The 46,780-nt window shown below is 66.2% G+C and carries 47 protein-coding genes; 29 read left to right on the forward strand and 18 right to left on the reverse strand.

What is annotated here, in order from left to right; all coding sequences use genetic code 11:
• Window positions 1–228 precede the first annotated feature (228 nt).
• Both AR540_RS23070 and AR540_RS23075 read left to right on the forward strand, forming a co-directional pair.
• Complete coding sequence (locus AR540_RS23070) at window positions 229–843, forward strand: glutathione S-transferase N-terminal domain-containing protein (RefSeq protein WP_059232301.1); 615 nt, start codon at window positions 229–231, stop codon at window positions 841–843.
• A gap of 11 nt (window positions 844–854) precedes the next feature.
• Window positions 855–1,259 (forward strand): ClpXP protease specificity-enhancing factor, encoded by a 405-nt coding sequence (locus tag AR540_RS23075; RefSeq protein ID WP_059232302.1) that lies wholly within the window; start codon window positions 855–857, stop codon window positions 1,257–1,259.
• 97 nt (window positions 1,260–1,356) lie between these two features.
• Here the strand turns inward: AR540_RS23075 and suhB are convergent, their stop codons facing one another.
• Window positions 1,357–2,172 carry a type III secretion system regulator SuhB gene (suhB, locus tag AR540_RS23080; protein ID WP_059232303.1) on the reverse strand — a complete coding sequence of 272 codons (816 nt, stop codon included), beginning with the start codon at window positions 2,170–2,172 and terminating at the stop codon, window positions 1,357–1,359.
• Between the two features lie 140 nt (window positions 2,173–2,312).
• Between suhB and trmJ the strand changes: the two genes are divergently transcribed.
• The 20 genes from trmJ (at window position 2,313) to AR540_RS23180 (ending at window position 20,472) form a co-directional block, all read left to right on the forward strand.
• Entirely contained in the window at window positions 2,313–3,101 is a 789-nt protein-coding gene (trmJ, locus tag AR540_RS23085) for a tRNA (cytosine(32)/uridine(32)-2'-O)-methyltransferase TrmJ (protein ID WP_059232304.1), read from the forward strand.
• An 83-nt stretch (window positions 3,102–3,184) separates the two neighbouring features.
• Complete coding sequence (gene iscR, locus AR540_RS23090; protein WP_059232305.1) at window positions 3,185–3,682, forward strand: Fe-S cluster assembly transcriptional regulator IscR; 498 nt, start codon at window positions 3,185–3,187, stop codon at window positions 3,680–3,682.
• A gap of 32 nt (window positions 3,683–3,714) precedes the next feature.
• Window positions 3,715–4,929: an IscS subfamily cysteine desulfurase gene (locus AR540_RS23095; RefSeq protein ID WP_059232306.1), complete on the forward strand. Its 1,215-nt coding sequence runs from the start codon at window positions 3,715–3,717 to the stop codon at window positions 4,927–4,929.
• Window positions 4,930–4,957: 28 nt separating this feature from the next.
• Complete coding sequence (gene iscU / locus AR540_RS23100) at window positions 4,958–5,344, forward strand: Fe-S cluster assembly scaffold IscU (RefSeq protein ID WP_007162419.1); 387 nt, start codon at window positions 4,958–4,960, stop codon at window positions 5,342–5,344.
• A 9-nt stretch (window positions 5,345–5,353) separates the two neighbouring features.
• Window positions 5,354–5,677, forward strand: coding sequence for an iron-sulfur cluster assembly protein IscA (gene iscA / locus AR540_RS23105; protein WP_058759989.1), 324 nt, complete (start codon window positions 5,354–5,356; stop codon window positions 5,675–5,677).
• A gap of 8 nt (window positions 5,678–5,685) precedes the next feature.
• A complete protein-coding gene (gene hscB, locus AR540_RS23110; RefSeq protein ID WP_059232307.1) occupies window positions 5,686–6,207 on the forward strand; it encodes a co-chaperone HscB in 522 nt (173 codons plus the stop codon).
• Between the two features lie 45 nt (window positions 6,208–6,252).
• Window positions 6,253–8,112: a Fe-S protein assembly chaperone HscA gene (gene hscA / locus AR540_RS23115; RefSeq protein WP_059232308.1), complete on the forward strand. Its 1,860-nt coding sequence runs from the start codon at window positions 6,253–6,255 to the stop codon at window positions 8,110–8,112.
• A 7-nt stretch (window positions 8,113–8,119) separates the two neighbouring features.
• Window positions 8,120–8,458, forward strand: a complete 339-nt coding sequence (fdx, locus tag AR540_RS23120) for an ISC system 2Fe-2S type ferredoxin (protein ID WP_007162423.1) — start codon at window positions 8,120–8,122, stop codon at window positions 8,456–8,458.
• Between the two features lie 13 nt (window positions 8,459–8,471).
• A complete protein-coding gene (gene iscX, locus AR540_RS23125; protein ID WP_059232309.1) occupies window positions 8,472–8,672 on the forward strand; it encodes a Fe-S cluster assembly protein IscX in 201 nt (66 codons plus the stop codon).
• A 91-nt stretch (window positions 8,673–8,763) separates the two neighbouring features.
• Window positions 8,764–9,195, forward strand: a complete 432-nt coding sequence (ndk, locus tag AR540_RS23130; protein ID WP_059232310.1) for a nucleoside-diphosphate kinase — start codon at window positions 8,764–8,766, stop codon at window positions 9,193–9,195.
• A 93-nt stretch (window positions 9,196–9,288) separates the two neighbouring features.
• Window positions 9,289–10,428, forward strand: coding sequence for a 23S rRNA (adenine(2503)-C(2))-methyltransferase RlmN (gene rlmN / locus AR540_RS23135; RefSeq protein WP_059232311.1), 1,140 nt, complete (start codon window positions 9,289–9,291; stop codon window positions 10,426–10,428).
• A gap of 10 nt (window positions 10,429–10,438) precedes the next feature.
• Window positions 10,439–11,209, forward strand: coding sequence for a type IV pilus biogenesis/stability protein PilW (gene pilW, locus AR540_RS23140; protein WP_059232312.1), 771 nt, complete (start codon window positions 10,439–10,441; stop codon window positions 11,207–11,209).
• Window positions 11,206–12,189, forward strand: a complete 984-nt coding sequence (locus AR540_RS23145) for a RodZ domain-containing protein (RefSeq protein WP_059232313.1) — start codon at window positions 11,206–11,208, stop codon at window positions 12,187–12,189. The genes pilW and AR540_RS23145 overlap by 4 nt, the downstream gene beginning before the upstream one ends.
• 27 nt (window positions 12,190–12,216) lie before the next feature.
• Window positions 12,217–13,329 (forward strand): flavodoxin-dependent (E)-4-hydroxy-3-methylbut-2-enyl-diphosphate synthase, encoded by a 1,113-nt coding sequence (gene ispG / locus AR540_RS23150; RefSeq protein WP_059232314.1) that lies wholly within the window; start codon window positions 12,217–12,219, stop codon window positions 13,327–13,329.
• 24 nt (window positions 13,330–13,353) lie between these two features.
• Complete coding sequence (hisS, locus tag AR540_RS23155; protein WP_059232315.1) at window positions 13,354–14,661, forward strand: histidine--tRNA ligase; 1,308 nt, start codon at window positions 13,354–13,356, stop codon at window positions 14,659–14,661.
• Window positions 14,662–14,672: 11 nt separating this feature from the next.
• The gene (locus tag AR540_RS23160) at window positions 14,673–15,314 is read left to right on the forward strand and encodes a tetratricopeptide repeat protein (protein ID WP_059232316.1); all 642 of its coding nucleotides are present in this window, start codon (window positions 14,673–14,675) and stop codon (window positions 15,312–15,314) included.
• Window positions 15,314–16,456, forward strand: coding sequence for an outer membrane protein assembly factor BamB (gene bamB, locus AR540_RS23165; RefSeq protein ID WP_059232317.1), 1,143 nt, complete (start codon window positions 15,314–15,316; stop codon window positions 16,454–16,456). The genes AR540_RS23160 and bamB overlap by 1 nt, the downstream gene beginning before the upstream one ends.
• A 78-nt stretch (window positions 16,457–16,534) precedes the next feature.
• Window positions 16,535–18,022: a ribosome biogenesis GTPase Der gene (gene der / locus AR540_RS23170; protein ID WP_059232318.1), complete on the forward strand. Its 1,488-nt coding sequence runs from the start codon at window positions 16,535–16,537 to the stop codon at window positions 18,020–18,022.
• 522 nt (window positions 18,023–18,544) lie between these two features.
• The gene (locus tag AR540_RS23175) at window positions 18,545–19,693 is read left to right on the forward strand and encodes a pyridoxal phosphate-dependent aminotransferase (protein WP_059232319.1); all 1,149 of its coding nucleotides are present in this window, start codon (window positions 18,545–18,547) and stop codon (window positions 19,691–19,693) included.
• Window positions 19,681–20,472: an amidohydrolase gene (locus AR540_RS23180; protein ID WP_059232320.1), complete on the forward strand. Its 792-nt coding sequence runs from the start codon at window positions 19,681–19,683 to the stop codon at window positions 20,470–20,472. The genes AR540_RS23175 and AR540_RS23180 overlap by 13 nt, the downstream gene beginning before the upstream one ends.
• On the opposite strand, the gene AR540_RS23185 is transcribed toward AR540_RS23180, so the two are convergent.
• Entirely contained in the window at window positions 20,473–21,621 is a 1,149-nt protein-coding gene (locus AR540_RS23185) for an aminotransferase class V-fold PLP-dependent enzyme (protein ID WP_059232321.1), read from the reverse strand.
• Window positions 21,622–21,753: 132 nt separating this feature from the next.
• Between AR540_RS23185 and AR540_RS23190 the strand changes: the two genes are divergently transcribed.
• Entirely contained in the window at window positions 21,754–22,215 is a 462-nt protein-coding gene (locus tag AR540_RS23190; RefSeq protein ID WP_059232322.1) for an Lrp/AsnC family transcriptional regulator, read from the forward strand.
• 247 nt (window positions 22,216–22,462) lie between these two features.
• Here the strand turns inward: AR540_RS23190 and AR540_RS23195 are convergent, their stop codons facing one another.
• The 3 genes from AR540_RS23195 to leuA all read right to left on the reverse strand — a co-directional run bounded on the left by AR540_RS23195 (window position 22,463) and on the right by leuA (window position 28,587).
• On the reverse strand, window positions 22,463–23,416 hold the full coding sequence (locus AR540_RS23195) for an aldo/keto reductase (RefSeq protein WP_059232323.1): 954 nt from the start codon (window positions 23,414–23,416) through the stop codon (window positions 22,463–22,465).
• Between the two features lie 55 nt (window positions 23,417–23,471).
• Window positions 23,472–26,777 carry an EAL domain-containing protein gene (locus AR540_RS23200; protein WP_059232324.1) on the reverse strand — a complete coding sequence of 1,102 codons (3,306 nt, stop codon included), beginning with the start codon at window positions 26,775–26,777 and terminating at the stop codon, window positions 23,472–23,474.
• Window positions 26,778–26,916: 139 nt separating this feature from the next.
• Window positions 26,917–28,587 carry a 2-isopropylmalate synthase gene (gene leuA / locus AR540_RS23205; RefSeq protein ID WP_059232325.1) on the reverse strand — a complete coding sequence of 557 codons (1,671 nt, stop codon included), beginning with the start codon at window positions 28,585–28,587 and terminating at the stop codon, window positions 26,917–26,919.
• Window positions 28,588–28,946: 359 nt separating this feature from the next.
• Between leuA and AR540_RS23210 the strand changes: the two genes are divergently transcribed.
• Window positions 28,947–29,378 carry a DUF4174 domain-containing protein gene (locus tag AR540_RS23210; RefSeq protein ID WP_059232326.1) on the forward strand — a complete coding sequence of 144 codons (432 nt, stop codon included), beginning with the start codon at window positions 28,947–28,949 and terminating at the stop codon, window positions 29,376–29,378.
• An 811-nt stretch (window positions 29,379–30,189) separates the two neighbouring features.
• On the opposite strand, the gene AR540_RS23215 is transcribed toward AR540_RS23210, so the two are convergent.
• Together AR540_RS23215 and AR540_RS23220 are read right to left on the reverse strand one after the other, a co-directional pair.
• Window positions 30,190–30,858: a glutathione S-transferase family protein gene (locus AR540_RS23215; protein ID WP_059232327.1), complete on the reverse strand. Its 669-nt coding sequence runs from the start codon at window positions 30,856–30,858 to the stop codon at window positions 30,190–30,192.
• Between the two features lie 27 nt (window positions 30,859–30,885).
• Window positions 30,886–32,166, reverse strand: coding sequence for a mechanosensitive ion channel family protein (locus AR540_RS23220; RefSeq protein ID WP_059232328.1), 1,281 nt, complete (start codon window positions 32,164–32,166; stop codon window positions 30,886–30,888).
• Window positions 32,167–32,277: 111 nt separating this feature from the next.
• Here AR540_RS23220 and AR540_RS23225 point away from each other — a divergent pair, with 111 nt between their 5' ends.
• The gene (locus AR540_RS23225; protein ID WP_059232329.1) at window positions 32,278–32,667 is read left to right on the forward strand and encodes a DUF6491 family protein; all 390 of its coding nucleotides are present in this window, start codon (window positions 32,278–32,280) and stop codon (window positions 32,665–32,667) included.
• Window positions 32,668–32,673: 6 nt separating this feature from the next.
• A complete protein-coding gene (locus AR540_RS23230; protein WP_059232330.1) occupies window positions 32,674–33,228 on the forward strand; it encodes a DUF488 domain-containing protein in 555 nt (184 codons plus the stop codon).
• 262 nt (window positions 33,229–33,490) lie between these two features.
• Here AR540_RS23230 and AR540_RS23235 read toward each other — a convergent pair whose 3' ends face one another.
• From AR540_RS23235 to AR540_RS23245, 3 genes are all read right to left on the reverse strand, one after another.
• Window positions 33,491–33,697, reverse strand: coding sequence for a hypothetical protein (locus tag AR540_RS23235; RefSeq protein WP_059232331.1), 207 nt, complete (start codon window positions 33,695–33,697; stop codon window positions 33,491–33,493).
• A 107-nt stretch (window positions 33,698–33,804) separates the two neighbouring features.
• The gene (locus tag AR540_RS23240; RefSeq protein WP_059232332.1) at window positions 33,805–34,626 is read right to left on the reverse strand and encodes a peptidoglycan DD-metalloendopeptidase family protein; all 822 of its coding nucleotides are present in this window, start codon (window positions 34,624–34,626) and stop codon (window positions 33,805–33,807) included.
• Window positions 34,627–34,702: 76 nt separating this feature from the next.
• Window positions 34,703–35,809, reverse strand: a complete 1,107-nt coding sequence (locus AR540_RS23245) for an L-dopachrome tautomerase-related protein (protein ID WP_059232333.1) — start codon at window positions 35,807–35,809, stop codon at window positions 34,703–34,705.
• A gap of 163 nt (window positions 35,810–35,972) precedes the next feature.
• Between AR540_RS23245 and AR540_RS23250 the strand changes: the two genes are divergently transcribed.
• Entirely contained in the window at window positions 35,973–36,227 is a 255-nt protein-coding gene (locus tag AR540_RS23250) for a hypothetical protein (protein WP_059232334.1), read from the forward strand.
• A gap of 264 nt (window positions 36,228–36,491) precedes the next feature.
• Here the strand turns inward: AR540_RS23250 and AR540_RS23255 are convergent, their stop codons facing one another.
• On the reverse strand, window positions 36,492–37,529 hold the full coding sequence (locus AR540_RS23255; protein ID WP_059232335.1) for a purine-nucleoside phosphorylase: 1,038 nt from the start codon (window positions 37,527–37,529) through the stop codon (window positions 36,492–36,494).
• A 73-nt stretch (window positions 37,530–37,602) separates the two neighbouring features.
• On the reverse strand, window positions 37,603–38,982 hold the full coding sequence (xseA, locus tag AR540_RS23260) for an exodeoxyribonuclease VII large subunit (protein ID WP_059232336.1): 1,380 nt from the start codon (window positions 38,980–38,982) through the stop codon (window positions 37,603–37,605).
• A gap of 102 nt (window positions 38,983–39,084) precedes the next feature.
• Between xseA and AR540_RS23265 the strand changes: the two genes are divergently transcribed.
• Window positions 39,085–39,636 carry a hypothetical protein gene (locus AR540_RS23265; RefSeq protein ID WP_059232337.1) on the forward strand — a complete coding sequence of 184 codons (552 nt, stop codon included), beginning with the start codon at window positions 39,085–39,087 and terminating at the stop codon, window positions 39,634–39,636.
• Window positions 39,637–39,879: 243 nt separating this feature from the next.
• On the opposite strand, the gene otnI is transcribed toward AR540_RS23265, so the two are convergent.
• From otnI to AR540_RS23295, 6 genes are all read right to left on the reverse strand, one after another.
• Window positions 39,880–40,659 (reverse strand): 2-oxo-tetronate isomerase, encoded by a 780-nt coding sequence (gene otnI / locus AR540_RS23270; protein WP_059232338.1) that lies wholly within the window; start codon window positions 40,657–40,659, stop codon window positions 39,880–39,882.
• Between the two features lie 15 nt (window positions 40,660–40,674).
• Window positions 40,675–42,135 (reverse strand): GntT/GntP/DsdX family permease, encoded by a 1,461-nt coding sequence (locus AR540_RS23275; protein WP_059232339.1) that lies wholly within the window; start codon window positions 42,133–42,135, stop codon window positions 40,675–40,677.
• A gap of 138 nt (window positions 42,136–42,273) precedes the next feature.
• Complete coding sequence (gene otnC, locus AR540_RS23280) at window positions 42,274–42,912, reverse strand: 3-oxo-tetronate 4-phosphate decarboxylase (protein WP_059232340.1); 639 nt, start codon at window positions 42,910–42,912, stop codon at window positions 42,274–42,276.
• The gene (gene otnK / locus AR540_RS23285) at window positions 42,909–44,201 is read right to left on the reverse strand and encodes a 3-oxo-tetronate kinase (protein ID WP_059232341.1); all 1,293 of its coding nucleotides are present in this window, start codon (window positions 44,199–44,201) and stop codon (window positions 42,909–42,911) included. The genes otnC and otnK overlap by 4 nt, the downstream gene beginning before the upstream one ends.
• A 5-nt stretch (window positions 44,202–44,206) precedes the next feature.
• The gene (gene ltnD / locus AR540_RS23290) at window positions 44,207–45,100 is read right to left on the reverse strand and encodes an L-threonate dehydrogenase (protein WP_059232342.1); all 894 of its coding nucleotides are present in this window, start codon (window positions 45,098–45,100) and stop codon (window positions 44,207–44,209) included.
• Window positions 45,101–45,121: 21 nt separating this feature from the next.
• Entirely contained in the window at window positions 45,122–45,826 is a 705-nt protein-coding gene (locus tag AR540_RS23295) for a FadR/GntR family transcriptional regulator (RefSeq protein WP_007163085.1), read from the reverse strand.
• A 191-nt stretch (window positions 45,827–46,017) separates the two neighbouring features.
• Between AR540_RS23295 and AR540_RS23300 the strand changes: the two genes are divergently transcribed.
• Entirely contained in the window at window positions 46,018–46,422 is a 405-nt protein-coding gene (locus tag AR540_RS23300; RefSeq protein ID WP_059232343.1) for a TraR/DksA C4-type zinc finger protein, read from the forward strand.
• Window positions 46,423–46,780: the final 358 nt, after the last annotated feature.

Genomic DNA, 46,780 nt, shown 5'->3' on the forward strand with positions numbered 1-46,780 from the left:
GCGCCAGCGAATCAAATCGGCGAGGAAGCGGACCGGGCTCGCGCTCGAGTTTACGAGTGGTAAACGAGCATTGCGAACGGGGCCGCCCAGGCGGGGCTGGCATTCGAGCTGATTTTTGACGCAGCATCGCCGATGCGCAGGCAGTTTTCAGACAAAGCCTAGGTGTCGGGTGGCAAGGTGCGAGATAATCCCGCCTTTACAGCTTCGCCCCCAACGGGGGAGGGACCCATGGGCGCCATAACCCGCCTGACCTGTTTCCACGATCCCGAGGATCACTACAGCCACCGCATTCGCCTGATCCTGGCGGAGAAGAACGTCGAGTGCGAGCTGGTCGCCGTGCGCCGTGGCGAGTGCCCGCGACAGCTCGCCGAGCACAATCCCTATGGTACCGTGCCGACGCTGATGGATCGCGACCTGGTGCTCTATGGCACCGAGGTGCTCATGGAGTACCTCGAGGAGCGCTATCCGCACCCACCGCTGCTGCCGGCCTATCCGGTCACGCGCGGCAAATCCCGGCTGCTGATGCACCGTATCGGCCGTGACTGGTGCACCCTGGCGGACGCCATCCTGCAGGCGGCGCCCGGTGCCGACCTGGCGCTCAAGCGCAAGGAATTGCGCGAGAGCCTGACCGGTGTGGCGCCGATCTTCGCGGAAACCCCCTTCTTCCTGAGCGACGACTTTTCCCTGGTGGACTGTTGCCTGCTCCCCCTCCTGTGGCGACTGCCGCGCCTGGGCATCGAGCTGCCCCGGGCGGCCAAGCCGCTGCAGGACTACATGGATCGTATGTTCGCTCGCGACAGTTTCCGATCCAGTCTTTCGGTCACCGAGCGTGAGATGCGCTAGAGGAGAACCCCATGAATTCCAGTCGCCCTTACCTGGTCCGCGCGCTCTATGAGTGGATCGTGGACAACGACTGCACGCCGCACCTGCTGGTCAATGCCGAGTACGCCGAGGTGCGCGTGCCGCCGGGCTATGCCAATGACGGCCAGATCGTCCTGAACGCCTCGCCCAGTGCCGTGCGCGACCTGCACATGGACAACGAAGCCGTGAGCTTCAATGGCCGCTTCGGCGGCGTGGCCTACAACCTCTACATTCCGGTGGGCGCCATCCTCGCCATCTATGCGCGGGAGAATGGCCAGGGCATGGTCTTCGACAGCGAGCCGACGCCGCCCGATGACCAGGGTCCGGACAATGGCGGCAGCAAGCCCGAGGCGCCCAAGCCGGCTCCGGCGCGACCGAGTCTGAAAGTGGTCAAGTAGGCCTGGCCGATACCCCGTCGCAGATCACCTCTGCGGCGGGCATGAAAAAGCCCCTGACGGCAGCGCCGGCAGGGGCTTTTTCGTGATCGCTCCAGGCTTAGCGCTTGAGCGAAGCCGGCAGGTGCGGCTGGATCTGGGTCAGCAGCCCGCGGAAGCACTTGGGGTTGCCGGCGACGATGTGGCCCTTCTCGAGGAAGTCATGACCGCCGTTGAAGTCACCCACCAGGCCACCGGCTTCCTGCACCAGCAGGGCGCCCGCGGCCATGTCCCACTCCGACAGCCCCATTTCCCAGAAGGCGTCGAAGCGACCGGAGGCGACATAGGCCAGGTCCAGCGCGGCAGAACCGGCGCGGCGGATGCCGGCGGTCTGGCCGATCAGGCTGCGGAACATGCCCAGGTAGTTGTCCAGGTGGTCGACGTCATTGGCACGGAAGGGGAAGCCGGTGCCCAGCAGGGCGCCGTCCAGGCTGCGCCGGTTGGTGACGCGGATGCGACGACCGTTCAGGGCGGCACCGCGGCCACGGCTGGCGGTGAATTCTTCCTGGCGCACCGGGTCCAGGACCACGGCGTGCTCCAGGCGACCCTTGTGCTTGCAGGCGATGCTCACCGAGAAGTGCGGTACGCCACGGACGAAGTTGGTGGTGCCATCCAGCGGGTCGACGATCCAGACGTAATCGGCGCCTTCGCCTTCGCCCGCCAGGTAGCCGGATTCCTCACCGTAGAAGCTGTGGGTGGGATAGGCCTTGCGCAGGGTGGCGAGGATGGTCTGTTCGGCAGCACGGTCGACCTCGGAGACGAAGTCGTTGGCGCCTTTTTCGTCGACGGCGATCACGTCCAGGCGCTCAATAGAACGGAAAATCAGTTCACCGGCGCTGCGGGCCGCGCGCAGTGCGATGTTCAGCATGGGCTGCATGGATAGATCACCTGGGTTGTATAAGGAAAGCCGGCAATGATAGCAGACTTCGCGGGGCGGGAAGGGGTATTCGTAGCAAGCGAGCGCCGGTGGGCGTAGTATACGGCGCCGATTTCCCGCGTCCGCTCGAGGATAGCCACGTGCTGAACAACATCCGCGTCGTTCTGGTCAATACCAGCCATCCCGGCAACATCGGCGGCGCCGCCCGGGCGATGAAGAACATGGGCCTGTCGCGCCTCTATCTGGTCGAGCCCGAGGACTTTCCCAGTGGCGAAGCCAATGCCCGCGCCTCCGGGGCCAATGACGTGCTCGATGCTGCCATCGTCGTCGACACCCTGGAAGAAGCCCTGACCGGCTGCAGCCTGGTGCTGGGCACCAGTGCCCGGGATCGCCGCATCCCCTGGCCGCTGCTGGATCCGCGTGAGTGCGCCACCACCTCCCTGGCCCAGGTGGAGCAGGGCGGCGAGGTGGCCCTGGTGTTCGGTCGCGAGTACGCTGGCCTCACCAACGAAGAGCTGCAGCGCTGCCACTACCATGTGCACATCCCCTCGGACCCGGCCTTCGGTTCGCTCAACCTCGCCGCCGCGGTCCAGGTGCTGGTGTACGAGGTGCGCATGGCCTGGCTCGCCGCGCAGAACCAGCCGACCAAGATGAACAAGGTCGAAGCCACCGCCATGCTCAATACCCAGCCGGTGACGGTGGAGGAGCTGGAACTCTATTACGAGCACCTGGAGCAGACCCTGGTGGAGATCGGCTTCCTCGATCCGGCCAAGCCGCGCCACCTGATGAGTCGCCTGCGCCGGCTCTACGGCCGTGCCGGCATCAGCAAGCTGGAGATGAACATCCTGCGCGGCATCCTCACCGAAACCCAGAAGGCCGCCCGCGGCGAATCCTATCCACGGACTATCCCGCCGATAGATAATGCCTGAGTGATTTGCTCGGTTTTATAGTTGACCTTTTTTGTCGGGAATCCGATAATTGTGTCATCCGATGCAACCCGCTCGAGTTCGTCATGAGACTGACCACCAAAGGCCGCTACGCCGTTACCGCCATGCTCGACCTGGCGCTGCATGCCCAACGGGGCCCGGTGTCGCTGGCCGACATTTCCGAGCGGCAGGGCATTTCGCTGTCCTATCTGGAACAGCTGTTCGCCCGGCTGCGCCGTGGCTCCCTGGTCAACAGCGTACGCGGTCCCGGCGGCGGTTATCAGCTGGCGCGCGACATGAGTGGTATCCATGTGGCGCAGGTGATCGACGCCGTCAACGAATCCGTGGATGCCACCCGCTGTCAGGGCAGCGGTGGCTGTCACCAGGGCGATACCTGCCTGACCCACCACCTCTGGTGCGATCTGAGCGATCAGATCCATGCCTTTCTTAGTGGCATCACCCTGGCCGACCTGGTCGCCCGCAACGAGATCCAGCAGGTTGCCAAGCGTCAGGACACTAAGGCCTGTGCCAGCAAGCAATCGCCCCTAGCGGTCGAAAAAATCGAAGCGTCCACCATCGACTGAGCAGAGACGCCCGTCTGATTTAGGAGTAACCGATGAAATTGCCGATCTACCTAGACTATTCCGCCACCACCCCCGTCGATCCGCGCGTCGCTCAGAAGATGAGCGAGTGCCTGCTGGTGGACGGCAACTTTGGCAACCCTGCATCGCGCTCCCACCTGTTCGGCTGGAAGGCCGAGGAAGCCGTGGAAAACGCCCGTCGCCAGGTGGCCGAACTGGTCAACGCCGACCCGCGTGAGATCGTCTGGACCTCCGGTGCCACCGAGTCCGACAACCTCGCCATCAAGGGTGCCGCGCACTTCTACCAGAACAAGGGCAAGCACCTGATCACCTCCAAGATCGAGCACAAGGCGGTGTTGGACACCACCCGCCAGCTCGAGCGCGAGGGCTTCGAGGTTACCTACCTGGAGCCGGGCGAAGACGGTCTGATCACCCCCGAGATGGTCGCGACGGCCCTGCGTGAAGACACCATCCTGGTGTCGGTCATGCACGTGAACAACGAGATCGGTACCATCAACGACATCGCCGCCATCGGCGAGCTGACCCGCTCCCGTGGCGTGCTCTTCCACGTCGATGCCGCCCAGTCCACTGGCAAGGTCGAGATCGATCTGGAGAAGCTAAAGGTCGACATGATGTCCTTCTCGGCGCACAAGACCTACGGTCCCAAGGGCATCGGTGCCCTCTACGTCCGCCGCAAGCCGCGCGTGCGTATCGAGGCCCAGACCCATGGTGGCGGTCACGAGCGCGGCATGAGATCCGGCACCCTGGCGACCCACCAGATCGTCGGCATGGGTGAAGCCTTCCGTATCGCCAAGGAAGAGATGGCCCAGGAAAATGTCCGGATCAAGGCCCTGAGCGATCGCTTCTACCGTCAGTTCGAAGGCCTCGAGGAGGTCTACCTGAACGGCAGCCTGATCCATCGGGTGCCGCACAACCTGAACCTGAGCTTCAACTACGTCGAAGGCGAGTCGCTGATCATGGCGCTCAAGGACCTGGCGGTCTCGTCCGGTTCGGCCTGTACCTCGGCGTCCCTGGAACCGTCCTACGTCCTGCGCGCCCTGGGCCGCAACGACGAGCTGGCGCATAGCTCCATTCGCTTCACCTTCGGCCGCTTCACCACCGAAGAAGACGTTGACTACGCCGCGAGCAAGGTCACCGAAGCCGTCAACAAGTTGCGCGAATTGTCCCCGCTGTGGGACATGTTCAAAGAAGGCGTAGACCTGAGTCAGGTCGAGTGGCAAGCCCACTGACCCACCCCTGATGAGTGAGGATTGAACCATGGCATACAGTGAAAAGGTCATCGACCACTACGAAAATCCGCGCAACGTCGGCAAGTTCGACGCGGCCGATCCCGATGTCGGCACCGGCATGGTCGGCGCCCCGGCCTGCGGCGACGTGATGCGTCTGCAGATCAAGGTCAACGAGCAGGGCATCATCGAAGACGCCAAGTTCAAGACCTACGGCTGCGGTTCCGCCATCGCTTCCAGCTCCCTGGCCACCGAGTGGATGAAGGGCAAGAGCATCGAGGAAGCGGCGTCGATCAAGAACAGCATGATCGCCGAAGAACTGGCCCTGCCGCCGGTGAAGATCCACTGCTCGGTGCTCGCCGAAGACGCCATCAAGGCGGCCGTCAGCGACTACAAGCAGAAGAAAGGCCTGCTCTAAGGAGGAACCATGGCGATCAGCATGACCGAGTCCGCCGCTCGTCACGTGCAGCGCTCCATCGATGGGCGCGGCAAGGGTGCCGGCATTCGCCTGGGCGTTCGTACCACGGGCTGCTCGGGACTGGCCTACGTCCTCGAGTTCGTCGATGAACTCGCGGCCGAGGATCAGGTGTTTGAAAGCCATGGCGTCAAGGTCATCATCGACCCTAAGAGCCTGGTCTACCTGGACGGCACCGAGTTGGATTTCGTGCGTGAAGGCCTCAACGAGGGCTTCAAGTTCAACAATCCCAACGTGCGTGGCGAGTGTGGCTGCGGCGAAAGCTTCAATATCTGAGGCCAGCCATGGGTAAGCCCTGTCACTTCGCGCTGTTCGAGATCAAGCCCGCCTTCGAGATCGACCTGGCGGGTCTGTCTTCGCGCTATCGCGATCTGGCGCGCACCATGCACCCGGATCGCTTCGCCGATGCACCCGAACGTGAGCGCCGCCAGGCGCTGGAGCGTTCGGCCGAGCTCAACGAGGCCTACCATGTGCTGCGGGCTCCCTCGCGCCGTGCACGCTATCTGCTGGAGCTCGAAGGGCATGAGATGCCCCTCGAAGCGACCATCCAGGATGGCGACTTCCTCATGCAGCAGCTGCAATGGCGCGAAGAGCTGGAAGATCTGCAGGAGGCGGGCGACAGCGCTGGCATTCCTGCTTTCCGCCAGCGCCTCAAGGATGCGCAGCGCGACATCGAGCAGGCCTTCGCCGCGATCTGGAAGGACGCCGCCCAGCGCGAGCACGCCGAGCGTCTGGTCCGTCGCATGCAGTTCCTCGACAAGCTGGCCAGCGAGATCCGCCAGCTCGAAGAGCGTCTGGACGATTAATCACAGGTGTCGCCGAGGCACCGACAACCATAAGCCGACTAGCCAATGGCTCTATTGCAGATTGCCGAACCCGGGATGGCGCCTAAGCCGCATCAGCGCAAGCTGGCGGTAGGCATCGACCTGGGCACCACCAATTCCCTCGTGGCCGCCGTGCGTAGTGGCGTGGCCGAGCCCCTGCCCGACCTGCAGGGCGAGGTGATCCTGCCGTCAGCCGTGCGCTATGCCGCCGGCGGCGTGGAAGTGGGCGCCGGCGCCAAGGCTGCCGCGGCCCAGGACCCTTTCAACACCATCTTGTCCGTCAAGCGCCTCATGGGGCGTGGCATCGCCGATGTCAAGCAGTTGGGTCAGCAGTTGCCCTATCGCTTCGTTGCCGGCGAATCGGAAATGCCCTTCATCGAGACCGCCGCGGGTCGCAAGAGTCCGGTGGAAGTCTCCGCTGACATCCTGCGCGTGCTGCGCGAGCGCGCCGAGGCGACCCTCGGTGGCGAGCTGGTCGGTGCGGTCATCACCGTGCCGGCCTATTTCGACGATGCCCAGCGCCAGGCCACCAAGGATGCCGCGCGCTTCGCCGGGTTGAACGTGCTGCGCCTGCTCAATGAACCCACCGCTGCTGCCGTGGCCTATGGCCTGGACCGGGGCGAGGAGGGCGTGGTCGCCATCTACGATCTGGGTGGCGGCACCTTCGATATTTCCATCCTGCGGCTGACCCGTGGCGTCTTCGAGGTCATGGCCACCGGGGGCGACAGCGCCCTGGGTGGTGACGACTTCGACCATGCCATCGCCAACTGGATCGTCCAGCAGGCCGGGCTGTCCAGTGACCTGGACCCGGCTACCCAGCGCCGCCTGCTGCAGAGCGCCTGCGCCGCCAAGGAAGCTCTGTCCGCCGCCGAGCGCGTCGAGGTACGCCATGGTGACTGGTCGGGCGTGCTCGCGCGCAGCACCTTCCAGGAACTCATCGCCCCGCTGGTCGCCCGTAGCCTCAAGGCTTGTCGACGCGCCCTGCGTGACGCGGACGTCGAGCCGGCGGACATTTCCGCTGTGGTTATGGTCGGCGGTTCCACCCGGGTGCCCTATGTCCGCGAAGCCGTGGGCGAGCTGTTCGAGTGCGATCCGCTCACCGACATCGATCCGGATCGCGTGGTCGCCATCGGCGCCGCGCTGCAGGCCGACTCCCTGGCCGGCAACCGCGCCGGCGAAGAATTGCTGCTGCTGGACGTCATCCCGCTGTCCCTGGGACTGGAAACCATGGGTGGCCTGATGGAGAAGATCATCCCGCGCAACACCACCATTCCGGTGGCGCGCGGCCAGGACTTCACCACCTACCGCGACGGCCAGACCGCCATGCTGGTGCATGTACTGCAAGGCGAGCGCGAACTGGTCAAGGACGCCCGCTCCCTGGCGCGCTTCGAGCTCCGCGGCTTCCCGCCCATGGTCGCCGGTGCCGCCAAGATTCGCGTGACCTTCCAGGTCGATGCCGACGGCCTGCTCGGCGTATCCGCCCGCGAGCTGTCCAGTGGTGTCGAGGCCAGCGTCCAGGTCAAGCCGTCCTACGGCCTGACCGATGGCGAGATCGCCAACATGCTGCAGGATTCCTTCCGTCATGCCGGTGACGACATGCAGGCCCGCGCGCTGCGCGAGCAGCAGGTCGAGGCCCGACGGCTGATCGAGGCGGTCACCGCTGCGCTGGTCGCCGATGGCGAGCGCCTGCTGGACGCCGAGGAGCGCCAGGTGATCGAGCTGGAAATCGGCCGGTTGGCCGAGCTGCTGGAAACCACCGACGTCCAGGCGCTCGAAGAGCAGACCAAGCGTCTTTCTCACGTAACCGATGCCTTCGCCGCCCGGCGGATGAACGCCTCGGTCAAGGCGGCCCTGGCGGGTCGCCGTCTCAACGATATCGAGGAGTAGTTCCATCATGCCGCAGATCACCCTGCTGCCCCACGCCGAGCACTGCCCCGAGGGCGCGGTCTTCGAAGCCAGCGAAGGCGAAACCATCATCGCCGCGGCCCTGCGCAACGGCATCGACATCGAGCACGCCTGCGAGATGTCCTGTGCCTGCACCACCTGCCACGTGGTCATCCAGGAAGGCTTCGATTCTCTCGAGCCCTCCGATGAGCTCGAGGACGACATGCTGGACAAGGCCTGGGGCCTGGAAATGCGTTCGCGCCTGTCCTGCCAGGCGGTGGTAGGCAGCGAGGACCTGGTGGTGGAAATCCCGCGCTACACCATCAACCAGGTGTCCGAAGGTCACTGAGGGAGAAGCTGTCATGGCACTGAAATGGACCGATGTGCTGGATATCGCCATCGAACTCAACGATGCCCATCCTGACGTGGATCCGCGCTACGTGAATTTCGTCAAGCTGCGCAACTGGGTCGTGGCCCTGCCGGAGTTCGACGACGATCCCCAGCGTGGTGGCGAGAAGGTGCTGGAGGCCATCCAGGCCGCCTGGATCGAAGAGTCCGCCTGACGCATCGCCCGTACCGCGCTACGCTTTTCACCGGGACCCGCGTATAATCCGCGGGTTTCGTTTTTGCTCTATTCCCACATTCGGAGTTCACATGTCTGTTCAACGTACCCTGTCGATCATCAAGCCCGATGCCGTAGCCAAGAATGTCGTCGGTGAGATCGTCACCCGCTTCGAGAAGGCTGGCCTGCGCGTCGTCGCTGCCAAGATGGTCCAGCTGTCCGAGCGCGAAGCCGGTGGCTTCTACGCCGAACACAAAGAGCGTCCCTTCTTCAAGGATCTGGTTTCCTTCATGACCTCCGGTCCGGTCGTGGTCCAGGTGCTGGAAGGCGAGAACGCCATCGCCAAGAACCGTGAACTGATGGGTGCCACCGATCCCAAGAAAGCCGACGCCGGCACTATCCGTGCCGATTTCGCCGTCTCCATCGACGAGAACGCCGTTCACGGTTCGGACTCCGAAGCGTCCGCCGCTCGCGAGATCTCCTACTTCTTCGCAGCTACCGAAGTCTGCGAGCGCGTCCGCTAAGGATGAGTGCCGGCCAGGGAAGCGGCCCGCCCGCCTTCCTGGCACCGCCCGCGCCCTGCGCGGGCTTCAAACAGATTTCGTCGAGGTGATCCCATGACCACAGCCACCGATAAGGTCAATCTGCTGGGCCTGACCCAGCCGCAACTCGAGTCGTTCTTCGAGTCCATCGGGGAGAAGCGCTTTCGCGCCGGCCAGGTCATGAAGTGGATCCATCACTTCGGCATCGACGATTTCGACGCCATGAGCAACCTGGGCAAGGCGCTCAAGGAAAAGCTCAAGGCCGCCGCGGAAATCCGTGGCCCCGAGATCGTCAGCGAGGACATCTCCCGCGATGGCACCCGCAAGTGGGTGATCCGCGTCGCCTCCGGCAGCTGCGTCGAGACCGTCTACATCCCGCAGAACGGCCGCGGCACCCTGTGCGTGTCGTCCCAGGCCGGTTGCGCCCTGGACTGCAGTTTCTGCTCCACCGGCAAGCAGGGCTTCAACAGTAACCTCACCGCCGCCGAGGTGATCGGCCAGGTGTGGATCGCCAACAAGTCCTTCGGCACCGTGCCGGCCAAGATCGACCGCGCCATCACCAACGTGGTGATGATGGGCATGGGCGAGCCCCTGCTGAACTTCGACAATGTCGTCGCCGCCATGCGCATCATGATGGACGACCTCGGCTACGGCATCTCCAAGCGCAAGGTCACCCTGTCCACCTCGGGCGTGGTGCCGATGATCGAGGAGCTGGCCAAGCACATCGACGTCTCCCTGGCGCTGTCGCTGCACGCGCCCAACGACGAGCTGCGCAACGAGCTGGTACCGATCAACCGCAAGTATCCGCTGGCCATGCTGCTGGATGCCTGCCAGAGATACATCGGCCAGTTGGGCGAGAAGCGCGTCCTGACCATCGAGTACACCCTGCTCAAGGACGTCAACGACCTGCCCGAGCATGCGCACCAGATGATCGAGCTGCTGCGCAACGTGCCCTGCAAGATCAACCTGATTCCGTTCAATCCCTTCCCGCACTCCGGCTACGAGCGGCCGAGCAAGAACGCTACCCGCCGTTTCCAGGAGCTGTTGCAGCAGGCCGGCTTCAACGTCACGGTGCGCACCACTCGCGGTGATGACATCGACGCCGCGTGCGGGCAACTGGTCGGGCAGGTCATGGACCGCACGCGGCGCAGCCAGCGCTACATCGCCGTCCGCCAGCTCGACGGTGCCGAAACCGTAACGCCGCTCCAGGGCTGAGGGAGCGACCATGGCGATCACGCGCTGTGCGATTGTCGCGCTCGCCCTGTTGGTTGGTGGCCTCGCCGGCTGCGTGACCGAGGGTGACCGCAATCCCATGGATACCCGCCAGGGGCGGATGCAGGCGCGTGATGCCTACATCCAGCTCGGCCTCGGCTACGTCCAGCAGGGCAACACCGAACAGGCCAAGGTACCGCTGAAGAAGGCGCTGGAACTGGATTCCTCCAGCGCCGATGCCCATGCCGCCCTGGCCCTGGTATTCCAGGCCCAGGCGGAAGTGCAGCTGGCGGACCAGGAGTATCGCCTGGCCCTGCGCGAACGTCCCCACGATGCCCGCATCCTCAACAACTACGGCAGCTTCCTCTACGAACAGGGGCGCTACAAGGATGCCTACGAACGTTTCCAGCAAGCCGCCGAGGACAGCCTCTATCCCGAGCGTGCCCGGGTGTTCGAGAATCTCGGCCTGACCGCCTTGCGGCTCAATCAGGTCGACTTGGGCAAGGAAAATCTGGAAAAATCCCTGCGGCTGGATCGCAATCAGCCCAGGGCCCTGTTCGAATTGGCTCAACTGGCCTACCAGACGCGCGACTATGTGCCGGCGCGCAGCTATTACCAGGCCTTCAGCCAGCTCAGTCCCCAGGATGCCCGCAGCCTGTTGCTCGGGATCCGCCTCGCCGAAGTGTTCAATGACCGCAACACCGCCGCGAGCTATGCCCTGCAGCTGAAGCGCCTGTACCCGAACTCACCTGAATATCGTCAACTTCAGTCGGAGCAGAAATGACCGCAGTGCAATCCGAAGCGGTACACGCCGGCCGGGGCCACCCCGGTGAACTCCTGCGGCAAAAACGTGTGGAGCTCGGCTTCAGCCAGGCCCAGGTCGCCCAGAGCCTCAATCTCAGCGGGCGCATCATCGAGCAGCTCGAGGCCGGCAACTACCAGCAGATGCCGGGGCATACCTTCACCCGGGGCTACATCAAGGCCTATGGCAAGCTGCTCGGCCTCGATCAGGTGGAGCTGGTGCGCGCCTTCGATGGCTATACCGGTACCGATGCCAAGGGCAGCACCGTGCACAGCCTGGGCCGGCTCGACGAGCCGGTGCGGTTGTCCCGTAACGTCCTGAGATTCGTCAGCTTCATCCTGGTGGTATTGATCATCGCCATGGGGTTGTTCTGGTGGCAGGAACGCAGTCGCCAGGCCTCCAGCGCCAGTGCCGTGAGCATGGAGCATGTCGAGGTCGAGGGCGCCGACGGCAAGACCGAGATCCACCCCATCGACGAGCCGGAAGAGCAACCCCAGGCGCCAGCGCAGGTGCCGACGCCGGCCGCCGGCGTGCCAGCGCTCGTAGGTACGCCGGTTCCCGACGCCAGCACCGTGGCCTCGATGCCCACGCCGACTACCCCGACGCCTGCGACCCCGGCCCCCGTTACGCCGGCGCCGAGCAGCACGGCCCCGACAGCGACGCCGGCAACCGTGCCCGGCACGCCAGCACCGAGCGCTCCCGTGGCCGGTGCCGACAGCCTGAACATCCGTTTCTCCGCCAACTGCTGGCTGCAGGTCAGCGATGGCACCGGCAAGATCCTCTTCAGCGGCGTGAAGAAAGGCGGCGAGAGCCTGGATTACGCCTCGATCAAGGCGCCGGTGAACATCCGTCTCGGTTTCGCCCGCGGTGCCCAGATCACCTACAACGGCCAGGTCGTCGACCTCGCGCCCTACACCAAGGGCGAGACCGCCCGCATCAAACTCGGTCAGGCCGGACAATGACGTCCGGCGACCTCATGGGAAACCAGCATGCATAGCGAATCGCCCATCAAACGTCGGCCCTCCCGCAAGATCTGGGTCGGCTCGGTGCCGGTCGGCGGCGATGCCCCCATCGCCGTGCAGAGCATGACCAATACCGAAACCTGCGACGTCGACGCCACCGTGGCGCAGATCCAGCGCCTGCAGGATGCCGGTGCCGACATCGTGCGTGTCTCCGTGCCCGACATGGATGCCGCCGAAGCCTTCGGTCGCATCAAGCAGCGCGTCAGCCTGCCGCTGGTGGCCGATATCCACTTCGACTACAAGATCGCCCTGCGCGTCGCCGAATTGGGTGTGGACTGCCTGCGCATCAACCCCGGCAACATCGGTCGTGAAGACCGGGTCAGGGCGGTGGTCGATGCAGCACGCGAGCGCGGCATCCCGATCCGCATCGGCGTCAATGCCGGTTCGCTGGAGAAGGACCTGCAGAAGAAGTACGGCGAGCCCACCCCGGAGGCCCTGGTGGAATCGGCCATGCGCCACGTCGATCACCTGGAGAAGCTGGACTACCCGGACTTCAAGGTGAGCGTGAAGGCCAGTGACGTCTTCATGGCCGTGGCCGCCTATCGCCAGCTGGCGACGCGTATCGAGCAGCCGCTGCACCTGGGCATCACCGAAGCCGGCGGCCTGCGCTCGGGCACGGTAAAATCCGCCGTGGGCCTGGGCATGCTGCTGGCCGAGGGCATCGGTGACACCATCCGCATCTCCCTGGCGGCCGATCCGGTCGAGGAAATCAAGGTCGGTTTCGATATCCTCAAGTCCCTGCGCCTGAGGTCCCGTGGCATCAACTTCATCGCCTGCCCGAGCTGCTCGCGACAGAACTTCGATGTGGTCAAGACCATGAACGAGCTGGAAGGGCGCCTGGAGGACCTGCTGGTCCCCCTGGACGTCGCGGTGATCGGCTGCGTGGTCAACGGCCCCGGCGAAGCCAAGGAGGCCCACGTGGGCCTGACCGGAGGTACACCGAACAACCTGGTGTACATCGACGGCAAGCCGGCGTCCAAGCTGAACAACGACAATCTGGTGGACGAGCTTGAAGGGCTCATTCGCCGCAAGGCGGCCGAAAAGGCCGCAGCGGATGCCGCGCTCATCGCGCGCAGCTGAAAGATCAAGGAATAAGGCCCTTTCGTGAGCAAGTCCCTGCAAGCCATCCGTGGCATGAACGATATCCTGCCGGAGCAGACTCCGGCCTGGCGCTACCTGGAACGTACCTTCGCGACGTTGCTCGACGGCTATGGCTACCACGAGATCCGCCTGCCCATCATGGAGTTCACCGAACTCTTCGCCCGCGGCATCGGCGAGGGCACCGACGTGGTGGACAAGGAGATGTACACCTTCCTCGACCGTAACGAGGAATCCCTGACCCTGAGACCCGAAGGCACCGCGGGTTGCGTGCGGGCGGTACTGGAGCACGGCCTCACCGGCGGTGGCCAGGTACAGAAGCTCTGGTACGCCGGTCCGATGTTCCGCTACGAAAAGCCGCAGAAGGGCCGCTATCGCCAGTTCCACCAGATCGGCGTGGAAGTCTTCAACCTGCCCGGGCCGGACATCGACGCCGAACTGATCGTGCTCACCGCGCGCCTGTGGCAGCGCCTGGGCCTGACCGACGCCGTCACCCTGCAGCTCAACAGCCTGGGTTCGAGCGCCGACCGCGCGCGTTACCGCGATGCCCTGGTGGCCTATCTGCAGGAGCGCTTCGAGCAACTCGACGAAGACAGCCAGCGCCGCCTGACCACCAATCCGCTGCGCATCCTCGACAGCAAGAACGCCCAGACCCAGGCGCTGCTGCAGGACGCCCCGACCCTGGCCGACTACCTGGACGACGAGTCCCGCGCCCATTTCGACGGCCTCAAGGCCCGTCTGGACGCCGTCGGGATCCGTTACCAGATCAATCCCAAGCTGGTGCGTGGCCTGGATTACTATGGCCGCACCGTGTTCGAGTGGGTCACCGACAAGTTGGGCGCCCAGGGCACCGTCTGTGCCGGTGGCCGCTACGATGGCCTGATCACCCAGTTCGGTGGCAAGCCGACGCCCGGCGTCGGTTTCGCCATGGGTGTCGAGCGGCTGGTGCTGCTACTGGAAACCCTGGAGTGCCTGCCGGGCGATCTGCAGCGTCCCGCCGACCTGTACCTCTGTGCCTTCGGCGAGGCGGCCGAGCTGGCCGGCCTGCGCCTGGCCGAGCAGCTGCGCGATGCCCGTCCCGACCTGCGCCTGCTGGTCAATGCCGGCGGCGGCAGCTTCAAGAGCCAGTTCAAGAAGGCCGACAAGAGCGGCGCGCTCTGGGCCATGATCCTCGGTGAGGACGAGCTGGCCGCGCAGCGCGTGGCGCTCAAGCCGCTGCGGGGCGATGCACCCCAGGAAACGGTCGATTTCGCGGCCCTGGCCGCACGTCTGGACGAGATTTTGCCCCCGGCCGCTGCCGGTCGCGGGAATTGAGGAGAACGGATTTGAGTTCCATCGACGACGACAATCTGGTGGTCGCCAAGGCCTGGTGGCAGCGTAACGGCAAGCCGCTGGTGGCGGGTGGGGTCATCGCCCTGGTGGCGGTGCTCGGCTGGCAGGGCTGGCAGCGTTACCAGAACAACCAGGCGCAGGGCGCCTCGGTGCTCTATCAGCAGCTGGTCGAAGCGGCCCTGGCGCCCGGTGGCAAGGTCGACACCGCCCAGGTGACCGATACCTACGGCAAGCTCAAGCAGGATTATTCCGGTACCGCCTATGCCCAGTACGGTAGCCTCTTCGTCGCCAAGGTGGCGGTGGAGAACAACCGTCTGGACGATGCCGCCAATGAGTTGAAGGCGGTGGTGGACAAGCCCCACGACGCCGAGCTCGGCGAGCTGGCGCGCCAGCGCCTGGCCCGGGTCCTCGCCGCCCAGGGCAAGGCCGAGGAAGGCCTGAAGCTGCTCGCCGGCGATGCGCCCAAGGCCTATGTCGCCAATCGCGAAGAACTGCGCGGTGACCTGCTGGTGGCGCTGAAGAAGCCCACCGAAGCCCGTGCGGCCTACGAAAAAGCCCGCGCCGCGCTGCCCAACGATGCAGCCGAAGGCGTGCTGCAGATGAAACTCGATGATCTCGCCAAAGGAGACGCCTGATGTTGCGCTGGAAGCCTATCGCGGTACTGGGTCTCGCCCTTGCGGTCGTCGGGTGCAGCAGCACCGGCAAGAAGGAGTTGCCCCCGGCCGAACTGAAGGACTTCAAGGCGGAAGTCCGGCTGGATGAAGTCTGGAGTCGCTCCGTGGGTGACGGCCAGGGCAAGGAATACAACCGCCTGGTACCGGCCGTGGACGGCCAGACCATCTTCGCCGCCGATGCCGATGGCCGAGTCATGGCGATGAATCGCGAGACCGGCGCGGTGCTGTGGAAGAAGGACCTGGACCTACCGGTCTCCGGTGGGGTCGGGGTCGGCTCCGGTCTGGTACTGGTCGGTACCCTGCGTGGCCAGGTAATCGCCCTCGACGCCGCCAACGGCGACGAAAAGTGGCGCGCCCAGGCCTCCAGCGAGGTGCTGTCCGCCCCGGTCGTCAACAACGACGTGGTCGTGGTCCAGTCCCAGGACGACAAGTTGCAGGCCTTCGAGCTGGGCAGCGGTACCCGTCGCTGGATCTACGAAGACACCCAGCCGGTGCTGAGCCTGCGTGGTACCGGTGCGCCCCTGGTGACCAACCAGGTGGTCATGGCCGGCTTCGCCAGCGGCAAGGTGGTCGCCCTGGACGTCCAGCGCGGCCTGCCGCTGTGGGAACAGCAGATCGCCGTGCCCAAGGGCCGTTCCGAGCTGGAGCGCGTGGTGGACATCGACGGTGGCCTGTCGCTGTCCGGCGACACTCTCTATGTGGTCAGCTACAACGGTCGCGTGGCTGCGCTGAACCCGGCCAATGGCCAGGTACTCTGGCAGCGCGATGCCTCCAGCTACGACGGCGTTGCCGAAGGCTTCGGCAACGTCTACCTGAGCCTGGACAACGGCACCGTCGAGGCGGTCGAGGAATCCTCCACCTCCGCGCTGTGGACCAACGCCGATCTGGCGCGTCGTCAACTCACCGGCCCGGTGGTCTGGTCGAGCAACGTGGTGGTGGGCGACTACGCCGGCTACATCCACCTGCTGAGCCAGGTCGATGGCCGTTTCGTCGGCCGCACCAAGGTCGATGGCGATGGTGTCCGGGTACGACCGCTGGTCGTCGGTGACATGCTCTACGTTTACGGCAATGGCGGTAAACTCGTCGCCTATCGCCTGCGCTAGAAACTATTATCCTCAACCGATGGCCGCTACCGGGAAGTTCGGTAGCGGCCATCGTGTTTTCTGCTCTGGGAGAGCCGCATGGTTCCCGTAATTGCCCTGGTGGGGCGGCCGAACGTCGGCAAATCCACGCTTTTCAACCGCCTGACCAAAACCCGCGACGCCATCGTCGCCGACTTCGCCGGCCTGACTCGTGATCGCAAGTACGGCGAAGCCAAGTGGCAGGGACGGACCTACATCGTGGTCGACACCGGCGGTATCTCCGGTGACGAGGAAGGCATCGACCTGAAGATGGCCGAGCAGTCCCTGCAGGCCATCGAAGAATCCGATGCGGTGCTGTTCCTGGTGGACTCCCGCGACGGCCTGACCGTCGCCGACCAGATGATCGCCGAGCACCTGCGCAAGAGAAACAAGCGCACCTTCCTGGTGGCCAACAAGGTCGACACCGTCGACCCTGACATCGCCCGGGCGGAATTCAGCCCGCTGGCCATCGGCGACGCCTATCCCATCGCGGCGGCCCATGGGCGCGGTGTGAACAACCTGCTGGAAGCCGCCCTGGGCGTCTTCCCCAAGGATGAGGTAGAGGTCGAGGAGCTTTCCGAGGAGGAGGTGCGCGCTGCCGCCGAAGAGGGGGGCGACGTCTTCCGCCGCGTGCAGGGCATCGACGAAACCAACGGCATCAAGATCGCCATCATCGGCCGTCCCAACGTTGGCAAGTCGACCCTGGTCAACCGCATGCTCGGCGAAGAGCGGGTGATCGTCTATGACCAGGCCGGCACCACCCGCGACAGCATCTACATCCCCTTCGAGCGCAACGAAGAACGCTACACCCTGATCGATACCGCCGGCGTGCGCCGCCGCGGCAAGATCTTCGAGGCAGTCGAGAAGTTCTCGGTGGTCAAGACGCTGCAGGCGATCCAGGACGCCAACGTGGTGATCTTCGTCATGGACGCCCGCGAAGGCGTGGTCGAGCATGACCTCAACCTGCTCGGCTTCGTGCTGGAGACCGGTCGGGCGCTGGTGATCGCCCTCAACAAGTGGGACGGCATGGATTCCGGCGAGCGCGACTACGTCAAGACCGAGCTGGAACGCCGCCTGCTGTTCGTCGACTTCGCCGATATCCACTTCATCTCGGCGCTGCATGGCACCGGCGTGGGTCACCTGTACAAGTCGGTGCAGCAGTCCTTCGCCTCGGCCACCACCCGCTGGCCTACCAGCCGCCTGACCCAGATCCTCGAGGACGCGGTGCAGGAGCACCAGCCGCCGATGGTCAGCGGTCGCCGCATCAAGCTGCGCTATGCCCACCTGGGCGGCGCCAACCCGCCGCTGATCGTCATCCACGGCAACCAGACCGAGGCGGTGCCCAAGTCCTACACCCGTTATCTGGAAAAGACCTATCGCCGGGTGCTCAAGCTGGTGGGGACGCCGATCCGCATCGAATACCGCGGCGGCGAGAACCCCTTCGAGGGCAAGAAGAACACCCTCACCGAACGCCAGGTGAACAAGAAGCGGCGCCTGATGAGCCACCACAAGAAGGCCGAGAAGAAGCGCAAGGACAAGCGGCGGTAAGCCGGCAGGGCATTGCGAAAGGAAGGGGCTCAATAGCCCCTTTTTCTTTGGGCGCTCCGTTAGCATTCCCGTAGTGGATGCTCCCGTGGAAAAGGCTGTGCCGTTACCCTCACCCTGGCCCTCTCCCAGAGGGGAGGGGATGTCTGGATGACGGCCTGTACCTGAGCCCACCTCGGTGGACATCCTTATCGCGGCTATGACGGTGCTCTGATGCGACCAGATGCACTGAGTTGCCCCCTCTCCCTGGGGGAGAGGGTTGGGGTGAGGGCGTCCCTGCGGATTCATAAGTGGAAAAGGCTGCGCCGTTTTCCACGCTACGGAGTTAGCCTTATCAAGGCCATGGGCCGCTGCTGCCGGATGCGATGTTCTGTAGGAGCGGCCCATGGCCGCGATGAGCCTTGAGTCGAGCGTCCAGCTGGACGCGTGGACCGAACCGCTCCCTTTCCAAGCTCCCACTCTTGCCCTCGCGGGGAAAAAATCGCAGTCTGCCGTTCTCCTCTTAGCCAGACCTGTGCCCGCGCGATGATCCAGAGCAAGCTTCCCGACCTCGCCGTCACCATCTTCACCCGCATGTCCCAGCTCGCCGCCCAGACCGGCGCGTTGAATCTTTCCCAGGGCTTTCCCGATTTCGCCGGCCCGGCCGAGCTGCTGGAGGCCGTCGGTCGTCATGTCGCGGCCGGCCACAACCAGTACGCACCCATGACCGGATTGCCGGCGCTGCGTCAGCAGGTGGCGGCCAAGGTCGCCGCCTTCTATGGTCGCGAGGTGGATGCCGAGGCCGAGGTCACCATCGTGCCCGGCGCGACCCAAGGGTTGTTCTGCGCCCTGCAGACGCTGGTACGACCCGGTGACGAGGTGATCGTCTTCGATCCCTGCTACGACAGCTACGAGCCCTCGGTGCAACTGGCCGGCGGACGCTGCGTGCACGTGCCCCTGGCGCTGCCGGGCTTCGCTATCGACTGGACGGCACTGGAAGCGGCTCTGAGTCCGCGCACCCGCGCCATCGTGCTCAATACCCCGCACAACCCCAGCGGCGCCCTGGTCAGCTCCGCCGAACTGGACCGCCTGGCGGCGCTCATTCGTGGCCGCGATCTCTACCTGGTCAGCGACGAGGTCTATGAGCACCTGGTGTACGACGGCCAGCGCCACGCCAGTGTCATCGCCCATGACGAACTCTATGCCCGCGCCTTCGTGGTCAGCTCCTTCGGCAAGACCTATCACGTCACCGGTTGGAAGACCGGCTACGTCGTAGCGCCGCCGGCGTTGTCCGCCGAGTTGCGCAAGGTGCACCAGTACGTGAGTTTCTGTGGCGTGACGCCCATCCAGTGCGCCCTGGCCGACTTCATGGTGGCCCACCCCGAGCACCTGGCCGAGCTGCCGGCCTTCTACCAGGCCAAGCGCGATTTCTTCTGCGATCTGCTGGGCAACTCGCGCTTCAGCTTCCAGCGCGCGGCCGGCACCTATTTCCAGGTGGTCGACTATGCCGTCATTCGCCCGGATCTGGACGATGTGGCCATGGCCGAATGGCTGACCCGCGAGCATGGCGTCGCCGCCATTCCGCTCTCGGTGTTCTACCAGACGCCGCCCGCGGACCTGCGCCTGGTGCGCTTCTGCTTCGCCAAGCGCGAAGACACCCTGCGGCAGGCAGCGGAGCGGCTATGCGCGATCTGACCCCTACCCAGGACCTGCGCCTGGCCCTGCTGCAGACCGAACTGGCCTGGCACGATGCGGCCGTCAACCGCTCTCATTTCGAGCGACTGCTGGCGGAGGTGGGAGAGACCGACCTGGTCATCCTGCCGGAGATGTTCACCACCGGTTTCTCCATGGATTCCGCCGTCCTGGCCGAACCGGCGGACGGTCCCACCGCGGCCTGGATGCGCGAGCAGGCGCAGCGGCTCGGCGCCGTGGTGACCGGCAGCCTGATCGTGCGCGATGCCGACGGCCAGCACCGCAATCGGTTGCTGTGGGCGACGCCGGATGGCGAACTGCTGCACTACGACAAACGTCATCTCTTTCGCATGGCGGGCGAGCATGAGCACTACGCCCCCGGCGAGACGCGGCTGCTGGTGCAGCTCAAGGGGTGGCGGATTCGCCCGCTGATCTGCTACGACCTGAGATTCCCGGTGTGGAGCCGGGCGCAGGATGACACCGACCTGCTGCTCTATGTGGCCAATTGGCCGGCGCCGCGGCGTGGCCACTGGAACCGCCTGCTGCCGGCGCGGGCCATCGAGAATCTCTGCTACGTCGCCGCGGTGAATCGCATCGGCAGCGACGGCAATGGCCATCCCTATGCCGGCGACAGCCAGGTGCTGGACTTCCAGGGCGAGCCCCTGGTCGAAGCCGGCACGGCGGCCGGCGTCTTCCATACGACACTCTCGGCCGCCGCGCTGGCCGCCTATCGCCAGCGCTTCCCGGCGCAGCGCGACGCCGACGCCTTCAGCCTGGACTGATCAGGCCCAGAAGGGCGCTGGCTGGGCCTGATGGGCCTGGATCAGGGCGATGGCCTGATCCACGTCCTGCTCGGTGGTGTAGCGACCCAGGCTGAATCGGTAGCTGCGTGAAGCCTGGTCCGCCGTGAGACCCAGGCCGAGCAGTACGTGGGACGGCGCGGCCTTGGCCGAGCTGCAGGCCGAGGTGGTGGAAAAGGCCAGCTGGCGTTGCAGGGCGACGGTGTTCAGCGGTGCGGCGAAGGTCAGGTTCAGGGTGTGGGGGATGCGCTGCTGGGTACAGCCGTTCAGGCGCGTACCGGGGAGCGCCTGGACCCCCGCCAGAAAGCGATCACGTAGCGCCACGAGGCGTTCGTTCTCCCGCGCCATGGCCTGGCCGGCGAGGGCGAAGGCGGTGCCCATGCCGACGATCTGGTGGGTGGCCAGGGTCCCCGAGCGCAGGCCGCTTTCGTGACCACCGCCGTGGATCTGCGCCTGGACGGCGCCCTTGGCGCGTGGACCGACGTAGAGGGCGCCGATACCCTTGGGACCATAGGTCTTGTGCGCGGAAAAGGACATGAGGTCGACGTCCAGCGCGGCCAGATCGATGGCGACCTTGCCGGTGGCCTGGGCGGCGTCCACGTGGAAGAGCGCGCCGCGGGCGCGGACCTCGGCGCCGATGGCGGCGATGTCGGTGAGGGTGCCCAATTCGTTGTTCACCCGCATCAGCGAGACCAGGAAGGTATCGTCGCGCCAGGCATTGGCCACGGCCTGTGCGCTGATGAGGCCGTGCTCGTCCGGGGTGAGATAGGTAACGGCAAAGCCTTCGGCCTCCAGTTGCGCGGCCGTATCGAGCACTGCCCGGTGTTCCAGGCAACTGGTGATGAGATGACCTTGGCCGCGGCGGCGAGCGCAACCGAGCAGGGCGAGGTTGTTGGACTCGGTGGCGCCGGAGGTCCAGATCAGTTGCTGGGGCTGGGCGCCCACTAGCTCGGCTACCTGCTGACGAGCCTGTTCCACCGCACGATGGGCGTCGCCACCGAAGGCGTGACCCTTCGATGCGGGATTGCCGAACAGGCCCTGCCGGCCCAGGCAACCGAGCATGGCTTCGATGACGACGTCATCGACCGGGGTGGTGGCAGCGTAGTCGAAGTACAGCGGGGAAGCGTCCATGGCGGGCCTCGGGCATTTGAATGGCACCAGGTTAACGCCGTCGGCCCCGAAGAAATTTGCTTTTCGCTCGCTGATTCGAGATCGAATTCGAATATGATTCTTCAATCTGGCGATTAGAGAGAAGATTTTTCCATGGACCGTTTCGATCGCGCCATTCTCGAAGTGTTGCAGCAGGACAGCACTCGGCCAGTGGCCGACATCGCCGAGCGCATCGGCCTGGGCACCACTGCCTGCTGGCGGCGTATCCAGAAACTGGAAGAGCAGGGCGTCATCCGCGCGCGGGTGGCGCTGCTCGATCCGGCGCAGCTCAACGTGGGGGTGACGGTGTTCGTCTCGGTGCGCACCAACCAGCACGCCATGGACTGGCTGCAGCGCTTCCACGCGGCGGTAGCGGCCATCCCCGAGGTGGTGGAGCTCTATCGCATGGCGGGCGATACCGACTACCTGATGCGCATCGTGGTGCCGGACATCGCCGCCTACGATGGCGTCTACAAGCGACTGATCCAGGTACCGGGGCTGTTGGACGTGAGTTCCAGCTTCGCCATGGAGCAGATCAAGTACAGCACGGCCTTGCCGTTGGATTATGTGCGGTGAGGGGCATGGATCGCGGCCATGGGCCGCTCCTACAGGCCGCAGTGTGGAAAACGGTGCGGCCTTTTCCACTCTTGATAGGGGCTGTCTGGGTCGCCCTCACCCTAGCCCTCCCGGAGGAAGAGGGCGCTGTTCGAGCAGCTGATCAGCCTAGGCAAGATCGCGGCCATGGGCCGCTCCTACAGCAGCCAGATATCCCGTAGGAGCGGCCCATGGCCGCGATAGGAGCGTGTGGCTGAGCCCTGTCGCCTTATCCGCGATAGGCGCTGACCTGGTCCAGCAGGGTGATGTCGTCGGCTGGTAGTTGCAGCCGGGTCGCGGCCACCAGGTCGTCGAGTTGGGCCTGGGAGGTGGCGCTGACGATGGGGGCGGTGATGCTGGGGCGGGCGATCAGCCAGGCCAGGGCGACCTGGCCCGGGGTGGCGTCGTGTTTTTCGGCGATCTCGTCGAGGCCGGCCAGGATGGCCATGCCGCGTTCGTCCATGTAGCGCTTGGCCATCTCCGCGCGGGAGCCCTGGAGATCGTCCTTGGTGCGGTACTTGCCAGTGAGGAAGCCGCTGGCCAGGGAGAAGTAGCTGATCACGCCCAGGCCGAGTTCCTCGACCACGGGCTCGAGGTCCGTCTCGTAGTCCTTGCGGGCGTGCAGGTTGTAGTGCGGTTGCAGGCTCTGGTAGGTGGGAACCCCCAGGCGCTCGGCGACCTGGGCCGCCTCGCGCAGCCGCTGGCCACCATAGTTGGAGGCCCCGATCACCCGCACCTTGCCCTGTTCGACCAGCCGGGCGAAGGCGCCCAGGGTTTCTTCCAGCGGCGTGTCGGCATCGTCGCAATGGGCCTGGTAGAGGTCGATGCGATCAGTCTGCAGACGCTTGAGCGAGGCCTCCACCGCCTGCTGCACATAGCTGGCCCTGAGACCCTTGCGGCCTTCGCCCATGTCCATGCCCAGCTTGGTGGCCAGGATCACCTGGTCGCGCTTGCCGCTCCTGGCGAACCACTTGCCGAGCAGCGCTTCGGATTCGCCACCCTGGTTACCCAGTGCCCAGCGGGAATAGACGTCGGCGGTGTCGATGAAGTCGAGTCCGGCCTCGAGCAGGGCGTCCAGCATGCGGAAGGACTGGGCCTCGTCCAGCGTCCAGCCGAAGACGTTGCCACCGAAGCAGAGCGGTGGGACCTGCAGATCGGAGTGACCAAGGGTACGTTTTTGCATGGGATCCTCTTCCGAATGGGGGGGAGACATGCAGGTTACGACCGATGGCCGCGACTCAAGGTTCGAAGCGGGGTGGCCCCTGCCATTCCAGCAGCGGGATGGGCTTGCCGAGGGCGTAACCCTGGGCGTAGTCGACGCCGATGCCGCCAAGCAGCTCGAAGGTCGCCCGGGATTCGACGAACTCGGCGATGGTCTCGGCGCCCAGGTGATGGGCGACCTGGTTGATGGACTCGACGATGGCGCGGTCCAGCGGGTCCTGGTCGAGGTTGCGAACGAAGCTGCCGTCGATCTTCACGTAGTCGACGCGGAAATTCTTCAGGTAGGTGAAGGAGCTCAGGCCGGCACCGAAGTCGTCCAGGGCGATACGGCAGCCGCGCTCGCGTACCTGACTGATGAGGGCGGAGGCCACCGACAGCTTGTTGATCACCGCGGTCTCGGTCAGCTCGAACAGCAGGCGCTGCGGGTCCAGCGGCGAGGCGGCGATCAGTTCCAGCAGCTCGGGCAGGAAGCCGGGATCGCTCAGGCTGTTGCCCGACAGATTGATGCCCACCCGTAACTGCGGTCGCTCCTGCAGCCAGGGCACCAGGTCGACCAGCACCTGGCGTACCACCCAGCGGTCGATGTTGCTCATCAGGCCGAAGCGTTCGGCGGCCGGGATGAAGGTGGCCGGCGAGATCAACTGGCCCTGGACGTCACGCAGGCGCAACAGCAGTTCGACGTGCTGCTCGTCGCGGCGGCTGGCGTGGGTGGCGACGATGGGCTGGGCGTGCAGCTCGAAGCGATGCTGCTCCAGGGCCTCGCGCAGGCCGCTGGCCATGAGGATTTCCCGGTGCTGGCGCTCGACGTCCTCGCTGCCCGCCCGGTAGAGCGCGGCGCGATTGCGCCCGGCATGCTTGGCGGTGTAGCAGGCGACGTCGGCCTGGCTCATCAGTTCGGCGGGGCTGAGGGTCTCGGCGGTGATGGCGACGATCCCGGCGCTGGCACCGACGTCGTAGACCCGGTCCTGCCAGTTGAAGCGCACCGCGCCGATGCTGACGATGAGTTTGTCGGCCACGGCCTCGGCCTGTACCAGGTCGCAGTCGCGCAGCAGCAGGGCGAATTCGTCGCCGCCGATCCGCGCCACGGCGTCGGAGCCGCGCAGGGAGTCGCGCAGCAGGGTGCCCAGTTCGCGCAGCAGCAGGTCACCGGCGGCGTGGCCGGCGGAGTCGTTGACCACCTTGAAGCGATCCAGGTCGATGAAGCACAGCGCGTGCTGGGTGTTGCCGGTCTGGGCCTGCTGCCAGGCCAGCTCTAGCTCCTGCTCGAACTTGAGGCGGTTGTAGAGGCCGGTGAGGGCGTCATGGGAGGCGTTGTAGCTCAGTTCGCGCTGCAGGTTGCGGGCGTGGGTGACGTTCTGGAATACCAGCACCGCGCCGATGATATGCCCGTCGACCGTGCGCACCGGTGCGGCGGAGTCCTGGACCTCGTGGCGTTCGCCGTGGCGGCTGAGCAGGACGGCGCCTTCTTCCAGGGAGATGACCATCTGCTCGCGCAGGCAGCGGGTCACCGGACTGGGCAGGCTCGCGTCGCTCTGGCTGTCCTGGATGAGAAACACCTCTTCGTGGGGACGCCCCTGGGCGTCGGCCAGCGACCAGCCGGTGAGTTGCTCGGCCACCGGATTGAGGAAGAGGATACGGCCGTCGATGTCGGTGGTCAGCACGGCATCGGCGATGGAGGCGAGGGTGACCTGCAGCCGTTCCTTTTCCTCGTAGAGCGCCGTGGTCAGGCGATGGTGCTCGGTGACGTCGCTGTTGCTTCCCACCAGGCGGACATGGCCGTCGGGGGCGACCACCGAGATCAGGTCGGAGCGGATATGGCGGACCTCACCCCCCGGACCACCGCGGTTGATGCGGAAGTTGAAGGTGTAGAACATCGATTCGCTGGCGACCTTGTCGAAGACCTCCAGCGAGCGCGCCTTGTCGTCGGGATGGATGAAGGTGAGCCAGAATTCCATGTCCCTTCTGCAGTTGTCCGGGGGTATGCCATAGATCTCGCGCAGGCGGGCGTCGCCGTAGAAGCCCGGCGAACGGGTGTCCCATTCCCAGATGCCCAGATTGCTGGCCCGGATCGCCAGTTCCAGGCGTTCGCGCAGGCTGGCGTTGAGTTCGTCGGCGCGGTGCTCGGCATCGATGTCGCGCACCTGGATCAGGTAGCCCGTCAGCAGGTCCTGGTCGTCGTGGTCGGGAGAGCAGGCCAGCTCCACCCAGAGCGCGTGGCCATCGTGGTGGTGCAGCTGCAGTCGTTGTTCGACCTCGCCGAAATCCGGCTCGCCACCCTGTTCGGCCAGCAGTATCCGCAATGGACAGCCTTCGAGCGCGTTCCTGGGATAGCCCAACATGCGCTCCAGGGCCGGATTGACGTCGGTCAGCAGCCCCTGGGTCGACACCAGCGCCATGCCGTAGGGAGCCGTCTGCATGGCATGTCGATAGCGCGCCTGGTTGCGCAGCAGGCGCCGGTGCTGATAACGGCTCTGCTGGACGGCGGCGGCCAGCAGCAGCGGCGGGATCTGCATCAGGGCCACGGGGATGTAGGTGAAGGCCTGGATGGCCAGCGGGGCCTGTTTCAGGTCGATGATGTGACCATGGGTGAGCAGGGTGCCCAGCAGCAGCACCTGGAGGCCGCCGACGAGCGCCGTACCTGTCACGGTCAGGCGCATGGTCATCAGCATCAGCAGCGTGGCCAGATAGACGAACGGATAGGGCAGGTACCAGAGCGTCAGCAGCGCCAGGGAGGGACTCAGCAGTAGCAGCGCGAGGAATTCCCAACGGCTGTGGCGGGTGAAGTGCGACCAGCGCAAGGGCCAGGAAAGATTGGCCAGCGGCAGCACCACCAGCAGGCCCAGTGCATCGCCGATGTACCAGTGGACGGCGACCGTCAGCAGGTCGGCGGCGTTGTCCAGGAAGATCAGGGTGCCCAGGGTGGCGCCCAGCAGCGGGGGCAGCAACACCCCATAGATCAGCAGCCGGCCCATGGTGGCGACGTTGCGGTCGAAGCTGAGTGGCTGCCGCCGCAGCAGCAGGGCGCCGAGCAGCACCTCGCCCAGGTTGCTCAGGCCGAAGCCGAGGCGGCGCAGTACCGCGCCGCCGCTGGCGAGATCCGCTAGCACGGCAGCCATCAACAGCGCGATGGCGTGCAGGGGCCAGTGCCGTCGCCGACTGCGCAGCAGCCAGACCAGCGCCAGGCCGTTGGGCAGCCAGAGAGTAGCCACCGTGGTGAGCTGGCGGCTCAGCGCCAGGCACAGCAGGGAACCGAGGAAGAAGACGCCGCAAAGCGCCAGAGCGCTACCCAGAGCAGGCGGGACGCGAAGCGAAGAGACGTTCATCGACCATCCGTATCAGAGCGTACCGGACGCCGCAGGGGCGGCGGTACGAGGAATCCTTGAGGCGGTCAGTATCGACGCAGCGGCGCCATAAAAAAAGGGAACGCCGACGGCATTCCCTTTGGTTTGACGAATGTCAGCGTCAGGCAGCCTTGGCCTGCGCCTGGATGACCGCGCGATTCAGGGCGCTGAGCAGCGCGCGGAAGCTGGCGGTGGTGATGTTCTCGTCGATGCCGATGCCGTGCAGCGGACGCTGGCCTTCCAGGCGGATCTCGATGTAGGAGGCAGCCTTGGCGTTGGTACCGGCGCCGATGGAGTGCTCATGGTAGTCCATGATCTCCACCGCTTCCGGCAGGCTCGCCACCAGGGCTTCCAGCGGACCCTTGCCGGTACCGTGCCAATGCTCGGTGCGACCTTCCACGGCCACCTGGATGTCGACGGTGGAGGTACCGTCCTCCTCGCGCAGCTTGTGGCTGACCAGGGTGTAGGGCGTCTTGGCCTGCAGGTATTCCTGTTCGAGCAAGCCGTGGATCTGGGCGGCGGTCATCTCCAGGCCCAGGCGATCGGTCTCGCGCTGCACCACCTGGCTGAATTCGATCTGCATGCGGCGCGGCAGGCTGATGCCGTACTCCTGTTCCAGCAGGAAGGCGATGCCACCCTTGCCCGACTGGCTGTTGACGCGGATGACCGCCTCGTAGTCGCGCCCGATGTCGGCCGGATCGATGGGCAGGTAGGGCACTTCCCAGAGGGCGTCCGGCTTCTGCTGGGCGAAGCCCTTGCGGATGGCGTCCTGGTGGGAGCCGGAGAAGGCGGTGTGGACCAGGTCGCCGACATAGGGATGGCGCGGGTGCACCGGCAGCTGGTTGCATTCCTCGACGGTCTTGCGCACGGCATCGATGTCGGAGAAATCCAGCTCGGGGTCGACGCCCTGGGTGTAGAGGTTGAGCGCCAGGGTCACCAGGCAGACGTTGCCGGTGCGCTCGCCGTTGCCGAACAGGCAGCCTTCCACGCGATCGGCGCCGGCCATCACGGCCAGTTCCGAGGCGGCGACGCCGGTGCCGCGGTCGTTGTGGGTGTGGACGCTGATCAGCACGCTGTCGCGGCGGTCGATGTGGCGACCGAACCATTCGATCTGGTCGGCGTAGTTGTTGGGCGTGGCGCACTCGATGGTGGCCGGCAGGTTGAGGATCAGCTTGTTGGCCGGGGTCGGCTGGAACACCGCGATCACCGCGTTGCACACCTCGACGGCGAAGTCGGTCTCGGTGGAGCTGAATACCTCGGGGGAGTACTCGAAGCCCCACTGGGTCTCCGGACGCTCGGCGGCCAGGCGCACGATGGTCTGGCCGGCGGCCACGGCGATGGCCTTGACGCCGGCCTTGTCCTGGTTGAAGACGATGCGGCGGAAGCTCGGCGCGCAGGCGTTGTAGTAGTGGACGATGGCGCGCTTGGCGCCCTTGAGCGATTCGAAGGTGCGCTCGATGAGGTCGTCACGGGCCTGGGTCAGCACCTGGATGGTGACGTCGTCGGGGATATGGCCACCCTCGATCAGCTCGCGGACGAAGTCGAAATCGGTCTGGGACGCGGAGGGGAAACCCACCTCGATCTCCTTCAGGCCCACGGCGACCAGGCACTTGAAGAAAGCCATCTTCTTCTCCGCGTCCATCGGCTCGATCAGCGACTGGTTGCCGTCACGCAGGTCGGTGGACAGCCAGATCGGCGCCTTGTCGATGATCTGGTCCGGCCAGGTACGGTCTGGCAAGGCGACGGGGGTGAAGGGACGGTATTTCTGCGAGGGATCTTTGAGCATGGTCATGGTGATTCTTTCCTTGGGCGAGGTCGGGACTTATGAGGCGAACACAGTCGAGCGTCGCAGTCGTGGACTGACCAATCGCAGGCAGCGGCGCTGCCGGAGGAGGATGAGGGTCTGGGCGTTGTGCATGGCGCTACGTTAGTCGCCCGGGGCAGGGGTCGCAATGTTCTTTTTGAAATTGGCAGGACTTCGCGTCATGGCTATGAATGTGGTGGATAATTGCGAGAATAAGACGTTTATTGGTTTTTTATGAAAAGGGCACTATGGGGTTTCCGGTAACCGCGAATCTGGGGGAGCGATCCCGGTGCCTGTCCTGGGGTCAATGCTGGAGACACCTGCCATCGTCCCGGAGAAAAGCCTTCATGAAGACCCTGCCCCTAGCCAGCCTTGCCACCCTGCTGCTCATGGGTATGGCGACTACCGTTCAGGCTGCCGACAACCCCTTGGCGGCCGAGCGCTGGAAGACCCGCCCACTGATCCTGGTCGCCCCCACGGCGGACGATCCCCAGGTCAGCCGGCTGCGCGAGGAACTGGCGCAGCCGGCCAACCGCGAGGCCTTCGCCGAGCGGGAGATGGTGCTCTATACCGTGGTGGGGGAAGCCGGCAGTCGCAACGACGAGCCGCTGAGGCCGGAGCAGACCCGGGCGCTGCTCCAGGCGCTCGATGCCCGCGCCGGGCAGCCGACTACGCTCTATCTGGTGGGCAAGGACGGCGGGATCAAGGTGCGGGAGGAGCAAGGCTGGTCGCTCGAGGCGTTGTTCGGCACCGTGGATCGGATGCCGATGCGGCGGTAGGGGTGTGACCCTCACCCCAACCCTCTCCCGGAGGAGAGGGGGTTGCCGAGGTAATCCGGATGCCGCGTAGGGTGGACAACGGCGGAGCCTTGTCCACGCGGTTCGGTGGAGGATCACCAGTGGAAAACGCTGGCGCGGTTTTCCACGCTACGGGGGCAGAGCTTCCCCTCACTCCAACCCTCTCCCAGAGGGAGAGGGGGTTACCGAGGTAATCCGGATGCCGCGTAGGGTGGACAACGGCGGAGCCTTGTCCACGCGGTTCGGTGCAGGATCACCAGTGGAAAGCGCTGACGCGGTTTTCCACGCTACTGGGGCGAGAGCTTCCCCTCACCCCAGCCCTCTCCCGGGGGAGAGGGGGCTACCGAGGTAATCCGGATGCCGCGTAGGGTGGACAATGGCGGAGCCTTGTCCACGCGGTTCGGTGCAGGATCACCAGTGGAAAACGCTGGCGCGGTTTTCCACGCTACGGTGGCAGAGCTTCCCTTCACCCCAACCCTCTCCCGGGGGAGAGGGGGTTACCGCGGTAATCCGGATGCCACGTAGGGTGGACAACGGCGGAGCCTTGTCCACGCGGTTCGGTGCAGGATCACCAGTGGAAAGCGCTGACGCGGTTTTCCACGCTACTGGGGCGAGAGCTTCCCCTCACCCCAGCCCTCTCCCAGAGGGAGAGGGGGTTGCCGAGGTAATCCGGATGCCGCGTAGGTGGACAACGGCGGAGCCTTGTCCACGCGGTTCGGTGCAGGATCACCAGTGGAAAACGCTGACGCGGTTTTCCACGCTACGGGGGCTTATCGCGGCCACGCGTGCAAGTTCAGGCGTAGACGTAAGGCCCGCCCTGCTCCAGCGCGCGCTGATAGGCCGGGCGGGCGTGGATGCGCCGGAGGAAGTCCACCAGCCTGGGCCGCTTGCCGTTGTCCAGGCCGGCGCGAGCCTTGGCGGCTTCCAGGGGGAAGCTGAGCTGGATATCGGCGGCGGTGAAGCTGTCGCCGACGAACCAGCCACTGCTGCCCAGTTGGCTTTCCAGGTAGTCCAGGTGCAGGTCCAGCTGCGGCTGGATGAAGCTGGCGGTGGCCTTGGCAGCGATGCCCTTGGCGACGGGCTTGGCGAAGAAGGGCATGGGCGAGGTGGCGATGCGGTCGAACACCAGCTTGAGCAGCAGCGGCGTCATGGCCGAGCCCTCGGCGTAGTGCAGCCAGTAGGTGTAGCGCACGAACTCGGGGCTGTCCTGGGCGGGCAGCAACTGCTGGCCGTAGCGGCGCGCCAGGTAGTCGACGATGGCACCGGACTCGGCCAGGGTCAGGTCGCCGTCGACGATGATCGGCGACTTGCCCAGCGGGTGCACCTTGCGCAGTTCCGGCGGGGCGAACAGACCGCCGGCGGCGCGCTCGTAGCGCTGCACCCGGTATTCGATGCCGAGTTCTTCGAGCAGCCAGAGCACCCGCTGGGAGCGGGAGTTGTTCAGGTGGTGGACGACGATCATGGTCTTTCCTTAGCCCGCGGAAGGGGATCAGTGCGCCGGGGTGCCCGGTTCGCCGAGAGAGGTCATGGCCTCCCGTGTTTCCAGCCGCCCGCGGAAGTCGCGTCCGCTCGGGTGCTGGAACACATGGAGCCCGAATTCCGGGAGGATGGAGAGCAGGTGATCGAAGATGTCCCCCTGGATGCCCTCATACTGCGCCCACACCGTGGTGTTGGTGAAGCAGTAGACCTCGATGGGCAGGCCTTCCGCGGAAAGCGGCATCTGGCGCACCAGCAGGGTCATGTCCTGGCGCACCCCGGGATGGGCGCGCAGGTAGCGCTCCACATAGGCCCGGAAGGTGCCCAGGTTGGTCACCCGGCGGGTGTTGACCGGTTCCTGGCCGCGCTTCTCCAGCTTGCGATTCCAGTCCGCCAGCTCCTGCTCCTTGGCGGTAAGGTAGTCGTCCAGCAGGTTGAAGCGGTGCAGGTGTTCGCGCTCGGCGTCGCTTAAGAAATGCACGCTGTTCTGGTCGATGTTGAGCGAACGCTTGATGCGTCGGCCACCGGCTTCCTGCATGCCGCGGTAGTTGCGGAAGGAGTCGGTGATGAATCTCTTGGTGGGGATGGTGGTGATGGTCTTGTCGAAGTTCTGCACCTTGACGGTGTGCAGGGCGATGTCGATGACGTCGCCGTCGGCATTGAGCTGGGGCATCTCGATCCAGTCGCCGACGCGGATGATGTCGTTGCTGGAGATTTGCACGCTGGCCACCAGGGACAGCAGGGTGTCCTGGAAGATCAACAGCAGCACCGCGGCCATGGCGCCGAGGCCGGAAAGCAGGATCAGCGGCGAGCGGTCGATCAGGGTAGCGATCATCAGGATGACCGCGATGGCGTAGATGACGATCTTGCTGACCTGGACGTAGCCCTTGATCGGCTTGAGTCGCGCCGAGGGCCGCCGCGAGTAGAGCACGTTGACCACATTGAGGGCGCTGCCCAGGGCCAGGGCGATGGTCAGCACGATGAAAGCGCTGCAGACGTTCTGCACCACGGTGACCAGCGCCTCGGGCCGGCCGGGCACCAGCTCGATGCCGCCCGACAGCACCAGCGCCGGGACGATATTGGCCAGGCGGCCGATGACCCTGTGGTGATTGAGCTCCTGGTCCTGGCCGAAGGAGGTGCTGCGCAGCAGGCGGTAGAAGCCGCGGACCAGGATGCGCTTGACGATCCAGTTGAGCACCCAGGCGGCCAATAGCAGGCCGAGACAGGCGACCAGGGTGAGCAGTTGCGGGTGTTTTTCGAGGTCGTCGATCAGTTGGGTAAGGGCCGTGGGCATGGGGGTCTCTTGACGGGATACTACTGGTGCGACATTAGCAAAGCTGCGCTCCACTTGCCGTATTCGTCGCTGGCGGTCGGTCCAAGGTTCAGCTCTTCCAGGAAAATTTCCATGCGCGTCTTCCCTGCCTTTCTCACCCTCGGTGCCGTCCTGCTGCTGGCCGGTTGCGCCGGTCGCCCCTTCGGCCCGCCGCCGCTGGATGATCGCCTGGCCGAACTGGGCTATCGGCAGGGCGCGCCCCTGGACACCATCCTGGGCTTCGATCTTTCCGGCTGGCACTACCTGGATACCCGGCACCTGGCACTGGGGACCGGCCTCGGCCGCGCCTATCTGGTGGACTTCGCCGTGCCCTGCCGGAACCTGGCCGACGGCAATCGCCTGGGCTATCGCTCGCGGGCCGCTGGCTTGCGAGCGGGTGATGTCCTCGTCTCCACCGATGCCCGGGGCAGCCGGATGGAATGCCCCATCGGCATGTTGTACCGCCTCGATCCGCTGCGTTGAGCTGACATGATCCTCACTCTCGGCCATTCCAATCATCCGCTGGCGAGCTACGTCGAACTGCTCCAGGCGCAGGGCGTGACGGCCGTGGCCGACGTGCGCTCCCAGCCCTACAGTCGGCACGTGCCGCAGTATTGCCGCGAGGCCTTGCGTGAGGGATTGGCCGTGGCGGGAATTACCTACGTCTTTCTCGGCAAGGAGCTGGGCGCGCGCAGCCCGGACCCGGCGCATTACGAAGCGGGGCAGGTGCGCTATGACCGCCTGGCCGCCAGCGCGCTGTTCCAGCAAGGATTGACGCGGCTGGAACAGGGCCAGGCGCACTGGCGCATCGCCCTGCTGTGCGCCGAGCGCGATCCCCTGACCTGCCATCGCGGACTGCTGGTGGCGCCCTGCCTGGTACGGCGGGGCCTGGCGGTGACCCACATCCATCCGGACGGTCGGCTGGAATCCCAGGCGGAACTGGAGGACCGGCTACTGGCCGCGACTGGGCTGGTGGATGGCGATCTGTTCAGCTCGCGGACGGAGCGGCTGCAGCAGGCCTATGCGCGCCATGGCTGGGGCTAAGCGCCTGTTCAAAGTCTGCTACGCGTCGGCCAAACGGCGTTGAAGATGGCCTGGGTCGCCAGCCCGGCCTGGGCGGCCCCGTCGCCATGCTCATTGACCACTCGTAAACCCGAGCGCGGGTCCGATCCGCTTCCTCAGGCCTTTGATTGGCTGGCGCTCACCCTGCGGGCCAGCCGTTGGCTGTTACTCCCGTAGGTCGTTGCGCCTTGTTTGTCTCTGGCTCGCGAGACGTTGAACAGGCTCTAGGGAAGAAAAAGAGTACCTAGCGCTCGACCGGCTCGCGCTTCTTCCACCAGCCGGCGTACAAGCCGGTGGGATAGACGCTGACCAGCACGGCGTAGACCACCCAGGTGCGCCAGGACCAGGCCGACAGCACGAAGCCCTGGGAGAAGCCGACCAGCAGGTAGCAGGCGGCGGCGACCAGCAGGATGCTGCCGAGGGTACTGCCGAAGCGGGGTTTCTGAGTCATGGCATCGGCTCCAGGCCCAGGCGGCCGCAGTGAGAAAGGGCGTTCCTTTTAAGCCGAAGCCCGCTATCTGGCAATGCCTGCGACTGCTACCAATTGTTTGCCACCGCTCAAGGCTTGAAGGCACCGATGAAGATGCTCGGATCGACGCGTACGTCGTTGAGGCTGACGTTCCAGTGCAGATGGGGACCGGTGGCCCGCCCGGTGCTGCCGACGCGACCGACCACGCCGCCGCGGGGTACCTGCTGGCCGACCTGGACGTCGACGCGGGAGAGGTGGCAGAACATGCTGATCAGCCCCTGGCCGTGGTCGACGAACACCGTCTTGCCGTTGAAGAAGTAATCGCCTACCAGAACCACCTTGCCGGCCGCGGGTGACTTCACCGGGGTGCCGGCCGGCACGGCGAAGTCCAGGCCCGAGTGAGGGTTGCGCTCCTGGCCATTGAAGAAGCGGCGCAGGCCGAAGGGGCTGGACAGCGGGCCGTCCACGGGTTTGTCCAGCAGCAGGTTGCTCGGCTGGTTCGGCGAGAAGAGGCGGTAGGCAGCCTGCTGTTCGGCCAGTTCGCGCTCGAAGCGCTTGAGGTCCTCCGGATTGGGGGTGACCTGGCGCTGGTTCTTCAGGGTGATGCGCTGCTCGGCGTAGTGCCGGCTGCCGACGTTGAACGCCAGGGAGGCAGCGCCGGCGACCGCCAGTTGCTGGCGCCCGGCCGCGGTCCCCAGGGGGATGCCGACAATGGCCACCCAGCCGTTGCCGTCCCTGACCACCAGTACCGGCTTGCCCTGGTAGCTCACCCGTGGCGTCGCGTCGCCGGGGATCGGCACCACGGCGACGCCGCCCGGCACGGGCTTGTCCAGCAGGCGTTGCAGATAGGTGCCGGCGTGGGCGGGAAGGGTCAGCAGCAGACAGCAGAGCAGGGCGAACAGGCGGGGCATGGGCGCATCCGGTGGCGAAAACGCCCATGCTGGAGCAGGCGAGGGCCGCAGGGCAAGGCGCCCCAGGCCCCCTTGGTCAGTTGGGGACGATCTTGTAGAGGACGGTTTCCAGCGCCGGCTTCTGCTTGGGATCGAAGAAGCTCATCTCGGGGATGCGCGAATCCGTGACGTAGACGGTGCCATCCGGACCACGGCCGAAGGTGTCCGGCCAGACCAGTTTCTTGTCCTGCACCAGGGTGGTGAGCTGGCCGTTCTCGCGGATCTTCACCGCATGGTCTTCCACCGCGCTGACATAGAGGCGCCCTTGCGGGTCCATCAGCAGGCCATCGGCCGGACCATTTTCGCCGACCTTTTCCACCTTGCCGGGCAGGCTGGCGAGGTCGTCGCCCTGCAAGGCGACGGTGGGGATGCGATAGAGTGTATTGCCCTTGACCGCCTGCCAGTAGAGGTAGTCGCCGGCCGGGGAGAGGGCGATACCGTCGGCGGAGAATTCCACGCCGCGACCGTCCGGGCGCACCAGCGGCTTGCCGTCGGCCTTGACCTTGACGCCCTTCTCGGCCTGGGTGCTGGGATCGCCATCCAGGGCGCGGCGGGCCTTGCCGCTGTCCAGGTCCAGCACCACCAGGGCGCCGCGGGCACCGGAATCGGTGATATAGGCATGGCGGCCATCCGGGCTGAATCTCACGTCGTTGAGATAGCTGCCCTGGGGCGCCACGCTCGCGTCCAGCGCATAGACCTTGCTCACCTGGTTGCTGGCCAGGTCGATCTTGACCAGCTTGGGTGCGCCGGGCACCACCAGGGCCTGGGCCGGAGCCCCCGGATCGATCACCCAGAGGCTGCCACGGCCGTCGGCCACCACGGATTGCACGCAGACCCAATGGTTGCCCGGGGTCAGCTCGTCGCGCCTGGCGTTGCGCCAGCCATTCCAGGCCGGGTCCGGATAGGGCACCAGGCTGCCGTCGGGCTTGAGTTCGGCCACCGAGACCTCGCTGTCTTCGGTCCAGCGCGGGAAGTTGACGAAGATCCGCCCGGTCTCGCTGACGGTGACGCCGGTGACCTGGTGATCGAAGCTGGCGACCTTTTCCAGTTTGGCACTGGATTCGGCGGCGAAGGCGGCGGGCGCCAGGGGCAGAGCGGCCAACAGGGTGGCCAGGGCGAGACGGGAGAGGGCGAGGCTGGGCATGGCAGAATCCTTGTCAGATCACCGGAAGACTCCGGCGCTGAAGGTACGACTGCGCTGTTCGCGTGGAAGATCGCCAGGGCCGACGACTGGCCGGGTATGCGCCCACGCGGGAACGCGACCGGGACTAGCGGAGTCCTCCTTGAAACCTCGAAAGGAGAAGACCATGCCCCGTCTAGTCGCCAGCAGCCTGGCCCTGCTGACCTTGAGCGCCCTGCTTGCCGGTTGCGACAAGCCGCCGGAGACGCCGCCACCCCAGCGCAGCGAGGTGGTGCAGAAGAGCGCGCCCGGCAGCGATCCGGCAACCCAGTCGCCCGGCCGCACCGTGGAGCAGACCCACAAGGACATGCTGGCACCTCGGGCGCCGGATACCGCCAATCCGTCCCAGGCGACGCCGCAAGGGACGGAGCGGACGCAGTAGCGCTTAGAGCCTGTTCAAAATCTGCTGCGCGTCGGCCAAACGGCGTTGAAAATGGCCTGGGTCGCCAGCGCGGCCTGGCGGCCCCGTCGCCATGCTCATTGACCACTCGTAAATCCGAGCGCGGGTCCGATCCGCCTCCTCAGGCCTTTGATTCGCTGGCGCTCACCCTGCGGGCCAGCCGTTGGCTGTTACTCCCATTGGTCGTTGCGCCTGGTTTGGCTCTAGCTCGCGAGATTATGAACAGGCTCTTGGGACTTATGGCGCCTAGCTAGCCGGGACGCCCTTCTGCCAGATATCCCAGTGCTCGACGATCTCCTGTACCAGCGGATTGCCGGTACGGTAGAGATTCTCCAGCGCCGGGACGAAGCCGCCCTGCTTGGCATAGTCGAGCAGGTTATCCACCTCGGAGGCGCCCTTGGCCGGACGGTCGAAGTCCGAACCGGCGCGGACCACCGCCAGGCGCTGGAGGTCGACCTTGCCCAGGCGGCTGGCACGCAGCAGCGCCTCGTAGGTGGCGTTGTCTTCCTGCTGGGTGGTGCAGTAGCGACCCTGGCCATTGGTGAGCAGGCGGGTCCATTCCTCGGCCCGTTCCGAGAGGCGGGTGCCGGAATACCAGGTATCGCCGGCCAGGGTGTCGCAACGGGTCACCACCGGCGGCTGGTTGGCCGGGGCGTAGTCGTAGCGTTGGCGCCAGGCCTTGGATTCCGCACTCTCGGTCAGCTCGGCCTGGCGGGACAGGGCATAGGCCTTGTCTCTCAGGCGCACATTGAGTTCGAACACCTCGGTCTTGTAGTCCAGCGGCGGTTTCTCGCCGGGGCTACGGGTGTTGATGCCCAGGTAGCCGGTCGGCCAGTCCTTGGGGACGTCGCGCGAATCGATTTCCCACTGGATACCGAAGTCCACCAGGTAGCGGGCCCAGGCGGTGGTGCCCAGGGTGCCTTCCTTGGGGCTGATCCCGGCGATGCCGGCGACCAGGAAATAGGTCTGTTTGAGGTCGAATTTGGGTGACAGGGTCAGCGCCAGGGTCGAGGCGGCGGCGTTGGCATGCCCCATTCCAGTGGTCATCAGGCACACCCGTGCCTCATTGCAGAGCACATCGGGATAGTCGGCGGAGAGACCGTCGACGGCGACCTTGTGGCTGAGCTTGAGGCGATCGATCCAGGTCTGGGCCTCGGGGCCGAACATCGCCACGATCATGACCTTGGGTTGCAGCGGCGCGGCGGGCGGGGTCGCAGCCTGGGCCGCGCCGGCCAGCAGGATGGCGGTGAGGGGAAACAGGGAAGCGCGTAGAAGGAAATGCATGGGGGGCCTCGGTAGGGGGAAATCCTGACCGAGGGTTCAAGATGCGTGCCACCATCGGTCCGGGTTGGACCGATTAGTCCAACAGAGACAGAGTGGTTGGTTCCTGGTGATTGTCCAGTACCCGCACCGCCAATTCGCCCTGGGCGAGCCGGGCGGTGAGCTTCTGCCCATTGGTGACCTCGGCGGCGGAACGCACGGCCTGGCCGCGCTCGTCGAGCAGGATGCTGTAGCCGCGACCCAGGGTGGCCAGCGGGCTGACGATCTGCAGGGTCTGCACGGCGCCGGCCAGGCGTTGCTGGCGTTCCTTCAACTGCCGCTGCATGATCCGGGGCAGGCGCTCGGCCAGTTGCTCCAGGCGCTGGCGCAACAGGGCCAGCTGGCGACCGGGATGCTGGCCGGCCAGGCGGGTGTCCAGGTGCGCCAGGCGATCCCGGCGGTGATTCTGGGCGATGACGTAGGCGCGTCTCAGGCGCAGGTCCAGGTCGTCCAGGCGCTGGGCCTGCTGGCGCAGTCGCTCGCCGGGATGACGCAGGCGGCGGCTGCAGGCCTCCAGACGCAGGCGCTCGCGGGCCAGGCGCTCGCGCATGCGCAGCAGCAACTGACGATGCAGGCCGTCCAGGCGCTGGCGCAGATCGGCGCTGTGGGGCGCCAGCAGTTCTGCCGCCGCTGAAGGGGTTGGCGCGCGGACATCGGCGACGAAGTCAGCGATGGAGACATCGGTCTCATGGCCCACGGCGCTCACCACTGGGGTCTGGCAGGCGGCCAGGGCGCGGGCCACGGGTTCTTCGTTGAAGCACCAGAGGTCTTCCAGCGAGCCACCGCCGCGGGCCAGGATCAGCGCATCGAAGCCCTGGCGGTCGGCCAGTTGCAGGGCACGGACGATCTGGGCGGTGGCCTCGCGACCCTGCACCGCGGTGGGGATCAGCGTCAGCTCCACCTGGGGCGCGCGTCTCTTGAAGACGCTGACGATGTCGCGGATCACCGCGCCGGTGGGCGAGGAGACGATGCCGATGCGCTGCGGGTGGGCCGGCAGTGCGCGCTTGCGCTCGGTGGCGAACAGCCCTTCGGCGGCCAGCCGCTCCTTGAGCGCCTCGAAGGCCAGGCGCAGGGCGCCGTCGCCGGCCGGCTCGACGCTGTCGAGAATCAGCTGATAGTCGCCGCGGCCTTCGAACAGCGAGACCTTGCCGCGCACCTTGACCGCCAGGCCGTCGCGCAGGGCCTGACGTACCCGGCTGGCGTGCTGGCGGAACAGCGCGCAACGCACCTGGGCCTGGCCATCCTTCAGGGTGAAATACAGGTGGCCCGAGGCGGGCTTGGCCAGGTTGGAGATCTCGCCCTCGACCCAGACCTGGGCGAAGACATCTTCCAGCAGCACCCGGGCGCGGCTGTTGAGCTGGCTGACGCTGAGCACCTCGCGGTCGAGGCCGAGGCGGGCGAAGGGGTCCTTGTACATGGGGCGCTTTCTGTGGCTTTCGTCGGCCTCACCTTAGCAGCTCTGGGCGCGGCGCGAGCAGCACATTAAGCTGCGCGCCCCTTCCTTCGAGACCTAGGTTCCATGACCCTGCGCCAGACCATCCTCGCTCCCCGCCTCTCCAGCCATCCACGGCTGGAGCGCACGGCCGTGGAAATTCTCGGCTGGCTCGCCGCCACTGGCGTGGTCCGGGCCGAGGCTTCGCTCTGCCTGCCCAGCCGCGGTCGGCGCGGCCATGCGCCGGGCCCGCGGCTGACCGAGGTGCTGCGCCTGGCGCCGGGCATGGACGATCCACGCGACTATGCCGACGGCGGTCTGGAGATCGTCACCGAGCGCTGCATCTTCACCCCGCTGGAGGGCTTCGAGGGTCGCGCGCGCTGCCCCGCCTGCCGCCGCGAGATCGGCGAGGCGCTGTTCGAGCACCTGGAGGTATGGATGCCGGCGGAAAGCGACAACTTCGCCTGTCCGGAATGCGACCACGAAGACGATATCAACGGCTTCGACTTTCCCCAGCCTTGCGCCTTTACCGACCTGGGCTTCATCTTCAACCACTGGCCGGCACGGGCCTTCGCTCCAAGCTTCCTGGAGGAATTCCGGAGGAGGTTGGGGCAGCCATTGGCGGTGGTGGAGGTGTAGGGGCGGGCGGGGTCTATCGCGGCCATTGCGGTCCGCGATAGCCCCGTAGCGTGGAAAACCGCGCAGCGTTTTCCACCTGGCCTAGGTGTCTGACGGTGGACAAGGCTGCGCCGTTGTCCACCCTACAAGCTGGAAGGTTGAGCTGTTGGGCTTCGCGTTGCTCAGCCCAACCTACGGGGGCGGTAGATTGGCTTGAGACGGTGCTTTCGTCGAAGCCCAACGGGCTCAGGCAGGGGGGTGGGCTTAGGTCTTGAGCTTGCGCAACCACTCCAACCCTGCCGAGGTATCACCCCGCGGACGGTACTCGCAGCCGATCCAGCCGTCGTAGCCGAGGGCGTCGAAGCGCTCGAACAGATAGGGGTAGTGCAATTCCCCCAGGTCCGGTTCGTGGCGATCGGGCACCCCGGCGATCTGCACGTGGTCGATACCGGCGAAGTCGCGCTCGAAGGTCTTGCTGACGTCGCCCTCGACGATCTGGCAGTGGTAGCAGTCGAATTGCACCTTGAGATTGTCAGCGCCTATGGCCTGGCGGATGGCCTGGGCGTCGTCCTGGCGGTTGAGGAAGTAGCCGGGCATGTCGCGCGGGTTGATCGGCTCGATGAGGATCGTCACCCCGGCCTTGGCCGCCTGCTCGGCGGCATAGGCCAGGTTGCCCAGGTAGGTCTCGCAGGCGCGGGCCCGGTCGACCTCGGCGGGCAGCAGGCCGGCCATGACGTGCACCAGGCGATTGCCCAGCACGGCGGCGTAGGCCAGGGCGCGGTCGATGCCGGCGCGGCACTCGGCTTCGCGCCCGGGCAGGGCGGCCAGCCCGCGTTCGCCAGCGGCCCAGTCGCCGGGCGGCGCGTTGAACAGCACCTGGGTCAGGCCGGCGGCGTCCAGGCGCGTCTTGATCTCGGCGGCGGAGTGCTCATAGGGAAAGAGGTATTCCACGGCCTGGAAGCCATCCGCCGCGGCGGCGGCGAAGCGGTCGAGGAAGGCATGCTCGGGGTAGAGCATGCTGAGGTTGGCGGCGAAACGGGGCATGGCTTGTCTCCCAGATCAGACGAAGGGCCAGAGCAGCAGGGTGATGGCGAAGCCCAGGCACCCTAGTAGGGTGGTCAGGACGGTCCAGGTACGCAAGCCGTCGGCGACGCTCAGCCCGACCAGCTTGGTGAAGATCCAGTAGCCGGCGTCGTTGATGTGCGACACGGCCAGGCCGCCGGCGCCCATGGCCAGGCACAGCAGGGCCATGTGGTTGGCCGAGAGGTCCAGGGTGGCGATCAGCGGGCCGAGGATGCCGGCGGTGGTGACCAGGGCCACGGTGGTGGAGCCCTGGACCGCGCGCAGCAGCAGGGTCAGCACGAAGCCCAGGGCCAGCACCGGTAGGCCGGTGGCGCGCAGCAGCTCCGAGACCACCGCACCGATCCCGGTGTCCACCAGCACCTTGCCGAAGACGCCGCCGGCACCGGCGATGAGGATGACCATGGCGACGCCGGGCAGCGCCGAGCCGATGACGTCCGAGACCTGTTCGCGGGACCAGCCGCGGCGGAAGCCCAGCACATAGGCGCACAGCAGGGTGTCGATCAGCAGGGCCACCAGGGGTGCGCCGACCACGGTGAGGATGTCGCGCAGCAGATTGCCGGCGGGCAGCCAACTGGTGGCCAGGGTGCCGAGCAGGATCAGTACGATGGGTAGCAGGATCAGGGTCACCACCAGGCCGAAGCCGGGGGCCGGGGCGGGTGGCAGACCAGCGGCGAGACCGGCCGGGGTCTCGTCGACCTTGACCGCGGCGGCGCCAAGGCTGGGCAGGCCGGGAGCCATGTCCTGGCCGCGGCCCCATTGCTGCAGATGGGTGTCGGTGATCTGCGGGCCATAGACGTCGCTACGGATGTCGTCCGTCATGGGATAGTGGCGACGGGTCATGCGCCCGGCCACCCACCAGCCGATCAGGGCCAGTACGGCGGTGATCGGCAGGCCGAACAGCAGCACCCGGCCCAGGTCGGCGCCCAGCTGGCCGGCGGCGGCCACGGCGCCCGGATGGGGCGGCAGCATGGCGTGGACCGTGAGCATGGTGGCGCACATCGGCAGGGCGAAGACGATCAGCGGCTTGCGCGCGGTGCGGGCGATGCCATAGGCCAGCGGCATCAGCACGATGACCCCGACCTCGAAGAACACCGGGATACCGACCAGGAAGCCGGCCAGGGTCAGGGCCAGCGGCGTGCGTCTGTTGCCGAAGTGCTCGATCAGCGTCTTGGCCAGGGCCTCGGCGCCGCCGGAGAGTTCGATGATGCGGCCGATCATGGCGCCCAGGGCGATGATGATGGCGATGTGGCCAAGGATCTTGCCCATGCCGCCTTCGATGGTGGCCACCAGCTTGGACGGCTCCACGCCGGCGGCCAGGGCCACCAGGATGCTCACCAGCATCAGCGCCACGAAGGGCTGGAACTTGTACTTGAGGACCAGGAACAGCAGCAGGGCGATCCCCGCCGCGGCGATGAGGACCAGCAGCAACGGACTCATGAGCGGTGCTCCGGGCGGGTAGGGCTGACGACGTGGGGCATGGCACTTTCCTCGCTATTGTTGTTGTTCAGGGCAAGCCGATCCCGCGACGGCCAACGGCGGCCATCGTGGGCGGGTATTTCAGGGGCGGGCTTCAGGTCACCAGACGGCGCCGAAGGTCTCCGCCAGTTCGGCCAGGGCGGCGGCGTCGAGCGGCGCCGGACGCGGTTCGCTGAGCAGCCACAGCCGCGCGGTTTCTTCCAGCTCCTCCAGGGCGAAGCTGGCCCTGCTCACGCTGCTCTCCCAGACTACCGGGCCGAGGCGTTCGAGCATCACCCCGCGTACCCGGTTGGCCAGTTGCGCCACCTGCTCGGCGACGCTGGCGGCGCCGGGGCGGGCATAGGGAATCAGCGGGATATGGCCGACCTTCATTACCTGGTAGGGGGTGATGGGTGGCAGGATGTCGTCCGGACGCCAGACGCCGGCCAGGGTCAGGGCCACCAGGTGGGTGGAGTGGGTGTGCACCACGCCGCCCACGCCGGGATTGCGGTCGTAGACCTGGCGATGCAGGGCCAGGGTCTTGGATGGCTTGTCGCCGGAGACCCAGTCGCCATTCCGGTCGACCTTGGCGATGGCCGCCGGATCGAGGCGACCGAGGCAGGCATCGGTGGGGGTGATCAGCCAGCCGTCTTCCAGGCGGGCGCTGATGTTGCCGGCGCTGCCCACGGTGTAGCCGCGGGCATAGAGGCTGGCGCCGACGGTGCAGATCTCTTCGCGTAGCCGGGCTTCGTTGCTCATGCCGGTTCTCCCGCCAGCTGGCGCAGGGCCTTGGCGAAGAAGTCGCGGCTGCCGAAGTTGCCGGACTTGAGCGCCAGGGCCAGGGGTTCACCCGCGACCTGGCCGAGGGTGGCCGGCACGCCGGGATCGATCTGGGCGCCGATGCGCAGGGTCCGTACGCCCAGCGCCTGGACCACGGCGCCGGAGGTCTCGCCGCCGGCCACCACCAGGCGCCGCACGCCTTGATCGAACAGGCCCCGGGCGATCAGGCCCAGGGCGCGCTCCACCAGTTCGCCGGCGCGGGCCACGCCCAGCTCGCGCTGGATGGCCTTGACCTCGTCGGCGGGGCTGGTGGCATAGATCAGTACGGCCTGGCCCTGGTCGCGCGCCCAGGCGAGGGCGGCGTCGATGGACTCGTCCCCTTGGGCCAGGGCCAGCGGATCCAGGCGCAGGGCCGGGCGACCGGCTTCCAGCCAGGCGGCGACCTGGCCATTGGTGGCCTGGGAGGCGCTGCCGGCCAGCACCGCCTCGCCACCGGCGGGCAGGTCGAGGGCGGCGGCGTCGTGAGCCTGGAGCAGGCCGGCGCGGCGGAAATTCTCCGGCAGGCCCTGGGCGATGCCCGAACCGCCGGTGACCAGGGGCAGCTCGGCACAGGCTGCGCCCAGGGTGTGCAGATCGGCGTCGGACAGGGCATCGGCGATGGCCAGGCGATGACCTGACTCGCGCAGCGCGGCGATGGCCTGGCGTACGGCCTCGGGACCTTTAGCGACCTGGTCATAACGCAGCAGGCCGACGGTGCCGCGGCTCTGCGCCTGCAGCACCCGCACCAGGTTGGCGTCGCCCATGGGCGTCAGCGGGTGGTGCTGCATGCCGGACTCGCTGAGCAGCTGGTCCTGCACGAACAGGTGGCCGCGGAACAGGGTGCGCCCGGTTTCCGGGAAGGCCGGGCAGGCCAGGGTGAAATCGCAGTCCAGTGCCTCCTGCAGGGCCTCGGCTACCGGGCCGATGTTGCCTGCGGCAGTGGAATCGAAGGTCGAGCAGTACTTGAAGAAGAATTGCCGGCAACCGCGCTGGCGCAGCCAGGCGAGGGCGGCCAGGGATTCGCTCACCGCCTCGGCGGCCGGCGTGGTGCGGGATTTCAGCGCCACTACCACGGCGTCGGCGGCTTCGAGTATGGCGTCGGCCGCGGGCACGCCGATCACCTGCACGGTGCGCATGCCACCGCGCACCAGCATGTTGGCGAGATCGGTGGCGCCGGTGAAGTCGTCGGCGATGCAGCCCAGCAGCGGGCGGGTCTCGGTCGTGCTCATCGGTCTCACTCCGCGGCCTTGGGCAGCTCGATGCCCGGGAAGATCTTGATCACCGCCGAGTCGTCTTCGCGACCATGGCCCGCGGTGGAGGCCTGCATGAACATCTGGTGGGCGGTAGCCGACAGCGGCAGCGGGAATTTCGAGGTGCGCGCGGTATCCAGCACCAGGCCCAGGTCCTTGACGAAGATGTCCACGGCGGACAGCGGCGTGTAGTCGGCCTTGAGGATGTGCGGCACGCGATTCTCGAACATCCAGGAGTTGCCGGCGCTGTGGGTGATGACTTCGTAGAGGGCGTCCGGATCGACACCTTCGCGCAGGCCCAGGGCCATGGCCTCGGCGGAGGCGGCGATGTGCACCCCGGCCAGCAGCTGGTTGATGATCTTGACCTTGGAGCCCTGGCCGGGCGCGTCGCCCAGGCGATAGACCTTGCCGGCCATGGCGGCCAGCACCGCCTCGCCCTTGGCGTAGGCCGCGGCGGTGCCGGAGGTCATCATGGTCATCTCGCCACTGGCGGCCTTGGCGGCGCCACCGGAGAGCGGGGCGTCCAGCAGCAGGATGCCCCGCTCGGCCAGGCGCTCGCCCAGCTCGACGGCGTAGGCCGGAGCCACGGTGGCGCAGGCGATCACCAGGCTGCCCGGCCGCAGGGCGGCGACCGCGCCGCCTTCACCGAACAGCACGGCTTCGGTCTGCTCGGCGTTGACCACCACGGTGATGAGGATGTCGCAGCTGTCGGCCAGGGCCGCGGGTGAGGTGCAGGCCACGCCGCCCTCGCTGGCGAAGGCTTCCAGCACGCTGGCGCGCACGTCGCAAGCATGCACGGCGAAGCCGGCCCGCAGCAGCGAACGGGCGACGCCCAGACCCATGGCCCCGAGGCCGATGACACCGACGTTGTCTTGCATCTTGCTGTTCTCCAGAAAAGGTCAGGCGAAGCCGGCCTGCCGCAGGCGGCGGGCGGCGTTGTAGATGTGCTGGCGGGCGGCGTTGGCGGCGGCCAGGGGATCGCCGAGGCGGATGGCGGCGACGATGGCCTGGTGTTCTTCGTGCACCTGACGGGAGAAGTCCTCGCGCCGCGCCTCGTTGGTGCGGGTGATGCGCGTGGCCGTCTCCAGGTACTGGCTGACGAATTCCAGGGTCCTGATGAAGTAGGGGTTGCCGGTGGCCTGGGCGATGGTGCGGTGGAAGGCCACGTCGGCCCGTACCCCGTCATGGCCGTCGGCGACCTCCTCGTCGATGGCGGCCAGGGCCTCGTCGATGGCCACCAGATCGGTCTCGCTGCGGTTGATGGCGGCTTCGGAGGCGATCTCCGCCTCGATGGCGCGACGCAGGTCCAGCAGATGGAAGACGCTGCCGGGCAGGCTGGCTTCGTCGGCGTCGATACGCAGCGGGCGGATGCTGGCATGGGCGGTGACGAAGATGCCGCGACCCTGCTGGGGCTGCAGCACGCCTTCGTTCTTCAGCCGCGAGATGGCCTCGCGCACCACGGTGCGGCTGACGCCGAAGGCTTCGGAGAGCAGGGCTTCACTGGGGATCTTGCTGCCGGGGGCGAAGACGCCGGCTTCGATCTTGTCCAGCAGCTGCTGGGCGACGTTGTCGCTCAGCACATTGGCGGGAACCTTGGCGAACATGGAGACCTGCTTATGTGGTTGTAAGGTTGTCATACAGGTTGTGGTTTTACTGTCTCATAGGCTTTTGGTTTTGTGTAGTGGTTTTGGCCGAAGCACTACGGAATCTATGTGACGTGCTCCACGGGCGACAGACGAGGCTAGAGGCTCCAATAAATGTTATAATATAACAATTGCAGATGGAGCACCGTCCTGTGACCCCTGAAGAACTCCTGGCCCAACCCGAGTCGGCCTACATGAACGAGGCTCAACGCGCTTTCTTTCGCGAGCTGCTGCTGGATCAAAGAACCGATCTGCAGCGGCTGATCGACGAGCAGATGGCAGATCTGCGTGGCATGGAGACCCATGGCGATCCGGCCGACGTCGGCAATGCCGAGCAGCAGCGCCAATGGCAACTGCGCCAACTGGAGCGCGAGAAGAGGCTGCTGGACAAGATCGATGACGCCCTGGAGCGCCTGGTCCGCGATGAGTACGAGTGGTGCGAGGAAACCGGCGAGCCCATCGGCCTGGCGCGCCTGCTGTTGCGGCCTACCGCGACCCTGAGCGTCGAGGCCAAGGAGCGTCAGGAGCAGCGCGAGCGGCATATGCAGTCGTCGTGAGGGTTCGCGGTGGGCTTCCCTCACCCCAGCCCTCTCCCAGGGGGAAAGGGGGCGGTTAGGTCTGAGCGGGGAGCACTGCTTCACCGCAGCGTCTGCTAAGCGGGTAGTGTTGCGTCTGAGGTTGGGCTGAGCGCAACGAAGCCTAACATCCTGTCCGCGGCCATGACGGTTCGCCGATGCGGCCGTTCCTATGGGTATGGGGCTTGCCCGTAGGCGAAACTGCTTGCTCGTCTTATCGCGGCCATGGGCCGCTTGTGTCTTGGCTTGCCGTTAGGATGGAGGTGAGAGCAGCAGGGGGCAGGCTGTAGGGCCGCAGTGTTTCGAGCACGTGTAGGAGCCGGTCCCGCCCCCTGCTGAC

Origin of the sequence: Pseudomonas sp. EpS/L25, from assembly GCF_001512295.1 — a bacterium.
In the GTDB taxonomy this organism is placed as follows: domain Bacteria; phylum Pseudomonadota; class Gammaproteobacteria; order Pseudomonadales; family Pseudomonadaceae; genus Chryseomonas.

Bases quoted from the DNA above. Each gene is read 5' to 3' on its own strand.
- AR540_RS23180 (WP_059232320.1), top strand. From the start codon at position 19,681: ATGCGCGATCTGACCCCTACCCAGGACCTGCGCCTGGCCCTGCTGCAG.
- fdx (WP_007162423.1), top strand. From the start codon at position 8,120: ATGCCGCAGATCACCCTGCTGCCCCACGCCGAGCACTGCCCCGAGGGC.
- AR540_RS23295 (WP_007163085.1), bottom strand. From the start codon at position 45,826: ATGTTCGCCAAGGTTCCCGCCAATGTGCTGAGCGACAACGTCGCCCAG.
- AR540_RS23235 (WP_059232331.1), bottom strand. From the start codon at position 33,697: ATGACTCAGAAACCCCGCTTCGGCAGTACCCTCGGCAGCATCCTGCTG.
- AR540_RS23145 (WP_059232313.1), top strand. From the start codon at position 11,206: ATGACCGCAGTGCAATCCGAAGCGGTACACGCCGGCCGGGGCCACCCC.
- AR540_RS23245 (WP_059232333.1), bottom strand. From the start codon at position 35,809: ATGCCCAGCCTCGCCCTCTCCCGTCTCGCCCTGGCCACCCTGTTGGCC.
- pilW (WP_059232312.1), top strand. From the start codon at position 10,439: ATGGCGATCACGCGCTGTGCGATTGTCGCGCTCGCCCTGTTGGTTGGT.
- AR540_RS23195 (WP_059232323.1), bottom strand. From the start codon at position 23,416: ATGCAAAAACGTACCCTTGGTCACTCCGATCTGCAGGTCCCACCGCTC.
- AR540_RS23240 (WP_059232332.1), bottom strand. From the start codon at position 34,626: ATGCCCCGCCTGTTCGCCCTGCTCTGCTGTCTGCTGCTGACCCTTCCC.
- hscB (WP_059232307.1), top strand. From the start codon at position 5,686: ATGGGTAAGCCCTGTCACTTCGCGCTGTTCGAGATCAAGCCCGCCTTC.
- AR540_RS23190 (WP_059232322.1), top strand. From the start codon at position 21,754: ATGGACCGTTTCGATCGCGCCATTCTCGAAGTGTTGCAGCAGGACAGC.
- iscR (WP_059232305.1), top strand. From the start codon at position 3,185: ATGAGACTGACCACCAAAGGCCGCTACGCCGTTACCGCCATGCTCGAC.
- iscU (WP_007162419.1), top strand. From the start codon at position 4,958: ATGGCATACAGTGAAAAGGTCATCGACCACTACGAAAATCCGCGCAAC.
- AR540_RS23225 (WP_059232329.1), top strand. From the start codon at position 32,278: ATGCGCGTCTTCCCTGCCTTTCTCACCCTCGGTGCCGTCCTGCTGCTG.
- AR540_RS23255 (WP_059232335.1), bottom strand. From the start codon at position 37,529: ATGCATTTCCTTCTACGCGCTTCCCTGTTTCCCCTCACCGCCATCCTG.
- iscX (WP_059232309.1), top strand. From the start codon at position 8,472: ATGGCACTGAAATGGACCGATGTGCTGGATATCGCCATCGAACTCAAC.
- AR540_RS23275 (WP_059232339.1), bottom strand. From the start codon at position 42,135: ATGAGTCCGTTGCTGCTGGTCCTCATCGCCGCGGCGGGGATCGCCCTG.
- bamB (WP_059232317.1), top strand. From the start codon at position 15,314: ATGTTGCGCTGGAAGCCTATCGCGGTACTGGGTCTCGCCCTTGCGGTC.
- otnC (WP_059232340.1), bottom strand. From the start codon at position 42,912: ATGAGCAACGAAGCCCGGCTACGCGAAGAGATCTGCACCGTCGGCGCC.
- xseA (WP_059232336.1), bottom strand. From the start codon at position 38,982: ATGTACAAGGACCCCTTCGCCCGCCTCGGCCTCGACCGCGAGGTGCTC.
- otnI (WP_059232338.1), bottom strand. From the start codon at position 40,659: ATGCCCCGTTTCGCCGCCAACCTCAGCATGCTCTACCCCGAGCATGCC.
- AR540_RS23250 (WP_059232334.1), top strand. From the start codon at position 35,973: ATGCCCCGTCTAGTCGCCAGCAGCCTGGCCCTGCTGACCTTGAGCGCC.
- leuA (WP_059232325.1), bottom strand. From the start codon at position 28,587: ATGACCATGCTCAAAGATCCCTCGCAGAAATACCGTCCCTTCACCCCC.
- AR540_RS23230 (WP_059232330.1), top strand. From the start codon at position 32,674: ATGATCCTCACTCTCGGCCATTCCAATCATCCGCTGGCGAGCTACGTC.
- AR540_RS23200 (WP_059232324.1), bottom strand. From the start codon at position 26,777: ATGAACGTCTCTTCGCTTCGCGTCCCGCCTGCTCTGGGTAGCGCTCTG.
- AR540_RS23175 (WP_059232319.1), top strand. From the start codon at position 18,545: ATGATCCAGAGCAAGCTTCCCGACCTCGCCGTCACCATCTTCACCCGC.
- der (WP_059232318.1), top strand. From the start codon at position 16,535: ATGGTTCCCGTAATTGCCCTGGTGGGGCGGCCGAACGTCGGCAAATCC.
- iscA (WP_058759989.1), top strand. From the start codon at position 5,354: ATGGCGATCAGCATGACCGAGTCCGCCGCTCGTCACGTGCAGCGCTCC.
- AR540_RS23215 (WP_059232327.1), bottom strand. From the start codon at position 30,858: ATGATCGTCGTCCACCACCTGAACAACTCCCGCTCCCAGCGGGTGCTC.
- AR540_RS23265 (WP_059232337.1), top strand. From the start codon at position 39,085: ATGACCCTGCGCCAGACCATCCTCGCTCCCCGCCTCTCCAGCCATCCA.
- AR540_RS23075 (WP_059232302.1), top strand. From the start codon at position 855: ATGAATTCCAGTCGCCCTTACCTGGTCCGCGCGCTCTATGAGTGGATC.
- AR540_RS23095 (WP_059232306.1), top strand. From the start codon at position 3,715: ATGAAATTGCCGATCTACCTAGACTATTCCGCCACCACCCCCGTCGAT.
- AR540_RS23185 (WP_059232321.1), bottom strand. From the start codon at position 21,621: ATGGACGCTTCCCCGCTGTACTTCGACTACGCTGCCACCACCCCGGTC.
- suhB (WP_059232303.1), bottom strand. From the start codon at position 2,172: ATGCAGCCCATGCTGAACATCGCACTGCGCGCGGCCCGCAGCGCCGGT.
- ispG (WP_059232314.1), top strand. From the start codon at position 12,217: ATGCATAGCGAATCGCCCATCAAACGTCGGCCCTCCCGCAAGATCTGG.
- AR540_RS23070 (WP_059232301.1), top strand. From the start codon at position 229: ATGGGCGCCATAACCCGCCTGACCTGTTTCCACGATCCCGAGGATCAC.
- AR540_RS23220 (WP_059232328.1), bottom strand. From the start codon at position 32,166: ATGCCCACGGCCCTTACCCAACTGATCGACGACCTCGAAAAACACCCG.
- AR540_RS23210 (WP_059232326.1), top strand. From the start codon at position 28,947: ATGAAGACCCTGCCCCTAGCCAGCCTTGCCACCCTGCTGCTCATGGGT.
- ndk (WP_059232310.1), top strand. From the start codon at position 8,764: ATGTCTGTTCAACGTACCCTGTCGATCATCAAGCCCGATGCCGTAGCC.
- otnK (WP_059232341.1), bottom strand. From the start codon at position 44,201: ATGAGCACGACCGAGACCCGCCCGCTGCTGGGCTGCATCGCCGACGAC.
- rlmN (WP_059232311.1), top strand. From the start codon at position 9,289: ATGACCACAGCCACCGATAAGGTCAATCTGCTGGGCCTGACCCAGCCG.
- ltnD (WP_059232342.1), bottom strand. From the start codon at position 45,100: ATGCAAGACAACGTCGGTGTCATCGGCCTCGGGGCCATGGGTCTGGGC.
- hscA (WP_059232308.1), top strand. From the start codon at position 6,253: ATGGCTCTATTGCAGATTGCCGAACCCGGGATGGCGCCTAAGCCGCAT.